Annotated in this window: 51 protein-coding genes and 1 CRISPR repeat array (2 of these 52 cut by a window edge); of the genes, 25 read left to right on the forward strand and 26 right to left on the reverse strand. The window is 50.9% G+C overall.

Going from position 1 to position 57,671, the window contains the following annotated elements:
* Window positions 1-2,080, reverse strand: the 5' portion of a protein-coding gene (locus B5D58_RS02695; protein WP_011111492.1) for an LPS-assembly protein LptD. 92 nt of this gene lie to the left of the window's left edge; the window shows 2,080 of its 2,172 coding nt (coding positions 1-2,080); its start codon is at window positions 2,078-2,080; the stop codon falls past the left edge of the window.
* Window positions 2,081-2,291: 211 nt separating this feature from the next.
* On the opposite strand from B5D58_RS02695, the gene B5D58_RS02700 reads away from it, so the two are divergent.
* Window positions 2,292-4,232, forward strand: a complete 1,941-nt coding sequence (locus B5D58_RS02700) for a DNA repair helicase YoaA (RefSeq protein WP_011111491.1) — start codon at window positions 2,292-2,294, stop codon at window positions 4,230-4,232.
* A 133-nt stretch (window positions 4,233-4,365) separates the two neighbouring features.
* Here B5D58_RS02700 and B5D58_RS02705 read toward each other — a convergent pair whose 3' ends face one another.
* Window positions 4,366-5,634 carry an esterase gene (locus tag B5D58_RS02705; protein WP_011111490.1) on the reverse strand — a complete coding sequence of 423 codons (1,269 nt, stop codon included), beginning with the start codon at window positions 5,632-5,634 and terminating at the stop codon, window positions 4,366-4,368.
* A gap of 73 nt (window positions 5,635-5,707) precedes the next feature.
* On the opposite strand from B5D58_RS02705, the gene B5D58_RS02710 reads away from it, so the two are divergent.
* Window positions 5,708-6,013: a cupin domain-containing protein gene (locus B5D58_RS02710; RefSeq protein WP_011111489.1), complete on the forward strand. Its 306-nt coding sequence runs from the start codon at window positions 5,708-5,710 to the stop codon at window positions 6,011-6,013.
* A 259-nt stretch (window positions 6,014-6,272) separates the two neighbouring features.
* Here the strand turns inward: B5D58_RS02710 and purD are convergent, their stop codons facing one another.
* The 9 genes from purD to B5D58_RS02755 all read right to left on the reverse strand — a co-directional run bounded on the left by purD (window position 6,273) and on the right by B5D58_RS02755 (window position 14,946).
* On the reverse strand, window positions 6,273-7,589 hold the full coding sequence (gene purD / locus B5D58_RS02715) for a phosphoribosylamine--glycine ligase (RefSeq protein WP_011111488.1): 1,317 nt from the start codon (window positions 7,587-7,589) through the stop codon (window positions 6,273-6,275).
* Window position 7,590: 1 nt separating this feature from the next.
* Window positions 7,591-9,153, reverse strand: coding sequence for a bifunctional phosphoribosylaminoimidazolecarboxamide formyltransferase/IMP cyclohydrolase (gene purH / locus B5D58_RS02720; RefSeq protein WP_011111487.1), 1,563 nt, complete (start codon window positions 9,151-9,153; stop codon window positions 7,591-7,593).
* A gap of 8 nt (window positions 9,154-9,161) precedes the next feature.
* Entirely contained in the window at window positions 9,162-9,404 is a 243-nt protein-coding gene (locus tag B5D58_RS02725; RefSeq protein WP_011111486.1) for a helix-turn-helix domain-containing protein, read from the reverse strand.
* Entirely contained in the window at window positions 9,401-10,414 is a 1,014-nt protein-coding gene (gene dusB, locus B5D58_RS02730) for a tRNA dihydrouridine synthase DusB (RefSeq protein WP_011111485.1), read from the reverse strand. The genes B5D58_RS02725 and dusB overlap by 4 nt, the downstream gene beginning before the upstream one ends.
* Window positions 10,415-10,570: 156 nt before the next feature.
* Window positions 10,571-11,758: an FAD-dependent monooxygenase gene (locus B5D58_RS02735; protein ID WP_041357096.1), complete on the reverse strand. Its 1,188-nt coding sequence runs from the start codon at window positions 11,756-11,758 to the stop codon at window positions 10,571-10,573.
* Between the two features lie 62 nt (window positions 11,759-11,820).
* Complete coding sequence (gene hisD / locus B5D58_RS02740; RefSeq protein WP_011111483.1) at window positions 11,821-13,119, reverse strand: histidinol dehydrogenase; 1,299 nt, start codon at window positions 13,117-13,119, stop codon at window positions 11,821-11,823.
* Between the two features lie 20 nt (window positions 13,120-13,139).
* Window positions 13,140-13,790 (reverse strand): ATP phosphoribosyltransferase, encoded by a 651-nt coding sequence (hisG, locus tag B5D58_RS02745; protein ID WP_011111482.1) that lies wholly within the window; start codon window positions 13,788-13,790, stop codon window positions 13,140-13,142.
* Between the two features lie 9 nt (window positions 13,791-13,799).
* Window positions 13,800-14,438, reverse strand: coding sequence for a superoxide dismutase (locus tag B5D58_RS02750; RefSeq protein WP_011111481.1), 639 nt, complete (start codon window positions 14,436-14,438; stop codon window positions 13,800-13,802).
* A 76-nt stretch (window positions 14,439-14,514) separates the two neighbouring features.
* Window positions 14,515-14,946, reverse strand: coding sequence for an ExbD/TolR family protein (locus tag B5D58_RS02755; RefSeq protein ID WP_011111480.1), 432 nt, complete (start codon window positions 14,944-14,946; stop codon window positions 14,515-14,517).
* 221 nt (window positions 14,947-15,167) lie between these two features.
* On the opposite strand from B5D58_RS02755, the gene purE reads away from it, so the two are divergent.
* From purE to B5D58_RS02770, 3 genes are read left to right on the forward strand one after another with little or no spacing between them, the layout of a single operon-like run.
* Entirely contained in the window at window positions 15,168-15,638 is a 471-nt protein-coding gene (purE, locus tag B5D58_RS02760; protein WP_041357095.1) for a 5-(carboxyamino)imidazole ribonucleotide mutase, read from the forward strand.
* A complete protein-coding gene (locus B5D58_RS02765; RefSeq protein ID WP_011111478.1) occupies window positions 15,629-16,759 on the forward strand; it encodes a 5-(carboxyamino)imidazole ribonucleotide synthase in 1,131 nt (376 codons plus the stop codon). The genes purE and B5D58_RS02765 overlap by 10 nt, the downstream gene beginning before the upstream one ends.
* A 29-nt stretch (window positions 16,760-16,788) precedes the next feature.
* Window positions 16,789-17,676 carry a phosphoribosylaminoimidazolesuccinocarboxamide synthase gene (locus B5D58_RS02770; protein ID WP_011111477.1) on the forward strand — a complete coding sequence of 296 codons (888 nt, stop codon included), beginning with the start codon at window positions 16,789-16,791 and terminating at the stop codon, window positions 17,674-17,676.
* 6 nt (window positions 17,677-17,682) lie between these two features.
* Here B5D58_RS02770 and B5D58_RS02775 read toward each other — a convergent pair whose 3' ends face one another.
* Both B5D58_RS02775 and B5D58_RS02780 read right to left on the reverse strand, forming a co-directional pair.
* Entirely contained in the window at window positions 17,683-19,212 is a 1,530-nt protein-coding gene (locus B5D58_RS02775) for a sensor domain-containing phosphodiesterase (RefSeq protein ID WP_041356570.1), read from the reverse strand.
* A gap of 59 nt (window positions 19,213-19,271) precedes the next feature.
* Complete coding sequence (locus B5D58_RS02780) at window positions 19,272-20,219, reverse strand: hypothetical protein (protein ID WP_234988973.1); 948 nt, start codon at window positions 20,217-20,219, stop codon at window positions 19,272-19,274.
* A 334-nt stretch (window positions 20,220-20,553) separates the two neighbouring features.
* On the opposite strand from B5D58_RS02780, the gene B5D58_RS02785 reads away from it, so the two are divergent.
* The 3 genes from B5D58_RS02785 to B5D58_RS02795 all read left to right on the forward strand — a co-directional run bounded on the left by B5D58_RS02785 (window position 20,554) and on the right by B5D58_RS02795 (window position 22,248).
* Complete coding sequence (locus B5D58_RS02785) at window positions 20,554-20,754, forward strand: (2Fe-2S)-binding protein (protein ID WP_074671136.1); 201 nt, start codon at window positions 20,554-20,556, stop codon at window positions 20,752-20,754.
* A gap of 52 nt (window positions 20,755-20,806) precedes the next feature.
* A complete protein-coding gene (gene bfr / locus B5D58_RS02790; protein WP_011111474.1) occupies window positions 20,807-21,271 on the forward strand; it encodes a bacterioferritin in 465 nt (154 codons plus the stop codon).
* Window positions 21,272-21,678: 407 nt separating this feature from the next.
* Window positions 21,679-22,248, forward strand: a complete 570-nt coding sequence (locus B5D58_RS02795; RefSeq protein ID WP_234988974.1) for a tetratricopeptide repeat protein — start codon at window positions 21,679-21,681, stop codon at window positions 22,246-22,248.
* Window positions 22,249-22,277: 29 nt separating this feature from the next.
* On the opposite strand, the gene B5D58_RS02800 is transcribed toward B5D58_RS02795, so the two are convergent.
* The 7 genes from B5D58_RS02800 to B5D58_RS02830 all read right to left on the reverse strand — a co-directional run bounded on the left by B5D58_RS02800 (window position 22,278) and on the right by B5D58_RS02830 (window position 31,867).
* Window positions 22,278-23,657, reverse strand: a complete 1,380-nt coding sequence (locus B5D58_RS02800) for an NAD(P)(+) transhydrogenase (Re/Si-specific) subunit beta (RefSeq protein WP_011111472.1) — start codon at window positions 23,655-23,657, stop codon at window positions 22,278-22,280.
* Window positions 23,658-23,966 carry an NAD(P) transhydrogenase subunit alpha part 2 gene (locus B5D58_RS02805; protein ID WP_011111471.1) on the reverse strand — a complete coding sequence of 103 codons (309 nt, stop codon included), beginning with the start codon at window positions 23,964-23,966 and terminating at the stop codon, window positions 23,658-23,660.
* Between the two features lie 55 nt (window positions 23,967-24,021).
* Entirely contained in the window at window positions 24,022-25,149 is a 1,128-nt protein-coding gene (locus B5D58_RS02810) for a Re/Si-specific NAD(P)(+) transhydrogenase subunit alpha (protein ID WP_011111470.1), read from the reverse strand.
* 120 nt (window positions 25,150-25,269) lie between these two features.
* Entirely contained in the window at window positions 25,270-28,821 is a 3,552-nt protein-coding gene (locus tag B5D58_RS02815) for an FAD-dependent oxidoreductase (RefSeq protein ID WP_011111469.1), read from the reverse strand.
* A gap of 87 nt (window positions 28,822-28,908) precedes the next feature.
* Window positions 28,909-30,180, reverse strand: a complete 1,272-nt coding sequence (gene cysN, locus B5D58_RS02820) for a sulfate adenylyltransferase subunit CysN (protein WP_011111468.1) — start codon at window positions 30,178-30,180, stop codon at window positions 28,909-28,911.
* 55 nt (window positions 30,181-30,235) lie between these two features.
* Window positions 30,236-31,144, reverse strand: coding sequence for a sulfate adenylyltransferase subunit CysD (gene cysD, locus B5D58_RS02825; RefSeq protein WP_011111467.1), 909 nt, complete (start codon window positions 31,142-31,144; stop codon window positions 30,236-30,238).
* A 24-nt stretch (window positions 31,145-31,168) separates the two neighbouring features.
* Entirely contained in the window at window positions 31,169-31,867 is a 699-nt protein-coding gene (locus tag B5D58_RS02830; protein WP_011111466.1) for a phosphoadenylyl-sulfate reductase, read from the reverse strand.
* A 232-nt stretch (window positions 31,868-32,099) separates the two neighbouring features.
* Between B5D58_RS02830 and cysB the strand changes: the two genes are divergently transcribed.
* From cysB to B5D58_RS02845, 3 genes are all read left to right on the forward strand, one after another.
* Window positions 32,100-33,056, forward strand: a complete 957-nt coding sequence (gene cysB, locus B5D58_RS02835) for an HTH-type transcriptional regulator CysB (RefSeq protein ID WP_011111465.1) — start codon at window positions 32,100-32,102, stop codon at window positions 33,054-33,056.
* 530 nt (window positions 33,057-33,586) lie between these two features.
* Complete coding sequence (locus B5D58_RS02840) at window positions 33,587-35,419, forward strand: assimilatory sulfite reductase (NADPH) flavoprotein subunit (RefSeq protein WP_041356566.1); 1,833 nt, start codon at window positions 33,587-33,589, stop codon at window positions 35,417-35,419.
* 8 nt (window positions 35,420-35,427) lie between these two features.
* Entirely contained in the window at window positions 35,428-37,149 is a 1,722-nt protein-coding gene (locus tag B5D58_RS02845) for an NADPH-dependent assimilatory sulfite reductase hemoprotein subunit (protein ID WP_011111463.1), read from the forward strand.
* Between the two features lie 112 nt (window positions 37,150-37,261).
* Here B5D58_RS02845 and B5D58_RS02850 read toward each other — a convergent pair whose 3' ends face one another.
* Window positions 37,262-38,374, reverse strand: a complete 1,113-nt coding sequence (locus B5D58_RS02850; protein ID WP_011111462.1) for a transglutaminase family protein — start codon at window positions 38,372-38,374, stop codon at window positions 37,262-37,264.
* A 78-nt stretch (window positions 38,375-38,452) separates the two neighbouring features.
* Here B5D58_RS02850 and B5D58_RS02855 point away from each other — a divergent pair, with 78 nt between their 5' ends.
* From B5D58_RS02855 to B5D58_RS02875, 5 genes are all read left to right on the forward strand, one after another.
* On the forward strand, window positions 38,453-39,127 hold the full coding sequence (locus B5D58_RS02855; protein WP_011111461.1) for an alpha/beta hydrolase: 675 nt from the start codon (window positions 38,453-38,455) through the stop codon (window positions 39,125-39,127).
* A gap of 15 nt (window positions 39,128-39,142) precedes the next feature.
* On the forward strand, window positions 39,143-39,835 hold the full coding sequence (locus B5D58_RS02860) for a VIT1/CCC1 transporter family protein (RefSeq protein ID WP_011111460.1): 693 nt from the start codon (window positions 39,143-39,145) through the stop codon (window positions 39,833-39,835).
* Window positions 39,836-39,890: 55 nt separating this feature from the next.
* Window positions 39,891-40,343, forward strand: coding sequence for a SixA phosphatase family protein (locus tag B5D58_RS02865; RefSeq protein WP_011111459.1), 453 nt, complete (start codon window positions 39,891-39,893; stop codon window positions 40,341-40,343).
* A 119-nt stretch (window positions 40,344-40,462) separates the two neighbouring features.
* Window positions 40,463-41,413: a polysaccharide deacetylase family protein gene (locus tag B5D58_RS02870; RefSeq protein ID WP_011111458.1), complete on the forward strand. Its 951-nt coding sequence runs from the start codon at window positions 40,463-40,465 to the stop codon at window positions 41,411-41,413.
* Window positions 41,414-41,540: 127 nt separating this feature from the next.
* A complete protein-coding gene (locus B5D58_RS02875) occupies window positions 41,541-42,125 on the forward strand; it encodes a nuclease-related domain-containing protein (protein WP_011111457.1) in 585 nt (194 codons plus the stop codon).
* 2 nt (window positions 42,126-42,127) lie between these two features.
* Window positions 42,128-42,741: a CRISPR direct-repeat array (repeat unit 37 nt; unit sequence GTTTCAATCCTCGCCCGGTCTGGTGACCGGGCGCTAC).
* A 180-nt stretch (window positions 42,742-42,921) separates the two neighbouring features.
* On the opposite strand, the gene cas2 is transcribed toward B5D58_RS02875, so the two are convergent.
* Genes cas2 through merR form a run of 3 tightly spaced genes read right to left on the reverse strand, consistent with a single transcriptional unit; the run spans window position 42,922 to window position 44,241 of the window.
* Window positions 42,922-43,212, reverse strand: coding sequence for a CRISPR-associated endonuclease Cas2 (cas2, locus tag B5D58_RS02880; RefSeq protein WP_011111456.1), 291 nt, complete (start codon window positions 43,210-43,212; stop codon window positions 42,922-42,924).
* Between the two features lie 2 nt (window positions 43,213-43,214).
* Window positions 43,215-43,841, reverse strand: coding sequence for a CRISPR-associated endonuclease Cas1 (cas1, locus tag B5D58_RS02885; RefSeq protein WP_011111455.1), 627 nt, complete (start codon window positions 43,839-43,841; stop codon window positions 43,215-43,217).
* Window positions 43,816-44,241: an Hg(II)-responsive transcriptional regulator gene (gene merR / locus B5D58_RS02890; RefSeq protein ID WP_011111454.1), complete on the reverse strand. Its 426-nt coding sequence runs from the start codon at window positions 44,239-44,241 to the stop codon at window positions 43,816-43,818. Before merR ends, cas1 begins: the two co-directional genes overlap by 26 nt.
* A 71-nt stretch (window positions 44,242-44,312) precedes the next feature.
* On the opposite strand from merR, the gene merT reads away from it, so the two are divergent.
* From merT to B5D58_RS02935, 9 genes are all read left to right on the forward strand, one after another.
* Window positions 44,313-44,663, forward strand: coding sequence for a mercuric ion transporter MerT (gene merT / locus B5D58_RS02895; protein WP_011111453.1), 351 nt, complete (start codon window positions 44,313-44,315; stop codon window positions 44,661-44,663).
* A 13-nt stretch (window positions 44,664-44,676) separates the two neighbouring features.
* Window positions 44,677-44,952: a mercury resistance system periplasmic binding protein MerP gene (gene merP, locus B5D58_RS02900; protein WP_011111452.1), complete on the forward strand. Its 276-nt coding sequence runs from the start codon at window positions 44,677-44,679 to the stop codon at window positions 44,950-44,952.
* A gap of 28 nt (window positions 44,953-44,980) precedes the next feature.
* The gene (gene merC, locus B5D58_RS02905) at window positions 44,981-45,403 is read left to right on the forward strand and encodes an organomercurial transporter MerC (RefSeq protein ID WP_011111451.1); all 423 of its coding nucleotides are present in this window, start codon (window positions 44,981-44,983) and stop codon (window positions 45,401-45,403) included.
* 38 nt (window positions 45,404-45,441) lie between these two features.
* Complete coding sequence (merA, locus tag B5D58_RS02910; RefSeq protein WP_011111450.1) at window positions 45,442-47,127, forward strand: mercury(II) reductase; 1,686 nt, start codon at window positions 45,442-45,444, stop codon at window positions 47,125-47,127.
* Window positions 47,128-47,144: 17 nt separating this feature from the next.
* Complete coding sequence (gene merD / locus B5D58_RS02915; RefSeq protein WP_011111449.1) at window positions 47,145-47,510, forward strand: mercury resistance co-regulator MerD; 366 nt, start codon at window positions 47,145-47,147, stop codon at window positions 47,508-47,510.
* Window positions 47,507-47,743: a broad-spectrum mercury transporter MerE gene (gene merE / locus B5D58_RS02920; protein WP_041356560.1), complete on the forward strand. Its 237-nt coding sequence runs from the start codon at window positions 47,507-47,509 to the stop codon at window positions 47,741-47,743. The genes merD and merE overlap by 4 nt, the downstream gene beginning before the upstream one ends.
* Window positions 47,740-48,726, forward strand: a complete 987-nt coding sequence (locus tag B5D58_RS14020) for a DUF3330 domain-containing protein (protein WP_011111448.1) — start codon at window positions 47,740-47,742, stop codon at window positions 48,724-48,726. The genes merE and B5D58_RS14020 overlap by 4 nt, the downstream gene beginning before the upstream one ends.
* Before the next feature lie 129 nt (window positions 48,727-48,855).
* The gene (locus B5D58_RS02930; protein WP_011111447.1) at window positions 48,856-49,416 is read left to right on the forward strand and encodes a recombinase family protein; all 561 of its coding nucleotides are present in this window, start codon (window positions 48,856-48,858) and stop codon (window positions 49,414-49,416) included.
* A 2-nt stretch (window positions 49,417-49,418) separates the two neighbouring features.
* A complete protein-coding gene (locus B5D58_RS02935; RefSeq protein ID WP_011111446.1) occupies window positions 49,419-52,388 on the forward strand; it encodes a Tn3 family transposase in 2,970 nt (989 codons plus the stop codon).
* Here the strand turns inward: B5D58_RS02935 and B5D58_RS02940 are convergent.
* A complete protein-coding gene (locus B5D58_RS02940; protein WP_198407861.1) occupies window positions 52,385-54,370 on the reverse strand; it encodes a CRISPR-associated endonuclease Cas3'' in 1,986 nt (661 codons plus the stop codon). The genes B5D58_RS02935 and B5D58_RS02940 overlap by 4 nt on opposite strands.
* 221 nt (window positions 54,371-54,591) lie before the next feature.
* Window positions 54,592-57,671: the 3' portion of an ATP-dependent RNA helicase HrpA gene (gene hrpA, locus B5D58_RS02945; RefSeq protein WP_011111444.1), read on the reverse strand. Its footprint extends 676 nt past the window's final position; the window shows 3,080 of its 3,756 coding nt (coding positions 677-3,756); its start codon lies off the right edge, out of view; its stop codon occupies window positions 54,592-54,594.

Genomic DNA, 57,671 nt, shown 5'->3' on the forward strand with positions numbered 1-57,671 from the left:
GAACGAAAATATTGGTCGAAGTGCGCTGTGTCGCAGTCGTGAAATGGCTGGTCACAAATCTCAATGACCAGCAGCAGGCGTTATACTCAAGACCCAGCAGACCGGCAAGTAATTTGTCATCTTTCAGCGAGTAATTGATGGCTGCAAAACCTTGCCATTTTTTCAGGAATGGCCATTGAGTGGAAAGATCGACCTGCTCCAGCACATCCCGGGTGAAACGATAACCTGCATTGATAACCTTTCCGGGTGCCGGACGATAGCTGATACCAGTACGTATTTTTTCGATCAGAAAATTATTCTGGTTGAGCTGTATCCCGGTATCTGTCTTGATATTCTGTGTGATCCCACCGGAAAGCTCTGCGATGAAATCGGATCCTGCTCTCGTGACCTGAGGGGAAGTGAGTATCACCCGGCGATCACTGAAACGGATTCTCTGCCCTGCCGAGAAACGCAGGCGTTCATTACCGGTTGCTGAATGAATCAGACGGGAACTGACTGCCAGTGTAATTTCATTGGCATCGTTGATCCTGTCTTCACCGCTGAACCTTCTTTCCAGAAATAACTGAGGGTAACTGAAATCCATTTCAGCAGAATCGAAGTTGGGCAACAACTGCTGATCTCTATAAGGAATATAGGTATAGAAAACACGTGGTTCGATGGTTTGAACGAAATTCTCGCGCGCCAATGTCGTATCGCGTTCCAGCACTATCCCGCTATCGAAGCTGAATATCGGTACCGTCCGGCTGAGATGTTTATCATTTGCTGCCGGATTGGCCGGCTCATTCAGGTCATAGCGGGTATGGTGCAGTGATACCCGCGGCCGGATAAAACCAAAGGAATTTTCCAGCGGCAAGCTTACGCCTGGAAGAAATGTCGTACGCAGGCCATGTGGTAAGGTTGAATGCGAAAAATGCGTGAAACTGCCGGAAAAATCAAAATCCAGGCCATATACATTCCTTTTTGCCGCATTCAGTGTAAATCGCGGCAGGATTTTGAATGGCGAGATGATGGGAGCTCTGGGGTCCTGAAGGGTCTGGAATTGTTGCAGCAGTGTACTGAAAGTGAGCGTGCCATTGCGACCCAATTCCCTGAAATAACTGGCAAAACCCTGTTGCAGCAAGTTGGTCTGGGAGGTAAAGAGAATGTTATTGCCCAAATCGCGAAAATAATTGCGATCCGAGGCACTGTTGTAGTTGATCATGCCGAACCATCCCGCACCCAGATTGTGGAAATGATTGAGCTGCATGCCGTAGCGAGTGGTATCGGTTTCCAGATCATTCGGCAGATAATCCAGTAAGAACCGGCCATTGAGCGTCTGTCCGATATAACGAAATTCATTATTGAGCATCACTCCACGTCGGCTCATGAGACGCGGAGTAATCGTGGCATCGTAGTTGGGCGCAATATTCCAGTAAAAAGGAACAGAAACCTCAACCCCGCTTCTGCTGGTGTTACCCATAATCGGAGACAGAAATCCGGTTTTCCGCTCATTGCCGAAAGAGAAATTCATCCACGGCACATACAGAATCGGCACATCCTTGAAGCGAACCGAGGCATGGCGTGCGGTTCCCACTTTCTTTTCTTTATCGATTTCCAGATCATCTGCCAGGATGTACCAGTCATGATCATCCTCGGGGCAGGTGGTATAGCGTGCCTTCTTGAATCTGTATTGATTTTCTCCTTCCAGCAGCAGCAGGTTTCCATCACCCCGGCCGTTTCCATCTTTCTGAAGATATCGCGGCTCACTCAATTGGCCTGTGTTGTCATTCAGGTTCATTTGCAGATAACTGCCCCATAAAATATCATCCGGGCGTTCGAGTTGTGCATTACCCTCGACTTCCACATTCTCGTTACTCTGATAATATTTTACCCGGTCAGCCGTCAATGTCTGGTCGCCACGGCGCATACGCACATTGCCGATCGCTTCGATCTCTTGCTGGTAATGTCCGTCGATGTGATCTGCTTCGATATAAATCGGCTGGCGCTCACTCGATGCAGGAGATAAGTCTGCACTCATGACCCTGACCGGCAGCAATACCAGACAGGCGTACAGTATCAGGCACAATTTAAGTGTATTCATTCAAGACTGAAACTTTAATGAAGTTTTTGCAGATGCTTTTCTGTAAAGGCGCTATTATCCGATAATTTTTCCGGAAGCTCGACCGGAACAAAGGCCTGGTTGCTGTTGATTTTGAATGTTTTCAGGTAACAGCCCGATTTTGTTCCGGGATGAATAAAGCATATCCGGAAACTCACGCCAATCAGTTATTTTATGCACTTCCACTGTTTCAATGTCTGATCTCAATACTGTTTTCTCGGCTGACGGGCTACTTGCCCGGAATATACCAGACTACCGTCCCCGCACCCAGCAACTGGAGATGGCGCAGGCCATCGCGCAAGCCATAGAGAGTCAGGAGGTTCTGGTTACCGAGGCCGGTACAGGTACGGGTAAAACCTATGCCTATCTGGTACCGGCTTTGTTATCAGGCGGAAAGGTCATTTTATCGACGGGTACCAAAACGTTACAGGATCAGCTTTTTCAACGCGATATCCCAACCGTGCGTGCCGCTCTGAAAATACCGGTCACTATCGCATTGCTGAAAGGACGTGCCAACTATATCTGTCATTATCATCTTGAACGTACCCTGAATTCAGATCATATTCACTTTGCCAGCCGCACTGAAGTAAAGTATCTCAATCTGATCGAACGCTATGCCGGTACCAGCAGCCACGGCGATAAAAGCGGGCTGGATAAAGTCCCGGAACAAGCTGCCATCTGGCAGCACGTCACTTCCACACGGGAAAACTGTCTGGGATCGGATTGCCCGCATTACCGACAGTGCTTTGTGATGGAAGCGCGCAAGCGAGCACTATCAGCCGATATCGTAGTTGTCAATCACCACCTGTTCTTTGCTGATGTCATGCTACGTGATGAGGGTCTCTCCGAATTACTGCCTGCCTGCAACACCGTGATATTTGATGAGGCGCATCAGTTACCCGAAGTGGCCAGCCTGTTTTTTGGTGAATCGGTCAGTACCGGCCAGATACAAGTTCTGGTACGTGATACCGATACTGAAGCACTACTCGAGGCAAAGGATTTTGCTCCCTTGTTCGATGCCACGGCAGCTGTCGGGAAAGCGGTGCTGGATCTGCACCTGACAATCACGGAAAAACATACACGCATGTCTTCCGCTTCCGCTGCACGCTATCCCGGTTTCAGTGAAGCGCGGCAAGTCTTACAGGAAAAACTGGTGCTACTGGCCGGATTGCTCGAAACTCAGGCGGTTCGTTCGCAAGGGTTGCAAAACTGCTGGCTGCGGGCACAGACTCTGCTCAATCGGATCAGGCAGTGGCATGAACAATCTGAATCCCGGGAATTCATCTGCTGGGTCGAGACCTACAGTCAAAGTCTGCAATTCAACACTACACCTTTATCCGTTGCAGAAACATTCAGCAAACAACTCGATGCTTCCGCGCGCGCCTGGATATTCACCTCCGCTACCCTGTCAGTCAAAAAGGATTTCTCTCATTACAACCGGATGATGGGATTGTTCGAGGCTAAAACGGCCAATTGGGACAGCCCGTTCGATTTTCCCAATCAGGCGTTACTCTATGTGCCTTCCCAACTGCCCGATCCAAATACGCCACACTACACTGAAAGTATCGTTCAGGCTGTGTTGCCGGTCATCAAGGCAAGCCAGGGACGGGCATTCATCCTGTGTACCAGTCTGCGCAACATGCAACAGATCCATGAATTGCTGCAGGTTGCCTTTCAACGGGAACAGCTTGAATTTCCCTTGTTGTTGCAAGGACAGGAAGCTCGCTCTGCCCTGCTGAATCAGTTTCGCCAGCTGGGCAATGCGGTGCTGGTGGGAAGCCAATCCTTCTGGGAAGGTATCGATGTAAAGGGAAATGCCCTTTCACTGGTCATCATCGACCGGCTGCCCTTTGCTTCACCGGATGATCCGGTATTGTCTGCACGCATCGAAAAATTTACCCGTGAAGGCCGTAATGCATTCATGGAATACCAGTTACCCCATGCGATCATCAGCCTGAAACAGGGAGCCGGCCGCCTGATACGAGATGAAAAAGATCGTGGGGTGCTGATGATTTGCGACCCGCGGCTGGTATCCAAACCTTATGGCAAGCAGATCTGGCAAAGCCTGCCACCGATGAAACGCACGCGGGATCCGGATGAAGTATTACGTTTTCTGGAAAATGTTGACCAGTAATTCCATTTCTAAATCAAAACTAACTTTGTCGGCTTCGCCTGGCCGTATTATTTATACTGTCTGCGGCTCGCCTTCGTGTCATTTTTGATTTGGGAATGGAATAACATCTGTTTGTATCAATGGAAATCAGGCTTTATTCTTCTGTGGATAAAACAATCAGCATGCGAATAAATTCCATGATCTCGGGGCGAAACACATCGTTGTGGTTTTCGATCAGGCGTTTATCAACCTTCACATTCAGATAAGGATTGTGAATGACTGTGTGCTCCAGGTTTCTCAGCTCTGTGCTGCCAAATTGGATTGCTTCTCCAGGTTGCTGATTTTTCCAGATAGCTTTGGCCTGGTGATAAACGGCTGCCATGCTTTTACTGGCGGGGTGTAATTCGTGGCTTTGTAAAAATTCGAAGTGACCTACTGCTTGACGATCGGCTGCACCCTCGCTGTAGGAAAGCGGTCGATTACAATCATTACGTTTGATCGTGCTGTGTGTTTCAAAAAATGTTGAGAAAACCCGTCCGGCAGGAAAGGCGTATTTGGTAGCAAAATCCGCTTCGGAAGTGAGTATTACCAGCCGTGGAGGCTGATCCTGAAAATAACTGCAGCGTGCCTGGGCCAGATCATAAAGCGGAGCATACTTGAGTGCTTCAAACGCCGGGTTGAGCAATACCACAAGATCTCCAAACCCTTCTGCGTTATCGACATAATTTTTGTCACCAGCGCTGTTGATAAAACGATCTGCCAGAATCTGTGCAGCGGCACTGTACACCGCCGCACCGCCAAAGCTGTGGCCTAAAATAACCAGACGGCTTTTGACCGGGGGTTCCTGTGTATTCTTGATGTTACGGATTTCTTCCAGCCTTAACAGCAGCTCGGCCATACCAAGGTAACCCACTTCATGTGCCGTATTCTTCCGATCCCAGAAAGTGACGTTGTTTATCCAGGGTATATCAATTGATTCACCACGCCAGCCGACGTATATACCGACTACCTTGCGTGGTGTTCTGTCCTGGTGCAAATGGCTCTCGACTTTGCTCAATTCAGCCAGGTTGAGTTTGAAACTTTCCACATTGGCATCACCCTGCTTGGCATTGTGATGCCAGCCGTGAACGAACACATTGATTAACAGACTTTCTTTTGATGCCAGAGTATACAGTTCATTGAGCAATGCCTGCATTTGTACACGATTGCGGAGTTGTCCCTGATCATCGATCTCGACGAAACCGAGCAGATATTCCCTTTCTGTTCCTTTGTCGTGAAGCTGGATGGCATGGGATTCACATGATTCCTGTGCTGTTACTATGCAATTGCTGAAATTACTGCGATAGATTTCATTGGAAGTGCAGGCGGATAATAGTATGGCAGTGAGCATTACTAAAAACAGCCTGGAAAAAGCAGTTTTCATTTGAATCTCCTTGCGTTTGAGGATTTTTCAATATGCAATACAATTCCTGATTATATCCATAAGGCATGGTGATATGCAGACAGGTAATCTGTTTACAGGATTTTCCACTCCGCGAAAAGGTGAAACTTTCGAGACACTGCTCTCCCGCAGAAACCTGGTGATCGAACGTATCGTCAGCTCTGCCGAACTGTCTCCACAAAAATACCAGCAAGTACAGGATGAATGGATCGCACTGCTGAAAGGTACAGCCATACTCGAAGTAGACGGAAAAACTATTGAGCTGAATACCGGAGACTATCTGTTTCTGCCGGCCAACACCCCACACACTGTCAAATGGACATCCCACGGCGCGCTCTGGCTGGCCGTTCATGTGTATTGAGAACCTGTTCAAGCCCCCACCTCGATTGAGACCCTAAACAGATTCCAGGAAAAACCGGCAGCTTTCTGGTTGTATCGTCAACGGCAAGGCCGTGCTGGATTGGGTGATGGAACGCTCTGGAACTGCTCTGCCGCGTAGTCAGAAAGTGAGTCTGGAAACGCTGAAGATTATGAATAAACTGCCAGAACTGGAAATTTTCGCTGTGGAATAACTGGATTGCTTCGGTGTACTACCTCGCAAGGACAATCGAGGGTTGGAATCAGCCAGGCTTCCCGCCACTTCCTTGTGCCAATCCTCTGCTGCCGATATCCCGGCGCATCTGACAGCCATCGAAATGGATGTCTGCTGCAATCGCATAAGCTCGTGATTGTGCTTGCCGGATGTCCCCACCCAAAGCGGTCACACCCAGTACGCGCCCGCCGAATGTCAGTATTTCTGTCGAATCTGTACTATTCAGCGCAGTACCGGCATGAAAAATGTGAAATTCATCAGAATGATGCTGAGCAGCCATCACTGAATCCAGCCCATGAATGATGTCATTTTTCCTTGGATTGTCAGGATATCCTTGGGCTGCCATGACTACACATAACGCCACCCGCTGATCCCATTCAATATTTGTCTGATCCAGTGTGCCATCGACAGCGTGCTCCAGCAGGATAAACAGATCAGATTTCAATCGCAGCATGATAGTCTGCGTTTCCGGGTCTCCGAGGCGACAATTGAATTCCAGTACCCTGACTTCGCCTTGCGGGGAAATCATCAGCCCGGCATACAGAAATCCGACATAAGGTTGAGATTGTTGTGTCATGCCCTGGATTACGGGCATGATGACCTTCTGCATGATTCTGTCATGCAATTCGGGCGTAATGACCGGTGCCGGAGAATAGGCGCCCATCCCCCCCGTATTGGGTCCTTCATCGTTATCCCGCAGGCGTTTGTGATCCTGGCTGGTGGCCAGAGGCAGAACATTCTTTCCATCCGACAGGACGATGAAACTGGCCTCCTCGCCTTCCAGGTAATCTTCGATCAGAATATGCGCACCGGCCGTACCCAACCGGTTGTCCACCAGCATGGCATCCACTGCCGCATGCGCCTCGGACAGAGTTTGCGCCACGACCACGCCCTTACCGGCCGCCAGTCCATCAGCCTTGATGACGACCGGCAGGGAATGCTGGTCGATATAGCGATGTGCGGCCGCTGCATCATCAAACGTTTCACAGGCAGCGGTTGGAATGCCATGACTGAGCATGAATGCCTTGGCGAAACTTTTGGAACCTTCCAGTCGTGCACCCTTCCGGGTGGGTCCGAATATTCTCAAGCCTGAAGCCTGAAAAGTATCGACGATGCCCTCCGTCAATGGCACCTCCGGGCCAACTACGGTCAGATCGATCTTCTCCTGCCGGGCAAACGTCACCAGATCAGGAATGGAAGTCATTGGAACATTTTCCAGCTTGGCTTCCAACACCGTTCCGGCATTACCAGGCGCAACGAAGATCTTTTCAATCAGGGGAGATTGGGACAGTTTCCATGCAATGGCATGTTCCCTGCCACCACTGCCGATAACGAGTAATCTCATGCTAATGCCTGAAATGTCTGACACCGGTAAAGACCATAGCCACCCCTTGCTCATCAGCTGCCGCGATGACTTCCTCATCACGAATACTGCCGCCGGGCTGAATCACAACCCCGGCACCCGCCTGGGCAAGTACATCCAGACCATCCCGAAATGGGAAAAATGCATCCGATGCAACAACTGATCCATGCAAATCAAGGTTGGCCTGCTGTGCTTTGATCGAAGCAATACGTGCACTGTCCACCCGGCTCATCTGCCCGGCCCCGATACCGAGCGTCTGGCCGTTGGCACAAAATACGATGGTGTTTGATTTGACGAATTTCGCCACTCTCCAGGCAAACAGACAATCTTCTATTTGTTCACGAGTGGGTTTTATCCGTGTGACGACCTGCAACTGATCTACCGTGATATCGAGATCATCCGGTGTTTGAACCAGCAGTCCACCATCCACCCGTTTCAGATCATAGACATTGTTGTGTTTATCCAGCGGTACGGTCAATACCCGGATATTGGGCTTGTCTGCCAGCAAATGTCTGGCTTCCGGGCTGAATTCCGGTGCAATGATGACTTCCACAAACTGTTGCAATACTGCTTTGGCCAGATCAGCCTCGACAGCCCGGTTGATCGCGATAATGCCGCCAAAGGCCGATACCGGATCAGTGGTAAATGCCTTTTTATAAGCAGCCAGCGCGGTATCGGCAATAGCCACACCACACGGATTGGCGTGTTTAATGATTACGCAGGCCGGTTTATCAAAAGTTCTGACACATGCCCATGCGGCATCGGTATCAGCAATATTGTTATAGGAGAGCTCCTTACCCTGAAGCTGGTCATAGTCCGCAAGACTGCCCGGAACATTTGTCGTATCACGATAGAACGCTGCCTGCTGGTGAGGGTTCTCACCGTAGCGCAACGGCTGGGCCAGCGTAAAACTCAGATTGAGCTGATCCGGAAAACGTTTGCGCTGTGAGCTCAATGGCTCCAGTGCAGTCAGATAATTACTGATGGCGCCATCATAGCGCGCCGTATGGGAAAAAGCTTTTTGTGCCAGCTGGAAACGATAGTCATGATCGATTGATCCGTCGTTAGCGCGTATTTGTTCCAGCAGTGGCCCGTAATCCTGTGGGTCGGTCACGACAGCGACACGCTGGAAATTCTTGGCAGCGGCCCGGATCATGGTAGGCCCGCCGATATCGATGTTTTCGATTGCTTCTTCAAACGAACAATCCGGTCGGGTAATGGTTTGAGTAAACGGATACAGATTGACCACCACCAGATCGATCGCTGGAATCTGTGCTTGTTCCATCACTTGTCGATGCTCAGGCAAATCCATCCTGGCGAGAATGCCTGCATGTACCTTAGGGTGCAGCGTCTTGACCCGTCCATCTAGCATTTCGGGGAAACCGGTATAGTCGCTTACTTCTATGACGGGAATACCTGATTCCTGCAGTAATCTTGCGGTTCCACCGGTCGAGAGAATGGTGATATTGAATTGGTGCAGAGCTGCTGCCAGCTCAACTATGCCTGTTTTGTCGGAAACGCTGATCAGCGCCTGTTTTATGCTCATTTGGAAATTTACCGGATCTGATGTTTGGTTAATCGGTTGCGCAAGGTATTGCGATTGATGCCCAATAATTCAGCAGCTTTGCTTTGATTGCCCTGAGCATAATGCATGGCGATCTCTATGAGCGGTTTTTCCACACTGCGTATGACCATTTCATAGATAGGGCATGGTTTTTCACCATCCAGATCCTGGAAATAGGCTTCTACTGCTCTGCGGATACAAAGTGCAATCTCGTTTTCGTTGATAACCGTCATGCTTCGATGACCTCTTCGTCGATATAAGTAAGCGTGCGGCCCTGATCGGCCAGCTCTGCAAAAAACTGCTGTGTAGCTGCCAGCTGTTCTTCAACTGTCGCCAATCGGTTCATGGCATGACGGAAAGCAGCAGAACCGGCAAGCCCGCGTGTGTACCAGGAAATATGCTTACGCGCTATTCGCACACCCGAGTATTCACCGTAAAAATGATACAACTCGTACAGGTGATCGATCAGGACACGCTGAATTTCAGCTACCTCAGGGGGAGGCAGAAAGCTGCCTGTCGTCAGATAATGATCAGTTTCGCGGAAAATCCAAGGTTTTCCCTGGGCGGCACGACCGATCATGACAGCATCGGCACCGGTATATTCGAGTACCGCCCAGGCTTTTTCCGGTGTAGTGATGTCGCCATTGGCAATGATGGGAATTCTGATCGAAGTCTTGACTGCAGCGATCGTGTCATATTCTGCCTGCCCCCGGTAAGCACAGGCGCGCGTACGGCCATGTATGGCCAGCGCCTGTATGCCTGCACTTTCCGCAATACGCGCAACGGTAATTGCATTTTTGTGCTGTGTATCCCAACCGGTTCTGATCTTCAGAGTTACCGGAATATCCACGGCCTGCACTACGGCATCAAGTATCCTGCTGACCAGATTTTCGTCTTTCAGCAAAGCAGATCCCGCCATGACATTGCAGATTTTTTTGGCGGGACAACCCATGTTGATATCGATGATTTCGGCACCCTGATCCGCATTATGACGCGCGGCTTGTGCCATCATAACCGGATCTGCGCCTGCAATCTGCACTGAAACCGGTTTTACCTCTCCGTCGTGACAGGCACGGCGCCGGGTTTTTTCCGATCCATATAACAGCGAGTTACTGGAAACCATTTCGGAAACCGCCATCGCAGCGCCCATCCGTTTGCACAGTTGCCGAAAGGGCCGATCGGTGACCCCTGCCATGGGAGCAACGATCAATTTATTCTTGAGCGTATAGGAGCCAATTTGCATGAAGCAGGAAGAATTCGTTCAAAATATCAGAAGGAAAATCCGGTAACTGTCGACCCGTTCCGGTAATCATTCGAAGTTCAATGGAAATAATTAGAAAAACCGGCCTGATTTCCGGATCTGGACAAACCTGCTGCAGGCTATCCGGGAAATATCCGATTATCCAATAAACCAGCCTTTAGTGCCAAATATCATCTGATGTGCGATCAGGCGCCTGGCTGGCGGCAGATTGTCCAGCGCAGCCAGTCCCATGCCGCTACACGTCTGCACCAGCGGCAGATCCGCTGTAAACAGCTTTACCAGAGAATCGGTAAACAGCCGGCTGATGCGTTTATCACTCTGGCGTCGTCTGCTGTAGGCAGCCAGCATTCTGGTCGACCCCGGTTCACCAGGCGTACCTGATGGGATACGGCTGATTTCACTGGCCAGTTCCCACGCATCGCGCAATCCTAGATTGAAACCCTGACCGGCAACTGGATGAAGTGCCTGTGCGGCATTCCCTATCAGTACTGCTCGATGGCCGGTAATGGTCGATGCATGTTTGAGTATCAGCGGAAAGCTCGATCGCGGGCCAACATGAGTAAATTCACCCATACGATCCCCGAATTGCTCATGCAGATGCAGCAAAAACGATCTGTCATCGAGCTTCAGAATTTTTTCTGCTGCTGCAGCTGGCATTGTCCATACCAGTGCATATCCCTCACCAGAAGGCAGCAAAGCCAGAGGTCCGTTCAGGGTAAAACGTTCAAATGCCGTTCCCGGCCGGGGTGATTCAACCTTGACGTTAGCTACGATGGCGGTTTGCTGATAGTCATAAGTATGGTAACGAACTCCATCAATCTGTTCGGCAAGCTTGCCACCATCTGCCAGCACCAATAATCTGGCTCGTACCTGCCTCGTTGTACTGCCTTGCTGATAGGCTACCTGAGCCAGTGAAAGATCGGTTCGAATGGCAGTTACCAGGGCATTGGTCTGGTAAACCGCATTGCTGCCTCGTATCGCCCGACCCATGGAATGGTAGAGATCATGGTAGTTAACCACATATCCCAGTGCCGGGACACCTGCATCATCCGGTGTGAGGACAGCATGACCGAAATGGCCGCGATTGGAAATATGAATCGTGGTAATTGGCGCAGGTTGTGTCAGATTTTTCCAGATATCGAGTCGTTGCAGGATCAACCGGCTGCCATACGAAAGCGCCAGCGGACGGGGATCGTCCACTTTTTCCGGTAATTCACGCGCTTCGAGCAGCAATACTGAAAATTCATATTCGCGCAATGTCAGTGCCAATGCCATCCCGACTGGTCCACCCCCAACGATGATGATATCGAACGGTTGCTCAGGCATGATCATTTATATCGAGTTGATGACAGGCACATGGGCGGTGTGTCAGCATTCACATCCATGATTTACTGATAACGGGATTCAGCTGATCTGGCATGGGCATCCAGACCTTCTCCCTTTGCCAGAATGGATGCCGTTTCACCCAACCTGGATGCTCCGGCTGCTGAGACCTGAATCAGGCTGGTACGTTTCTGAAAATCGTAAACTCCCAGTGGTGAGGAAAAGCGTGCCGTACCGGAGGTGGGAAGGACATGATTGGGCCCTGCACAATAGTCTCCCAGTGCTTCACAAGTATATCGTCCAAGAAAAATTGCGCCGGCATGCCGGATGCTATCCACCCATTGCTCCGGCTCATCAACGGACAGCTCCAGATGTTCGGGGGCGATCCGGTTGGCAATCATGCAGGCTTCTTCCAGATCACGCACATGAATCAAAGCACCGCGGTTCTCCAGCGAAGAACGAATTACATCTCGGCGTGGCAATGTATCGATCAGGCGGGAAATACTGTCTGCTACCCGATCCAGGAATGCTTTATCCGGGCAAAGCAGGATCGATTGTGCCTGTTCATCGTGCTCCGCTTGTGAGAACAGATCCATTGCAATCCAGTCAGGATTGGTTTTTCCATCACAGATCACCAGAATTTCGGATGGCCCTGCCAGCATATCAATTCCGACTGTACCAAAGACATGTCGTTTTGCTGCGGCCACATAAGCATTACCAGGTCCGACGATTTTATCCACCTTTGGGACGGTGGTTGTGCCATAAGCCAGCGCGGCGACTGCCTGTGCACCTCCAATGGTAAAAACACGATCTACTTCACAGATTGCGGCAGCGGCCAGCACCAGTGGATTTTTTTCTCCTTTTGGCGTTGGCGTTACCATGATCAATTCCCTGACACCCGCTACCCGGGCAGGAATTGCATTCATCAGTACAGATGAAGGATAGGCAGCCTTACCTCCAGGTACATAGAGCCCGACCCGGTCCAGTGCGGTGATTTTCTGCCCCAGTCGCGTGCCATCCAGCTCAACGTAATCCCATGATTGGGCCAACTGTTTTTCATGATAGGCTCGTATACGGGAAGCAGCTTGCTCCAACGCCTCACGTTGTACCTTATCCAACGACATCAAAGCAGATTGCCACTCATCCCGGGGCAGTTCGATTTCTTCGATCCGGTCAATATCCGGATTATCAAACTGGCGTGTAAGCTCGAGTAACGCTCTGTCCCCATGTGTTCTGATCTGATGCAGGATTTGAGTGACGGTGCGTTCGATCTCGCTATCGACAGAAACTTCAAAACTCAACAATTGGTCGAGTTCTGCCTGGAAATGGTCATCAACGGATGACAATCGCCTTATTTTGATCATGATGGTTTCCGGATACTGGGTTACAGGTTCTTTGGCACTGCTGCACTGAAAGTCTCTAACAAGGGTTGTATTGCGGTATTTTTCAGCTTTAATGCTGCCTGATTGACAATCAGACGAGCTGAAATCGGCATGATTTCTTCGATTGCCTGTAAATGATTGGCTTTGAGCGTACTACCGGTCGAGACCAGGTCCACAATTGCATCTGCCAGATCAACCAACGGTGCAAGCTCCATCGAACCATATAATTTGATCAGATCGACATGCATTCCCTTTGCAGCAAAATGGTTACGTGCGGTTTTCACATATTTGGTAGCGACACGCAAGCGTGCACCACGAAAGACAGCCGAGGCATAATCATAATCGTCGCGTACTGCAACCATCATGCGGCAGCGAGCGATCTTCAGATCAAGCGGCTGATATAATCCGATCCCGTCATGTTCCAGCAGCACGTCTTTTCCAGCCACACCCAAATCCGCCGCACCATATTGCACATAGGTCGGCACATCCGTGGCACGCACCATGACAAGCCTGACATCCGGCCGATTGGTTCCGATGATCAGTTTTCGTGAGGTATCCGGATCATCACTGGGAACGATTCCGGCTGCCTTCAGAAACGGGATGGTATCTTCAAAGATACGCCCTTTGGAAAGGGCAATGGTAATATCCGGCATCAATAATCGTCATCCGAGATTTGCTGCAGCAAATTCCCAGTTGATCAGTTTATCGATAACCGTGTTGACATAATCCGGGCGACGATTCTGGAAATCCAGGTAGTAGGCGTGTTCCCATACGTCGATCGTCAGCAGTGGGCGAATACCGCGTGTCAGGGGTGAATCGGCATTACTGGTCTTGATGATGGCCAGCTTGGATCCTTCCTGAGCAAGCCAGGCCCAGCCACTACCGAATTGTGTGATGGCGGCATTGGCAAATTCCTGTTTGAAAGCCTCTACACTGCCGAAAGATTCCTCGATCTTCTGTTTCAATGCTGCAGGCGGCTCTCCTCCTCCTTTAGGGCTGAGACTGTACCAGTAGAACATGTGATTCCAGATTTGTGCTGCATTGTTGAAAATTCCTGCCTTATCAGCCTGCCCGGCTGTAGCCGTGATGATCTGTTCCAGTGATTGTCCGGAAAATGGTGTTCCTGCAACGAGTTTATTCAGATTATCCACATAAGCCTTATGATGCTTGCCATAGTGGAAGCTCAGTGTATGTGCGGAAATAACAGGTTCCAGCGCATTATCGGCATAAGGCAACGGCGCCAGCACATAGGTATCACCTGATTGTGCAGCTCTTGAAAAATTATCCAGATTAGTGCTCATTTTCTCTCCTTTATTCCTGAAAACGAATTTGAATAGTGAAAACATAAAGTCGGATGGTATGAGTAAAGAGAATGTTTTAGTTATTGTCCGTCATTTCTGTCGTGAAGGTCACCTGATTGTATCCGGCCAATCTCGCTGCTTCCATGACTGTGATTACCGACTGATGAGTGGCCTTTGCATCAGCACTGATGATAATGATCGGGTTTTCCTGGTTTTTGGCTGCTGATTGCAATGCTTCACGCAAATTCTCGATACTGGCAAATTTTATCGGGACAAGATTAATCGTGTAGTCACCCGTTGCGCTGACCGATACATCAATTACCTTTGAAGTATCCTCTGCATGATCTGTTTCAACCGTAGCAGCTTGTGGCAATGTTATTTCCAGCTCTGAAAACTTTGAGTAAGTGGTAGTGATTACCAGAAAAATAAGGATGACCAGCAGTACATCAATCATTGGCACGAGATTGATCTCAGGCTCTTCTTTCTTCTGTCCTCGCTGAAAATTCATTTGATTTTTGATATTGATCGATAAAAAACAGCGGGTTGCCGTCTACCCTGCGGGATCACAATAACGGATCAGGCGATACCCTCTCAAAACTTGCGGGCCGGCCAGGTTATTCTAGTTTATTATTACCACTTTCACCATGCCCAAGCATATTTTGAATTGTTTCCGTTATTCATAAAAGTCGCAAAAGGTTTTATGTGGATCATCCGGTAGTCAGCATCGTAATGGGCAGCAGCAGTGACTGGCAGGTAATGCGACATGCTGCAAGCGTTTTGAAAAACTTCTGTATTCCGCATGAAACCATGATTATCTCGGCACATCGCACGCCTGACAGGATGTTTGAATATGCCGAAACAGCTCATGACCGTGGAATCAGGTGTATCATCGCCGGTGCGGGAGGTGCTGCCCATCTCCCCGGCATGATTGCTGCCAAAACCACACTCCCCGTTCTGGGGGTTCCGGTTACATCAAAACATTTACAGGGTGTGGATTCACTGTTATCCATCGTACAGATGCCCAAGGGTGTGCCAGTTGCCACTTTTGCCATCGGAGAAGCAGGTGCAGCCAACGCCGCACTGTTTGCTGCTGCCATTCTGGCCGGGGGAGATATCTCACTGGCCGAAAAACTCGATCAATTTCGCAAGGATCAGGCTGCCTCTGTCGCTGCGATGACGCTCCCCGAATCATGTACATAAAACCGGGCTCCATGCTGGGTCTGCTGGGTGGCGGACAACTGGGAAGAATGTTTGCCATGGCAGCACAGCAAATGGGTTACCGGGTAACCGTGCTTGATCCGGCTGCAGAAAGCCCTGCGGGAAGTATCGCTGAACGTCATTTGCAGGCGGACTACCTGAACGATCAGGCACTGGATGAATTAGGATCGACCTGTGCAGCAGTCACTATCGAGTTTGAGAATGTGCCGGCCCAGGCGTTACGCTACCTGGCACGACGCTGTGTAGTCAGCCCTGATGCCGAAAGTGTTTCGATCGCACAAAATCGTATTCGCGAGAAGCAGTTTCTTGCTGAAAATGGTTTTCCAGTCGGACCATTCACCGTTGTCCATGACGGACAGGATCTGCCCCGGATCGATGTATCCCTGTTCCCCGGGATACTCAAGAGCAGTCAGTCCGGTTACGATGGTAAAGGGCAAATGCGGATCGAACATGCAGATATTCTGTCCGAAGCACTTACAGCACTTGGCAACAAACCCTGCGTGCTGGAAAAACGATTATCCCTCGCTCATGAAATCTCCGTCGTTCTGGCTCGCGATAATCTGGATCAGATTACCTTCTTTCCTGTTCCCGAGAATCACCATGAGCGGGGTATCCTGGACACGAGCATCATACCGGCTACGTTGTCAGATGAGATCGTTGGAAAAGCACGCGCGGTTGCCCGACAAGTAGCCACACGACTGAATTATGTCGGCATTCTGTGTGTGGAATTTTTTGTCCTGGGCGATGGCCAGATCCTGGTCAATGAGATTGCACCTCGTCCGCATAATAGCGGGCATTATTCACTTAATGCCTGTGTGACTTCCCAATTCGAGCAGCAGGTTCGCATGTTGTGCGGACTGCCTCACGGCAGCACCAAACTGGTACAGGAGGCCGCTGTCATGACCAATATACTCGGGGATTTGTGGAAAAATGGTGAGCCTGACTGGAACAGCATACTACAACATCCGCAGACCAAACTGCACCTGTATGGTAAACGTGCAGCAAAACCTGGCAGAAAAATGGGGCACTTCACTGTGCTGGCAGATACGGTTGAAGAAGCATTGCAGCAGACTGCACGGATCAGGCAGGATCTTCAATTCTGATCTGGTATATTTCAAAAGCAGATACCATCATGGCAACCGCAGCATTGTTTGAGACCAGTATCACCAGCCTTCCTTTACTGCATCGCGGCAAGGTACGCGATATATATGCGGTGGATGAAAACCATCTGTTGATCATACAAACAGATCGTGTTTCAGCGTTTGATGTGATATTGCCAACCCCGATTCCGGAAAAAGGAAAAATACTGACAAAAATTTCCCGTTTCTGGTTCGATAAATTAGCTCACATCATCCCCAATCACCTCACTGACATAACTCCTGAGTCTGTTGTTTCGTCTCGGGAACAGGATCAGGTTTCGGATCGCGCTTTTATCGTCAGAAAATTGAAACCTCTGCCTGTCGAGGCTATTGTACGCGGTTATATTTCAGGTTCCGGCTGGAAGGATTATCAGCGCAGCGGCACTATTTGCGGTATTGCCCTGCCAGCAGGGTTACGGGAGGCCGATAAAATTCCCGATGGTGCAATTTTTACACCCTCAACCAAAGCGGAAGCAGGATCACATGACGAGAACATCTCGTATTCCGTTTGTGAACAACTTCTGGGAGTATCGCTCGCTGCGGCCGTCAGCAGGCATTCCATTGCACTTTACACGGCTGCAGCCGATTATGCACTGACACGAAGCATCATTATTGCCGATACCAAGTTTGAGTTCGGCCTGGATGAAGCCAACCAGCTTTATCTGATCGATGAAGCGCTGACTCCTGATTCTTCACGCTTCTGGCCCGCTGAAAGTTACCGGCCTGGTAAAACACCACCCAGTTACGACAAACAGTTTATTCGTGACTGGCTGGAACAGATCAACTGGAACAAGACTCCACCTGCTCCCCCTATTCCTGAAGAGGTTCTTGTGCAAACCATTGAAAAATATCAGGCAGCCTGCCGGGTGCTGACACAATAGCTTCTGTTACAGATCATCCATGCTATCGGCTCGGTACTCGATCTTCTCAATCGGGAGTGGTCGCCCGACTATGAATCCCTGGGCATAATCAATCCCGATTTTTGCCAGCTTCTCCAGAATGTTCCGTGTTTCAACCAGTTCGCCTATCGTCCTGATTTTCAGAGCACGGGCGAATTTGCCGATATTTTCAACTTTTTTCAGATCTTCTGCATCACGCAGGATATTGCATATCAGGCTGCCGTCAATCTTCAGAAAATCAGCCTGGATGTGTTTGAGTAAATCAAATGAGCCACGATCATGATTAAAACTGCATAGTGAAACCAGGCAGCCGGATTGTTGTACTTTTTTTACAAATTGCACTGCACTCAACAAATTGGCTGCCACATCTGCTGTTTCGATTTCAAAACATATTCTCTGGGGTTCTATTCCGGCTGCATTCAACAATTTCCAGACACGATCATAAAATACTGGATCGATGAGTGTACTGCGAGCCAGATTTATACAAAATGAAATTCGGGGATCAGCCCTTTGATCGGCGAGATAATGGATCACCTGTTCGACCACCCAGCTATCCAGACGTGGCATCAGGTTATATTTTTCAACAAACGGAAGGAATGCTCCCGGTGGAATCAGATTGGATTCCTCCTCCGCCATACGAATGAGTACTTCATAATAACTTGAAGATTCCTGGTTCGATCCTGCAGGAATTATCTTTTGACAGTACAGATGGAATTCATTCTGCTCAATAGCCTGAATGATCCGTCTGGAAGAATCTATGGACACTCGTGTCGGCTGCTTAGCAGTATTTTCATTACTGTCTCGTGTAGTTTTACTTTCTTGTGCTTGTTTATGTTCAGCTGTGGATCGATCTTTCACATTTTGCAGCAGCTCCTCTCCTTTTTTCATCAGCCGGGGTGTGTAAAGAATATAGAAGCCGATTACCTTTCCAGCAGAGTCGAAATGAGGTGTCAAATGACTTGTAATAAAACATATCGATTGATTTGCAAGTTTCAGGACATGCTGATTCTGTATGGTTTCTCCAGACAATACACGTTCGACAGCACTACTGATATCAGAAAACAACGATTTATCGAGAAATTCGTTAAAAAGCCGATTTTCTATCTGTTCAGGCCGTAATCCAAACCACTGCCGAAAAGCGCGGTTATGGTAACGACACTGCCGTTCCGTATTGAAGTAGGCTAGCATCACCGGAAAATTCTCATCCACAATTTGCAGTTTAGCTTTATTTTCTGAAGAAGTTTTCTCAGCCCAGATCCTGTGTTTGATTTCACTGCTAAGCCGTTCCTTTTGTGCAGCCAATTGAGCAAATTGTTTTGAAAAAGTTTTCTCGGCATGAGCAATTTGCGTAATCATGAACAGTATCGACATCAGCAGGGTTACCCATAACCCGGCAACGATATGTGATTCAATAAAAATCAGGGAATTATCCAGAGCAATCAGCAAACCTATGACAACCATTGCCACAGTCGCCGATAAAAAAGGTTTGAATACATTGATTCTTGGAGTGGTATACATAATCACACGAAGGGGGATCTGTTAAAAACCTCATTCCTGGAAAATAACCTGAAAATAAACTAACTGTAGGTTCCCAGCGGACGTACCGCAGCCCAAAATTTCCAGAGACTGCCAGGCGTTAGTACAAAATCTTTAGTTGAACTTTCATTGATAATAGTGAGCTTCAGCTGCTGGATCTGCCTCTTTTTCAACGCCTGGAATAATGGATCAAACCAATCTCGTTCCATTTTCATCAATTCATTGCGCCAGTTGTATGCATCTCTGTAACAAGCGTATTTCTGTAAATTATCCAGGACGATTAATTGCTCACCCGAATTCCCGGAATGATTCAATACCTCATCTGCGTTCTCTGGCAGATCATGACACATAACCTTCCCCATTTCTGCCAGTGCATGAACCAGTACATGATTGCCCCAAATACCGGTATAGGATGTGCGCACTTCTGAAGGTCTGACACCTCCTCCCCATATCCAGATACTGTTGACCGGCAGCTCACCTTGTATTTCTCTGTTCCGGTTCAACGGGTGCTCATGAAGAAACATCTGGATTTCATTGATCCTGCTGTTCCAGATTGCACCCTCTTTTCCCCGTGACAGAAGATCATTTATATTTTTACCAACCACCTGACTCAGAAGGAATGTCTGCAACTCGGGAGTCTCATCACATTTCACATACCAGCGATCAGAATGAAGCGGCAGCAGGGTTACCCCTTCATCTGAGAAAAACTCATTGATACTATCGGCAAAAGAAGTCGCTTCCTTTAAGGAAATATTCAGAATCTGATTATCCCCAAGAAGTATATGGTTGTTCTCGACTCTGAGATGAACCGGATCGGCACGTAACCAATAACTTTCTCCTACTTCAATTCTATTTTTTTCACGCTGCAGTAATATCGAAGCTATGGGCCAGTCCTGTTGTTTGTTCACATTAAAAATTTTACACAACCAGGATTCCAGTACCTCTCCTCCGACTTCAAAACGGTTACTTTTCGCCAGAATGGTTTCCAATGCAGGTAACTTCAGGTGTTGATAAATATCTGTTTGCGAACCATCTGGCCAAAATATATCAGGAACAAATAAATGCAGATTCATTTAAAGTTGGCAAAAAAGGTAAAAAAAAATTCCAGAGTCAATTCTGGTGATCAGGAAATAAGTTTTGCAGTCTGGTCACATGATTACTGCCTTTTACAAATTTACGAGAAACTATGAGTTGCAAATTTGTCAGAGATAGATATAATTTTAAGAATCGTTCTCATTATTAAATTAAACAGATAGTATGCTTTATATTGAATGTTCAGTATAAAACGCATTCCTGAAAACTATTCGACAAAAAATATCTTTCATGTATATTTGCGTGTGTAAGGGTGTGACTGAGCGCGACATTCACCAGGCTGTAAAACAAGGTGCTACAAGAATGCGTGACTTGAGGAACAATTTGGGCATTACTAGCCAGTGTGGTACTTGTGCTTGTCATGCCAAAATAGCTCTGGATAAGGTATTGAATCAGGAATCTTCTCAACAGACCACTACTGGATCTTCCTGAAATCTCACCTGATTTACCACCTGCAAATATTTCTTAAAGGAGAGAAGAAATCATGAAAGGTAATGCGGATATTATTCGCTGGCTGAATCGCCAGCTGCAACATGAGTTGACTGCTATCAACCAATATTTTCTTCACGCTCGCATGTATAAAAACTGGGGATTCAACAAACTGGGTGAACATGAATATCATGAATCCATTGAGGAAATGAAGCATGCGGATCAGTTGATCGAGCGTATTCTTTTTCTTGAAGGATTACCAAATCTGCAGGAACTCGGCAAATTGCTGATCGGTGAAAATGTGCAGGAATGTGTATCATGTGACTTAGAACTGGAACGCACCTCCAGAGAAACTCTTATCAGTGCAATAGCCTTTTGTGAAACAGCCCAGGATTTTGTGTCACGTGAAATTTTTAAAGAAATTCTTGAAGATACGGAAGAACATATTGACTGGCTGGAAACACAACTGGATATGGTCAAGAATATCGGAACTCAGAACTGGCTACAGAGCCAGATTTAATCCTTCGAACGCACAGAACCAAAATAATATTATTACCGTTAGTTGTCGATAGCGGCTTAGAATTCTAGTATTCTGTATGCTTCTGTTGTCACCCGGAAAGCTGAACGTATTGTAAAATACAGGTATCTCTTGAAGCCTGTCGGGTTAGGATTTAAATCAGTTGATCCGGCTTAAATACCATGACCTCTCATTGTATTCAGTGTGGCAGCAGTCGGATTCACAAGTCCCGTTTCAGGCCCGGCGAGCGCACACCTGCTAATTTATTACTTTCTCCTTATCGCTGTCGCGATTGCAAAGCGCGTTTCTGGGGCAGGAATAATGATGCGTGTCTGGCAGCAGCGGCAGGTGTGGGGGGTATATTTCTACTGGGTACTTTCATTTGGGTAGGATTTTCCCTCAATGACCCCATGGAGAGAAGCCTGTCTTCACAGCCACAAACTGCTTTAACAGGATTATCCTGGCTGGACTCCCAATCTTCCCCCCATGTTTCATCAACCAACCTTACATTAGCAGAAGCAATTGAGCGTGGAGAAAAGATCGACCTACAATCAATCAAAAGTGAAGATACAAGCTCTTTGCCTGATCCAAGTGACAACCGGTTTTATACAATCAACCTTTTTCTTGAAAAAGCCAGGAAAGGCAACGCAGACGCCCAATATCAGTTAGGCATACTATATCTGGCTGGCAAGGGAACTCTTCAGGATTTTTCCGAAGCTTCCAAATGGTTCATTCTGGCTGCCGAACAAAATCACCCTCTGGCTCAATATGAACTTGGCCTGCTTTATCAAGTTGGCCAAGGCGTGGAAATGGATAATGAAAAGAGTTATATGTGGTTCAATTTAGCTGCAGCAGCAGGAATAGAACAGGCTATTGCGGCGCGTGATAAAGCTATGCGCTCATTGAGCCGTACGCAACTTTCATCAGCACAGAAAGCAGCCCGGGAATGGCTGGATTCCAGAAATAAACTTGGAAAATAATTACCCGGGCTTGATATAAGAAGCTGCTTCTAAAGTGCTTTAACCATATTTTCAACAACCTTCTTGGCATCACCGAATACCATCATGGTTTTGTCCATATAGAAGAGGTCGTTGTCCAGCCCTGCATAACCGACAGCCATACTGCGTTTGACAACCATTACGGTACGCGCTTTGTGAGCTTCCAGAATCGGCATTCCATAAATCGGGCTTCCCGGTACGTTTGCCGCCGGGTTAACTACATCATTCGCACCCAATACCAGTACAACGTCGGTATTCGGAAAATCGCTATTGATTTCATCCATTTCCTGCACCATTTCGTAGGGAATCTCCGCTTCTGCAAGCAGGACGTTCATATGTCCAGGCATACGGCCCGCAACCGGATGAATTGCAAAACGAACATTGATACCTTTCTTGTGCAGAGCCTGAGCCAACTCCTTGACCGCATGCTGTGCACGTGCCACGGCCAATCCATATCCCGGAATGATGATAACGCTATCCGCATTCCCCATCAGAAATGCTGCATCATCTGCACTACCGCTGCGATAGGATTTCTGTATTCCGTCATCGGTGCTCTGACTTCCTCCATCACTGCCGAAGCCTCCCAGAATGACAGAAAGAAACGGTCGATTCATGGCTTTACACATGATATAGGAAAGAATTGCGCCGGAACTGCCAACCAGCGATCCTGCTATAATCAGCATCGGATTCCCGAGTGAGAAGCCAATTCCTGCAGCAGCCCATCCCGAATAGGAGTTCAGCATGGAGATTACGACTGGCATATCCGCGCCACCAATCGGGATGATGATGAGAAAACCGAGCAGAAAAGCAATGGCCGTCATTGCAGAAAATGCTGTCCAGTTCGTCGTCTCACTAAAAAAGAACCATAAACCGAAACCAATCATAATAATGGCCAGCAACAGGTTAACCATGTGCTGACCGCTAAAAATAATCGGTGCACCACTCATCCGACCAGACAGTTTCAGGAATGCAATGACGGAACCGGACCATGTCATGGCACCAATGAAAGTTCCCAGAAAGAGCTCGAGTTTGCTGCCAGTTGGCAGTATTTCCGACAGACCGAATGAGGTTGGATTATTGACGGCTGCAATTGCAATAAATACAGCAGCAAGACCCACCAGTGAGTGCATGAACGCGATAAGTTCAGGCATTGCAGTCATCTGGATCCGTTGCGCCACAATCGAACCAATAATCGCACCTACAGCGATACAACCGAGAATCAGTGGCCAGTTTTCGGTAATGGTCAGCGTTGTGAATACGGCAATGCCCATCCCCAGCATGCCAAGAAGATTACCGCGGCGTGCAGTAAGAGGCGAACTCAATCCTTTAAGTGAGAGTATGAAAAATACAGCCGCTATCAGGTAGGCTAATGCAATGAAGTTAGCAGACATTTAGGCTTGTCCTTTTTTGTCTTTTTTCTTAAACATTTCCAGCATACGCTGGGTAACGAGAAACCCACCAAACACGTTGATGGATGCCAGAATTACGGCCGCAGCCCCTAACCATGCTCCCCAATCAGCCTCAGTTGATCCTGCTGCCAGCATCGCACCAACCAGGATAATACTGGAAATAGCATTGGTTACTGACATCAGGGGAGTATGAAGAGCGGGAGTTACATTCCACACTACATGGTAGCCAACAAAAACAGCCAGGACGAATACCGTCAGATTTATGATCGTTGGATCAATTTCTCCAATCATGTGCTTTCCTTATAGAGATTCATAAACTTTTGTGCGAACAATGTTGCCTGCCTGCTTATGATTTGCTAATTACTTCTCCAGCCATACAGACCAGACTGCCATCGATAATTTCATCTTCACGGTTTACGTTAAGCTCACCGGTTTGTGCATCAAGTATCAGATTCAGGAAATTCAGCAAGTTGCGTGCATATAGTGCACTGGCATCAGCGGCCACCAACCCGGGAAGGTTAGCGACACCTACCAGATGCACGCCATACTTGACTACAGTCTTACCCAATTCCGATAACGGACAGTTTCCACCTGCTTCAACCGCCATATCAACGATTACTGATCCCGGTTTCATTGCTTTGACCGTTTCTTCAGTAATCAGAACGGGGGCCGGACGCCCCGGAATCAGAGCAGTCGTGATGATGATATCTGCAGCAGCAGCACGTTCCTGAATCAGCTCACCTTGCCGGCGTTTATAATCTTCTGACATTTCGGTTGCATATCCGCCGGCAGTTTCAGCTTTGGCTTTTTCCTCATCTGTCAGAGGAACTTCCACAAATTTTGCACCCAGACTCTCAACCTGTTCCTTCACTGCAGGCCTTACGTCAAATGCCTCGATTACAGCTCCCAGACGTTTGGCGGTTGCAATAGCTTGAAGTCCGGCCACACCTGCCCCCAGAACCAGTACACGTGCAGCTTTGACTGTACCGGCTGCCGTCATTAGCATAGGGAAAAATTTCTGATATATATCGGCTGCCAGGATGACGGCTTTGTATCCGCCAATATTTGCCTGGGAAGACAGTACGTCCATACTTTGTGCCCGCGATATTCGTGGCAGTTTTTCCATCGCGAATGCGGTCAATCCATGTCTGGCTACAGATTCGATTTCTTCCGTATGATGCGGGGTAAGCAGACCTACCAGTACTGCATCCTTTTTCATTAGTACCAGCTCATCTGCTTCAGGCCCCCGTACCTTCAGTACGATCTGGGATTGTTCATACAACTGTGAAGCAGTAGAGATGATAGTAGCACCGGCCTCCTGATAAGCTGAATCAGGAATACTGGCACCAGCACCGGCGCCCGCCTGTACCAGAACAGTATGCAGCCCCTTGGCAGTCAGCTTTTTGACGGTTTCTGGCGTGGCCGCCACGCGCGTTTCTCCTGCACGCGTTTCGGCAGGTATGCCTATGTGCATGGATATTCTCCCTTGTTATTTTGATGATTCATTAATTAAAAGTTGTGACATGGATCCAATTGGTGCCAAATTATAAATCAATTTAAAGCCGATTGAATCCCGACGGCATTTTCTGTTTTGTCAGGAAACATGGCTACTGCCTTGTTGCAGACAATGGCCGATCCAGCGGCTCGTCAGTTTCTCCTGAACACTGTTCTGACGCAAGCGCGAAGCCAATCCACTGAAATCGACCAGATCCAACGGCTGATCCTGATTGAAGCAGGAAAAAACATAGGAAATATCTCCTGTGACAGGATCCTTTTGCGGTTGCAGACATTGCGCACAGATTTCTTTCATCATGCACTGCATCGGAGAATTGATCGAACCCACCGCAAAATGCTCCACCTTAAGGTAAGGCGCAAGCTGCTGGTGCCGTGCGGCAGCTACGGCTGCCATCATACGATCGGAACCGATTGCAATGATGCGGTCAGCAGCCTGCATCGAGATCGGTGCACTACCGAGTTCACCGCTGGCATAAGCAACCATTGCCTGTACGATATTTCCGACGTAACTCAGATCACCCAAACGTGAAGGTTGAAAGCCAGGCGCTTCATCACTGCACCAGACGATGGTATCCGCAGCCGCTTCTATTTCCGCGACTTTATAACGGTCAGCCAGTTTCTTGTAGCCGGCAAAATACAAAACTTTACAACCGGCAGCGCGCGCAGCAGCACCAATCGAGAATAGTACCGCGTTGCCCAGACCGCCTCCCACCAGTACAACAGTTTCGTGAGATTCAATTTCTGTTGGAGTACCAGTAGGTCCCATCAGTACGACCGGTTCGCCTGGTTGAAGTAATGCACATAAATTTGCCGACCCCCCCATTTCCAGTGCTATCAACGATACCAATCCGTTAGAAACATCCACTGAAGCGCCAGTGAGGGCGATACCTTCCATCGCCAAGCGTGTCTGTTCGGATATTCCTGCAAGTGAAGCATAATTTTGGAAACGGTAAAACTGCCCCGGGTGGAAATGACGAGCCGCCAAGGGTGCATGGACAACAACCTCGATGATATTTGACGTCAGCCTTTCTACCTTATGCACAGTAGCACGCAACTGCCCGCCAATTTCAGTGAAAAACTGAGAGGCAGATTGCACTGATACAGGTCCGGCCTGGGCAAGTACACGACTGACTGTCGGATATCCCTGTTTGGCACTAGCCATTGCTTTGACCACATTGCCGGAATAAGATGGATGCAAATCACCGAAGAAACTGATGAAACGTCCATCATCGGAGTGACTCAGCAATACTGCGGGCGTTTCCGGTTTGGGATTGCCCCGGATTGCGTCAAGAGGCTGACCCTGTTCATCACAGGAAGCAAAATAACGTCCATTCAGTTTGAAGTTATGTGCATCTTCACGCGCCAGAACGGTATTAGGCTGAGTGCCTGCGGCGACCAGGATCGTCCGGGCAGGTTGAGTCACCTCGTTAACTTTATACCAACTGCCCTCTTCATTGATTGCCTGAACAGCAAAACGGATAGCTTGAACATGCTCCCACTGATCAATATCGATTCTCAGTGGTGTCAGACCTTCTGCAAAATATATCCCCTCCTCCAATGCTTTCTCTACTTCTTCGTGATTGAGGGTATAGGAAGGACTGTCAATCAAACGTTTCCGATAGGCAATCATGGCGCCTCCCCATGATTGCAGCAATGCTGCAACACGGGGTTCGCGTCCTTCCCGCGCAGCCTGTGCTTTTTCATTGCGAATAGCTCGAGCATGAGTCATGAATTCTTCGGCAATCTCACGTTCTTCACTGTCCCAATTCGCTCGTATCGCGGCCTCACCCTGTACCGCAGCCAGTATTTCATAACGCCGCAGGAATTTTTCCACCTGAACCGGATAATAAGCCAGTGCTTCTGTTGCGGCATCGATTGCCGTCAATCCGCCACCAATTACTACTACCGGCAACCGTAGCTGCATATTGGCGATAGAATCACTCTGAGCAGCACCCGTCAGCTGAAGTGCCATCAGGAAATCAGAAGCTGCACGTACACCCCGTGCCAGTCCGTTAGGAATTTCCAGAATAGTCGGGCGTCCCGCGCCTGCCGCCAACGCAATATGATCAAATCCAAGATTCCATGCATCCTCGACAGTCAGCGTGCCACCAAAACGGGTGCCACCGAACAGTGCAAATTCCGAACGCCGTTCCAGCAATAAACGGATCAGTTTAAGAAAATTCTTGTTCCAGCGTACTGTAATACCATATTCAGCTACCCCCCCAAACCCTGCTGGTAACCGCTCATCCAGATCCTCACTTAACTGCTCGACATCAAAAATCGGGGTAAAGGCACTACGTTCACCCTTTATGTTTATTCCGGACAGGCTGGCTGATAAAGGCTCTATTTTCAATCCATCCACGCCAACGACAGTATGCCCGTCATTCATCAGGTGATGTGACAATGTGTAGCCCGCTGGCCCCATTCCTACTACCAATACTTTTTTACCTGTTGCCGCTTTAGGATAGGGCCTGAGTAAATCGAGAGGATTCCAGCGTGTCAAAAGACTGTAAATCTCAAATCCCCAGGGCAATTCGAGCACATCTTTCAATGTTCGTGTTTCCGCTTGCGGAATATTGACTGGATCCTGTTTCTGATAAATACACGATTTCATACAATCGTTACAGATACGATGCCCGGTTCCTGCGCACATTGGATTATCCAGCACGATCATGGCCAGGCTGCCAATTGCCACACCCTGTGTCTTGAGCTTGTGAAACTCCGATATCCGCTCTTCCAATGGGCAACCAGCAAGTAGCACACCCAGGTCATTTTTCTTGAAAGCTTTTACTTCGGGAACTTCTTTTGATTTCTGCGGGAACCCTTTCGAGCAGGAGTCTTTGCCCTGTTCATGGCACCAAATACAGTAATTAGCTTCATCCAAAGCACCTGTCAGATCGGTCCCCTGGTCTGTCAGTGAAAAACCTTCCCGATAGCGGACATGGTCGAGACTATGGACCGTATACCCGTTACGATCGTCACTCGTCAGGGATAACAGATGCTGAAAATCCAGTTTGCGCGGAGATTTGAACAAAATGCCCTGGCGAGTATGCGCCTGCCCTTCAGATGTGCGCAGTGCCCAGGCAGCATAGTGCAACGCAAGCTCGAGCTGAGCTGCATGATTGACTTCATCTTCCATCCAGCGCGCAACATGTGACGCAAAAACCAGCTCTGAAAAAGGTTGGCCGAACTCTTCAACCAACTTCTGTTCAAGTATTGATCCGTTCAACGTTTGCAATACTTCATCACTTACTTTAGTTTTGGCGCGCCGCTGTACAAACTGACGCTTACAAAAATAAAGGGGCGCGAGTTCATGATGACGTGCAGTCAGTGCACTGACCTCAGCTTTAATACCAAATAGCGTTGCAATGAAATCTTCCAGCCAGGGTGCAACTTCGATCAATAAAGCAGATTCATCCTTCCGAACCAGCAGTTCTGGATTCTGACGAGCCTGAATCAGATGATCGTGTAACGTGGAATCACCTTCCTTGAGGAAATTCAGGAATATCTGATCGAGTTTGATCAAGCCGGCTCGTTCGTACAATTCAGGAAAAGAGATACCAAATTCTAGAGCGAGTGCCGTAACGGCAACTGTTGAAGATGTGGTAAATACTGATCGAGAATCAATCATATTTTTATCAGTTAAGGGATATTTTTCAGATACGAATAGGGAAACAGATTGAAGTGAAGCCTTGTGCCAATCAGAGCAATCAATGATTCAGCAAATCATTCCAGCGGCAACAGTATTATTACTGACCTCATCTATCAGGATAAAACAGCCGGTTCCGCGGTTTTGGGTATAGGCATCAATGACAAGTGGTTGCTGTACTTTTATCCCAATCCGGGCGATATCGTTCATTGTCAACGCATCAACCACCTCATGATTCATCGTATTGATATCGACCCGATAATCGATACGAGCAATCAGACCTTTGATCATATGCGTGGTATGTTTAACGATATATTTGCGGCCAGGGTCAAATGATTGCTCTGATAACCAGCAAAGCATGGCATCGAATTCTCTGGTAACTCGCGGTGGCTCTCCACCATTGACCAGCATGTCCCCCCGCGAAATATCCAGATGATCCTCAATCGTCAATGTAACCGACTGCGGAGCAAATGCCGTTTCCAGAGTGCCATTATAAAAAAGGATTTCTTTGACACGCGAAGTCAAACCAGACGGCAGTACCGTTACGGTATCTCCCACGTGCACGGAGCCGGATTCAATTCTTCCCATATAACCACGAAAATCATGCATGGCTTCCGTTTGTGGACGGGAAACCCACTGTACCGGGAAACGAAAATCGTGCGTATTGACATCCTGTTTTATATCAATGGTTTCCAGATAGTCCAACAAGGGTTGACCTGAATACCAGCCCAGGTTGTCACCGCGTTCCACGACCATATCCCCCACCAGTGCAGACATCGGAATATATTCAACGGAACGCGAACCCAACCCTTGCAAGAACGCGGAGAATTCAGTGCGAATCTGATTGAAGACATCCTCAGAATAACCAACCAGATCCATCTTATTGATCGCCACCACCAGATGAGGGATACCTACCAGACTGGCAAGATAGGCATGTCTCCGGGATTGTGTCAGAACACCTTTGCGCGCATCTATCAGGATAATTGCAAGATTGGCGGTAGAAGCGCCCGTTACCATATTACGGGTATACTGCTCGTGGCCGGGTGTATCAGCAATGATGAATTTGCGTTTTGGGGTAGTGAAGTAACGATAGGCTACATCGATGGTGATTCCCTGCTCCCGCTCTGCCTGCAAACCGTCAGTAAGCAGTGAAAGATCTACTTTTTCCATTCCCCGCTTATTGGAGGTCTTCGCAATGGCATTCAGCTGATCCTCGAAGATAGACTTGGAATCATGTAACAAGCGCCCGATCAGGGTACTTTTACCATCATCCACACTTCCAGCAGTAATAAATCGAAGTAACTCGGCATGCTCGAGGCCAACATTTTCAACGACAGACATGTCTCAGAAAACCTATGAAGATAAAAAATAATACTGAGGTTGCTTCAGCGTTACACTAAAAATAGCCTTCCCGCTTCCGCAATTCCATTGATGCTTCTGAAGTCTGATCATCCATGCGTGTTGCACCCCGTTCAGTAATTCGCGTCAGTGCTGTTTCTGCAATGATCTCTTCAACATTTTTGGCATGAGAAGCAACCGGACAGGTACAACTCATATCACCGACAGTACGAAACCGTACCATCATGTTTTGTACATGCTCACCTGCTTTGGGTTGGACCAGATACGATATCGGTAACAGACCGTTGTCCCGCACAATCACTTCTCTTTCGTGTGCAAAATAAATTGATGGAATTTCAAGCTGCTCCCGCCCGATATATTCCCATATATCCAGCTCCGTCCAGTTACTGATCGGGAAAACCCGGATGTTCTCCCCCGGGTGTGTCCGGGTATTGTAGAGACTCCATAATTCCGGACGCTGATTCTTTGGATCCCACTGACCGAATTCATCACGGAATGAGAAAATACGCTCCTTAGCCCGTGCTTTTTCTTCATCTCTGCGAGCACCGCCAATACAGGCATCAAATCCGAATTCCTCGATTGCATCCAGCAGTGTAATCGACTGAAAAGGATTACGACTCTGATTTCCAGATCGTAAAACCACACGACCGCGCTGAATGGAATCTTCCATACTGCGCACAATCAGGCGTTCTCCCAGTTCTTTTGCCCGGTAATCCCGGAATTCGATTACCTCCGGAAAATTATGGCCGGTATCGATATGCATCAACGGAAAAGGAAACCGGCTGGGACGAAAAGCTTTCTCGGCCAGCCTCAGTAAAACGACTGAGTCCTTCCCTCCGGAAAAAAGCAGTACGGGATTGGTACATTCTGCTGCAACTTCCCGCATGATATGGATCGCTTCACTTTCCAGTGCATCCAGATGAGTAAAATATGACCTTTGGTTCATCTTGTTCGTGTTTAAAATACTAATTTATGCTTCTATTTTCCGGGTATGCAAACCACATTCCCTGGATTCGGGATTCTCCCACCACCAGCGCCCTGAGCGAATATCTTCACCCGGCGTGATCGCCCGGGTGCAGGGGGCACAACCAATACTGGGATAAAAGCGATCATGCAATGCGTTATAGGGAACATCGTGCTGCCTGATGTAATTCCATACATCCTTCTCGGTCCAGTCACAGAGTGGATTGAATTTGTGCAGACCGTGATCGCTATCGTATGCCGATAGCTCTAATTCTTCACGTGTCGTCGATTGATCACGACGCATCCCCGTAATCCAGGCTTTTTTATCAGCCAGCGCACGTTTCAGAGGTTCAACCTTACGTATGTAACAACAACGCTTACGCAAGGCAACACTATCATAAAACCCGTTTGGCCCATGCTGTGCTACATAGTGCTCAACAGCCGATGCATCAGGAAAATAAGCATGAATGGAAACACCATAACGCTCTTTTACCTTTTGCATCAGATCATAGGTTTCCTCCGGCAGGCGCCCGGTATCCAGAGTAAATATGCCAATTTCAGGATAATGGCGCGCAATGAGATCCGTCAGTACCATATCCTCAGCACCAAAACTACTGGCAAACACGGCAGGAGAATAATCCCGCTGAATATTGCCTAACAAACTGTGCAACTGCTCAACCTTTTGCTGCAATGCCTGCTCACCCATATTAATAAGACGTTATTTTACCTGACAAACACCCATTCACAAAAACATCTACATAAGCTTATCGATTCCGATTTGATGCGAATGCTATTGCACTATTTTTGTAGTGTGTCAAACGGTGCACAGCGCAGATAACACTATTTTTATGCTGCTCTTTATAGTATGCAAGCATAGCAATTATATTTATAATTCAAAAGAATATTGAGTTAATTATATATTATTTATTTTTATATAGATGAAACTTCAGCAATTAAAATATCTTCATGAAATTGCAAAACAAAAGCTGAATTTATCCAAGGCAGCAAATGCCCTGCATACTTCACAACCTGGGATCAGCCGACAGATCCAGCTACTGGAACAAGAACTGGGGGTTGAGATTTTCACACGTCACGGCAAACGTATTATCGGCATTACGCAGCCAGGGCTGGCGATCCTGCAAACTGCTCAGCGGATGCTGCAGGACGCAGACAACCTGAAAAAAATTGGAAATGAATTTAATGATAAGGAAAGCGGTACATTTATTATTGCGACTACTCACACACAAGCACGATATGTACTTCCTCCTGTAATCAAGCGCTTTATCGAACACTACCCGAAAATCAGGCTGTCCTTACGACAGGGAAGTCCCATAGAGATAGCCACCTGGGTTTCATCTGGTGAAGCCGATTTAGCTATAGCAACCGAAGCTATCGAATTATTCGATAAACTTGTCATGCTGCCTTGCTACGAATGGAACCGCTGCATCGTTGTTCCACCCCGACATCCATTACTCCAGCTTAAGGAGTTAACACTTGAATCCATCGCCCAATACGCTATCGTTACCTATGATTTTGCCTTTACCGGCCGCTCCAAAATCAACCAGGCATTCGAATCCAAAGGGCTGAAACCCAATGTGGTACTGACCGCACTTGATGCGGACGTAATCAAAACCTATGTAGAAATAGGTTTAGGCGTAGGCATTCTGGCAAAGATGGCCTTTGATCCAGTTCGCGATAAAAAGCTACGGGCTATTGATGCCGCACATCTGTTTGAACCCAGCACTACCCGCATCGGCATCTGTCGTAACAGTTACATTCGTCACTATGTTTACGATTTTATCGAGATGTTCGCTGCTCATCTCGACATGGAAACAGTTAATAAATTACTCAAAAACCCCGAAAATCAACAGTTATCTATAGCCAACGATAAATAAATCTCTCGGCATGCCTCGATTGATGATCAGATTGCTTTCTGATAGACTCCGCCCCTTAAAATTTTCGGTACATTTATCCGGAAAGTGGAGACAGCACGATATGAATAAATATTATTGCTGAATACACACTCCGCCGGACAGTCCGCAGTACCCACAGCAACAAAGCTTAATAAGCGAGCACCAACGCCATTGAGGAATAAATTTTCTGATCGGGAGTTAGGATAGCTCATATCCTTATAATTTTATATTTGATTGGCATCAAAAATTTCTGTGACTATCCTGATGTCTTTTATATAACAAAATACAATATGTAATTAATTTAATATTCTTTTGAATTATAAAAATAATTGCTATCCTTGCATACTCTTATTTAGAGAGTGATGTAACGCAAAACTAAAACAGACGCAAACGGTTTTTTTAATTGATTTGTCCATACCTACAAAATATTCAGGATATGTTAGTTACCCGCTGGCTATCCTATTTCTACGTATTTCTACGTGTGAAAAACTTCCAAAATATAGAATAAAATGATGGCATCACAACTCTCGAGGGGCACACTGACTGCGGAACAGTGGCAACTTGTCGAGGCACTAGGCTCTTCGCTTACGCCAGAACATGCATACTGGATCAGCGGCTACTTTGCCGGCCTTGGATCAGCTTTGTTACGCAGCAGCGGCACAGCCTCCCAGTCGCCGGATGTATGCATTCCTCCAGTAGTAACACAAGCAGAACCCGTTGCAGCTCGTTCACTTACCATTCTTCACATCAGTGAAACCGGTAACAGTACTGAGCTGGCAATCCGTCTGGCAGCACTGGCCGTTGAGCAAGGGCTCAGTCCAACACTCGTTGGCATAGCTGATTACAAAGTTCGCAAACTCAAAGAAGAGCAGGATCTGCTGATTATTACCTCCACTCATGGAGAAGGAGATCCACCTCAGTCCGGAATGGAATTTTTTGAATTTGTCGAGGGGCGCAAGGCTCCCTCACTATCCGGGTTGCGTTATGCCATACTCGCACTGGGCGACATGAGCTATGAACATTTTTGTGGCGCCGGTAAACGTCTCGATGAGCGTTTTGAGGCATTAGGTGCAAAACGGCTGCAACCGCGCGTCGATTGCGATGTGGATTACGAAGACCCGGCAGCCGTATGGAGTACCGGTATACTGGCATTGCTCGCCGCCGAACAGGCATCGGCCATATCATCAGTCGCATCACCATCAAAGACAACAGGCGGTACTCAGCAAGCTAACAATTCAGTTTATAGTAAACGAAATCCTTTCCCGGCAACTGTCATCGATAATATTGTTCTCTCTGGTCGAGGCTCGACCCGGGAAACACACCATATTGAAATTTCACTTGCTGATTCCGGCCTGACCTACGAACCGGGTGATGCATTAGGCATCGCGGCTCATAACGACCCCGCAATGGTTGAAGCACTACTGGCTGCGCTCAACATGAATCCAGACGCACCACTCACTGTAAAGGGTCAGACAACCACTCTCTTTGATGCACTTGGCAAATCGTTCGAAATCACCACAGCAACGCTGCGTTTCCTTGATCACTGGGGAGAATTGACCGGCACGACTGATATTTTTTCCGCAATGGATAATACCAAGCGCGCAGCATTCCTTCATGATAATCATATAATTGATATCATTCGCGCTTATCCACTCAAGGGCCTTGATCCGCAGCGTTTTGTCGATGGACTGCGTCCGTTGCAGCCGCGTCTCTATTCCATAGCCTCCAGTTTGTCGATCTGTCCTGATGAGGCACATATCACTATTGCGCCAGTACGCTATAAGCTGCATGGGGAACCTCGCTCAGGTGTCGCCTCCGGTCATCTGGCAGATCGGGCTATAGCTGATTCCGTACTACCGGTTTATATCCAGAGTAATCCTCATTTCCGTCTGCCATCCAACGGTGAGCCGATCATCATGATCGGTGCCGGGACCGGCGTGGCACCCTATCGTGCCTTCATGCAAGAGCGTGAAGCAAATGGTGGTGGCCGTTCATGGATGTTTTTCGGTGAACGTAATTTCCGTACCGATTTTCTTTACCAGACCGAATGGCAGGACTGGCTGAAGAATGGTGTCTTAACAAAAATGGAAGTCGCCTTCTCACGTGACGGAGCAGAGAAGGTCTATGTACAACATCGCATCTATGAGCATGCGCACGATGTCTATGCCTGGCTGGAAGAAGGCGCCTATATTTACTTATGTGGCGACGCTTCGCACATGGCACCCGATGTTCATAACATACTGGTCACCGTTATTGAAGAACAGGCAAGCGTTCAACGTGAGGAAGCAGAAGAATATCTTCGCGATTTGCAACGCGATGGGCGCTATCAGCGCGATGTTTATTGAGAATATAAATGGCAAATACCCTTCCCCCAACTGATCGCAGTTGCGATATATCCCAACCGCTTGAACGGCTGAGTCCGGACGAGTCACTTAAGGCTGAAAGTGATTATTTGCGTGGCACAATCGCACTTGGTCTGTTGGATCGCATTACATCCGCCGTGCCCGGCAACGATATCAAGTTGATGAAGTTTCATGGTATTTATGAACAGGACGATCGTGAGATTCGTGATGAGCGCCGCCGCCAGAAACTGGAACCCGCTTTTCAGTTCATGATTCGTGTACGCTTGCCGGGAGGCATTTGTACGACCGAACGCTGGTTAAAGATCTCAGAACTGGCCTGCGCACATGGCAACGAAACATTGCGCATGACTACTCGACAGACTTTCCAGTTTCACTGGGTGCTCAAGCAGAATATCGTTCCGTTGATCCGTGGTCTTCATGAAGTATTGCTTGATACAGTAGCTGCATGCGGAGATGATTCACGTGGAGTAATGGCGACTGTCAACCCGCAATTCCCTGCACTGCAGGCAGAACTTGCAGCACTGGCAAAAACAGTGAGTGATCACGTCATTCCCAAAACCCGGGCCTATCATGAAATCTGGTATGGCGAAGAACGGATTGCTTCGTCCGAACCGGAAGAGCCATTCTACGGGCAAACCTATATGCCCCGTAAATTCAAAATCGGATTCGTAATCCCACCCAATAATGATATTGATATTTATGCCCAGGATCTGGGTTATATCGCCATCATTGGTGAAAACGGGAAAATAGCAGGTTTCAATGTTGCAATCGGTGGTGGAATGGGGCGTACCGACAAGGCGCCACATACCTATCCTCGTACTGCATCAGTCATCGGTTTCATTACGCCGGACAGACTTATTTCTGTTACCGAAGCTGTCATGGGTGTTCAGCGTGACTATGGCAATCGTGCCGATCGGTCACGTGCCCGCTTTAAATACACAATCGACGATAAAGGACTGGACTGGATCAAACTTGCCATTGAAGATCGAGCCGGACCGCTCGAATCGGCACGCCCCTATGACTTTACCTCCAATGCGGATATCTACGGGTGGATTGAATCGGGTGATGGATTTCATCACTTCACACTGTTTATCGAGAATGGCCGCTTAAACCGCGATATGCTTGATAAAATTGCACAAATTGCACATGTTCACAAAGGGCATTTTCGCCTGACTCCCAACCAGAATCTCATGATTGCCAACGTTGCCACGGCTGACAAACCTGAGATAGAAGCATTACTAAGAGAAACAGGATTAATCGCCTTTAACGAGCGCAGTGTACTGCGTTTGAATTCAATGGCGTGTGTTGCCCTGCCAACCTGCGGCCTGGCAATGGCCGACAGCGAACGTTATCTGCCCGATCTGATTACGAAGATCGAGGGAATCCTTACTCGGTACAACCTGCAAAATGAACCGATTACACTCAGGATGACAGGATGTCCTAATGGATGCAGTCGCCCTTTCATTGCAGAAATTGGACTCACCGGTCGCGCGCCAGGTAAATACAACCTTTACTTGGGTGGTGGCTTTCACGGCCAGCGCCTCAATCGTCTTTACCGCGAAAATATCGGTGAACCGGCAATCCTTGAAACCCTTAACGAAGTACTTGGTCGCTATGCAACAGAACGGTTGCCTGATGAGCACTTTGGTGATTTTACGATTCGCGCCGGTATTATCCGTGAGGTAACGGAAGGACGCTTCTCGAATGACTGAGGAGCTTCTGCAGAACTACTTGCCAGCGATACTCTTTCCCTGATCCTGACAGCCTCTTATCAATACCTGATGATCATCCACCAGTCGAGATGATCATCAGGTTATATTCGGATTACAGCTTTGCGCCGGTCCCCACCAGTACTGCTGAGGTAATTTTGTAGGAGAAAGATTCTGGTTCCAGACTATCCTGCAGTCGCCCGTCAATTTCTGCATAGGGGTAACCGAAGAATGGCAGCTTGCTGATGGCGGCGCTTACCTTGGTGGTACCGAGGTCAACATTCTCTCTTTCATTGAACGCCACCCAGTTCATCTCCCAGGAACCAAACAGCTTTTCCCTCAGCTGACTGATCGAATCATGGTTGTGTGATAACGATTCTGCCGCCATAACCCTGGCTACATCGGATGGATTTACCGGCACCCAACCCAACCCGGAAAGATAAAACTCTGCCTGACAATGCTGGGAAGTGCTGATGTCACCCGACTTACCCAGATTTTTGTTCAATGCCGAATCACCGATACGGATGCCATACTGGATTCTGGCGGGGATGCCGGAAGCACGTGCCAGACCTACAAAGAGTGCATGAATATCCCCGCATTTTCCACTGAGATTTTCCTTCCTGGAAAGCAGACTTCGAAGATCTCCACTGCCCTGCCCACGCCCATTGATATCATAGGCCACGTTATTGATTACCCAATCATAAATGGCACGCGCCTGCTGCAAAGGAGTATGTGCATTGGCCGGGCTGGTCACAGAGCGCGCCATTTTTTTCACGACATCATCCAATGGAATATGCTTGGTGGATTGTAAATAGCGCTGTATATTCTGGGGAATTGAAATTTTGGCAGGCGCCCGGTAGGAATGCAGATCAACAGTACGGTCAGCAGTTTTGACAATACTGCTTACCCTGACCGTACGCTCCTCCCCCTTTTGCCAGAGAGCAAAAAATACCTGTGACTGAGTACCCGGCAGCATATAAAAAGCTGAAGCCGTAGCTTTTCCGCTCCAGTTATTTCCCTGAGTGAACTGATAAACGGTATCACTTGCGTCCGGCAGCGGCAGCCACAGTTTTGCGACCTTACCCGATGCAGGCAGAGTAACCTGGTACGTTAATTGATAGCTGCGCCATTTCTGGTTTGGGGGCAAAGATGCACGCGCAACAGCCGGAAATAAAGCAGCAGCTGCAGCACTCGACCCCACCAGCTTGAAAAAACTCCTGCGTTTCATACAACTCCTCATCAATGATAGTATAGAACCCGATAAATTTATCGCTACCGGCCAACCCGGTCAATTCTCAACAGCGCCATGCCAGACAATTCATTTCAGCTTTCTGCAATCGATATTACAACCGGATCAAATCCGGAATATACCATTTTATGGATGCACGGGCTGGGAGCCGATGGCAATGATTTCGTACCTGTTGTACAAGCGCTCGATTTACCGGAAATCCCGATCCGATTTCTATTTCCACACGCTCCCCAGCAGCCTGTCACCATCAATAGCGGATACATCATGCGAGCCTGGTACGACATCCAACATACTGATTTCGTCGAACAGGAAGATGAAACCGGGATACGCAGATCACAGCACGCAATCGTAGAGTTGATCGAACGTGAAGATCGACGCGGCATCCCGCCGGATCACCTCATCCTGGCCGGATTCTCACAAGGTGCCGCCATGGCACTGCATACGGGATTGCGCCATCCGGACAGGCTGGCTGGCATCATCGCCTTGTCAGGTTATCTCCCACTTGCTCATAAGATTGAACGTGAAGCACATATCACCAACAGGATAACCCCCATATTCATGGCTCATGGCAACGATGACCCCATCGTCCCGATTGAATTGGCACATGCCTCACTGCAACAATTACGTGAATACTACTACCCGGTAACCTGGCATGAATACCCAATGGAACATACGGTATGTGATCAGGAGCTGGTCGATATTTCCCGCTGGTTGAAAACCATCCTGAAATAAGAACAGATTCAGACAATGACTCATGACAATACCCACTATTCACATCGTACCGGCTGGTTACGGGCCGCAGTACTGGGCGCCAATGATGGAATCGTTTCAACCGCCAGCCTGATTATCGGGGTGGCCTCTGCTCACGCTGCTGCAGATGACATTCTCCTTGCAGGGGTGGCCGGTGTCGTTGCTGGCGCCATGTCGATGGCCGCAGGAGAGTATGTTTCCGTAAGCTCGCAATCAGATACAGAAAAAGCAGATGTCGCTCTCGAACAGTACCATCTCGATCGGGATATCGACTTCGAGCTGCAGGAGCTCACAGATATCTATATGAAAAGAGGATTGCAGCCCGAACTGGCAGCCCAAGTTGCCCGGGAGCTCATGGCTCATGATGCACTCGATGCTCATCTCAGGGACGAACTGGGTCTGCACGAGCGAGTCAACGCAAAACCCGTCCAGGCTGCCTTCACTTCTGCTGGTATGTTCATCCTCGGTGCATCGATGCCTCTCGCAGCAACCATCGCCGCACCTGCAACAACCCATATCATTCCAGTCGTGGCAATCTCCTCCCTGCTTTCGCTGACTGCTCTGGGAACATTTGCAGCCTATCTCGGAAAAGCAAATATGTTGACAGGCGCTGCGCGCGTAGCTTTCTGGGGAGCGCTCGCCATGGCATTCACCGCACTTACCGGCACCCTGTTCGGAATCATTGCCTGAACATAATTCAATAGCAGAGAACACCGACAGTTTTTATCAAGATAAGGAGCATCATTTGGATCTGATTTTATGGCGTCACGCCGAAGCGGAAGATGGCATTCCCGATGCCACCCGCAAGCTGACCGAAAAAGGTTTGAAACAGGCACAAAAAATGGCCCGCTGGCTTGAGCCCAAATTACCAAAAGATACGCGCATCATCGTCAGTCCGGCTACACGTACACAGCAAACCGTCTCGGCACTGACCCACCATTTTGAAACCAGCGAGCAGGTAGGAACGAGCGCTACCCCGCACAGAGTACTCAATACAATTGCCTGGCCGGAAGCAGAAGGAACGGTGCTGGTAGTGGGGCACCAGCCAACTCTTGGCAAAATTGCCTCTCTCTTGCTGAAAGGAGATGAAAGTGGTTTCTCTGTACGCAAAGGTTCGATCTGGTGGTTCAGCAGCAAGCAAAAGGATGAACGGGAAAGCATCATCCTGCGCGCAGTGATGACACCCGAGATATTGTAAAGACCGGATCATTTCTTCCAAATAACATGGAAAAACGACCACTGACACCGATCTGGTGACATTGATTCATCAGTATCCTTGTTTTTCCCGAACCAGATCAAACCCCAAATACTGCTCCCATGAAAATACTGCCTTCCCTGTTTTCTCCCGCAGGTAAAAACTCAAAATTATCCATCGTCATTTACCATCGCGTTCTGCCGGAACCGGATCTGCTGACGGGAGAAGGTGGAATCGCACAGTTCGAAAAGGGATTGAGCTATCTGACCAACAACTTCAATATCCTGCCTTTATCTGAAGCAGTCAATAAGTTACGCAGCGGCACCCTGCCCGGCCGTGCCGCCTGCATCACGTTTGATGACGGCTATGCGGACAATGCTGAAATTGCACTTCCTATTCTGCAGAAACATGGCGTAACTGCCACATTCTTCATCGCTTCCGGCTTTCTCGATGGGGGAAGAATGTGGAACGATACCGTCATCGAATCGGTACGCCGGGCCAAAGGAGACAAACTGGATTTGAATGCAATCGGTTTGGGAAACCACGCTATCGCCACACTTGAACAAAGGCGGGAAACCCTGAATCTGCTGATCAACAAACTGAAATACCTGCCCCATGAAGCACGAGCCTCCCAAGTGGACAAACTCAGTACCATTATCGCCGCCGACCTGCCGGACAATCTCATGATGATCTCGGCGCAAGTTCGGCAATTGCACGATGCAGGAATGGAAATAGGCGGGCATACCCTCACCCACCCGATTCTCGCCAGCATCGATGATGCCGCCGCACGCACGGAAATAGCAGAAGGCAAGGCAAAACTCGAAGCTATTATCGATACACCCCTGCGCCTGTTTGCCTACCCGAATGGCAAACCGGGAAAAGATTACCTGTCTGCACACGTAAAAATGATCAAGGATGCCGGGTTTGAAGCGGCTGTTTCAACTGCATGGGGCGCTGCCCGACAGGATAGCGACATGTTCCAGCTACCACGCTTCACCCCCTGGGATCAAAGCGAATGGCGCTATGTACTGCGCATGGTACGAAATATGAGACAAAGAATTCAGACTGTGTAACGTTTATCGGGTCTTCCCCACGCCCGTGGAAATACTTCTCCGATCCGATATTCGCTAAAGTCACCAGAATAGAAATTGATGGATTAATTCGGTTCAATTCAATGTCTGGATAAACAAAACTCTCGTTATGATCATTCGTAATAACTCTAGTTTTTACAGAATAGATCCCTTGAAATCGCCCATAAAAGCCAATCCACTCAGAAATCCGGGTGAATCCCTGAATCACCGTCTTCAGAATATTTTCCTGGATGGTATCGTTCCGTATTTCATAGCAGCATTATGTTTTGTATTAATAGCCGCGTGGGAATGGATACGGTGGTATACACAAACATCACCAAACCCGGTTTTATTTACAGTGATGGCTATACCTTGTATCGCAACACTTCTATGGAAAATTTATAAAGGGCGCAAAGAAGTCAAGCGTATCAAGCTAGGTTTGGCCGGAGAACTTGCGGTAGGGCAATTTCTTGAACGATTAAGAGCCCAAGGAAGTCATATTTTTCACGATATACCGGGAAAAGGATTTAATCTCGACCATGTCGTCATCCACTCATCCGGTATCTATGTCATAGAAACAAAAACGCTTTCCAAGCCGGATCGTGGTGAATCAAAACTGGTTTACGATGGAAATCATATATTGAAGAATAGCACTGCGCTGGACAGGAACCCAATCACTCAAGTACGTGCAAACAGCAGGTGGCTCAGAGAATAACTGTTTCAATCCTCGCCCGGTCTGGTGACCGGGCGCTACTAATTAAATGATGGCTTTAATAGGTCGACTACCGGGTTTCAATCCTCGCCCGGTCTGGTGACCGGGCGCTACATTACCGGCACAGACGCTGATACCTGAATACATCATGTTTCAATCCTCGCCCGGTCTGGTGACCGGGCGCTACTTGACACGGGCCAGTAATGCAGCCTATTACGATGTGTTTCAATCCTCGCCCGGTCTGGTGACCGGGCGCTACTTAGATTAGGGTCAGTAATTCTTAGCGATTTAAAGTTTCAATCCTCGCCCGGTCTGGTGACCGGGCGCTACCTGGCAATTTCCTGATGGAGATCAAGAGAGGTAGAGTTTCAATCCTCGCCCGGTCTGGTGACCGGGCGCTACGCCTGTGACCCTGACAAATCTATTACTGATGCCACTGTTTCAATCCTCGCCCGGTCTGGTGACCGGGCGCTACTAGGAGCCTCGGTTTTCTCGGATTGTAACATCAATGTTTCAATCCTCGCCCGGTCTGGTGACCGGGCGCTACAAGCTAGTCATCTCGTTATGGATCAAGGATTGCCAGTTTCAATCCTCGCCCGGTCTGGTGACCGGGCGCTACAGTACAACTATAACTGCTTGATACATCTTTAAAATTCGGGCAATTTGCGCGAACGTAAAGATTTTCTCGGCTGCCGGTAACGAACAGTAGAAAAAGGAAGCTATTTTCCTGTTTGTTACCATACAGTTAGATGTAGCGCGAACTGGCCGGTATTGAGCCGGTGCTACAGGTTCGCGTTTATCAGATAGTGAGAGGTCCTTCAAAATCAATTGCCTTAAAATTGCCATACTCTTTTACATGGAGCTCCGCCGGTTCGGTCAGGCGATATAGCCGCAGATTATCTTCCTGTTCGTCTATTTCAGACAGTAAACGACGCTCCAGCTCCTCATACTGCATTAAATTGATACGACATTCAAATACAGATTTTTGCACACGTTGCCCGATACTTTCACATAATTTTGCAACACGGCGCAATCGCTTGCGACCTGCTCTGGTTTCCGTTGAAACATCGTAAGTAACAATGATCAGCATGATTATCTAACCAAGAAAGGAAGATAACCATCCATTTCACCGCGTATGACGCGAGCCATAAATCTTGCCTGAAGCTGCGGCAGCAAGCCAATAGGTACTTTGGTTTCAAGCAGAGGATGAGTAATCTCTTCCTGCTTGCGTTCCTGATAGGCAACGACTACAGTTTTTCTGGCTTTATCCTCAAGATGGACAGCACCACCTTCACGTACCAGTAAATCCTGATCGGTGATTTGTCCACGGTTGATCAGGGTCAGTGCCAACCGATCAGCCATGAACGAGCGGAATTCTTCCATTAGATCCAGCGCGAGGGCTGCTCTTCCGGGGCGCACTGCATGCAAGAAACCTATTTGCGGATCCAGTCCGACACTTTCCAGAGCAGAACGACAGTCATTCATCACCAGAGAATAAATAAATGAAAGCATAGCGTTGAAGCGATCACGTGGCGGACGGCGCGTTCGCCCGTCCATCGTAAAGAATTCACGTATATCTTTGCGTACAAGATATGGCAGAGCGGAAAAATAGGTTTTGGCCGCATCTCCCTCAATTCCGCGCACCTGATCAAGGTCTTTAGGGGTCGTCTCAGAAAACGGAAAATAAAGCACGCTAAGGCATAGCCGGGCTTGCGTCACCCTGTAGCGACGCGATCAACGGGCAGGAAACATTTCCCTGCCGTAGATGGCAGGCGGACACAAGTTCGGACAGCACCGACTCCATACGTGCCAAGTCGGCCATCTTCTCGCGCACGTCCTTGAGCTTGTGTTCCGCCAGGCTGCTTGCTTCTTCGCAGTGAGTGCCATCGTCCAGCCGCAGCAGCTCTGCGATCTCGTCCAAACTAAATCCCAGCCGCTGGGCCGATTTCACAAACCGTACCCGCGTCACATCCGCCTCGCCATACCGGCGAATGCTGCCATAGGGCTTGTCCGGCTCAGGCAGCAATCCCTTGCGCTGATAAAACCGGATGGTCTCTACATTGACCCCTGCCGCCCTGGCAAAAGCGCCAATGGTCAGATTCTCCAAAATAGTTTGCATATCGCTTGACTCCGTACATGACTACGGAAGTAAGGTTACGCTATCCATTCCAAATTCAAAAGGACAAAAGCATGTCGGAACCACAAAACGGGCGCGGCGCGCTCTTCGCCGGCGGGCTGGCCGCCATCCTCGCCTCTACCTGTTGCCTTGGGCCGCTAGTCCTGGTCGCTCTGGGATTCAGTGGCGCGTGGATCGGCAACCTGACGATATTGGAGCCGTATCGGCCGATCTTCATCGGCGCGGCGTTGGTTGCGCTGTTCTTTGCCTGGCGGCGCATCTACCGCCCGGCAGAAGCCTGCAAGCCGGGCGAGGTGTGCGCGATTCCACACGTGCATACCACCTACAAGCTCATTTTCTGGATCGTGGCCGTGCTGGTCCTGGTTGCGCTTGGTTTTCCCTACGTCATGCCATTTTTCTACTAATCAGGAGTTCACCATGAAAAAACTGTTTGCCTCCCTCGCTCTCGTCGCCGTCGTTGCCCCCGTGTGGGCCGCCACCCAAACGGTCACGCTGTCCGTGCCTGGCATGACCTGCGCTGCCTGTCCGATCACGGTCAAAAAAGCCATCTCGAAAGTCGAGGGTGTAAGCAAGACCGACGTGAGCTTCGACAAGCGCGAGGCCGTCGTCACCTTCGACGACACCAAGACCAACGTCCAGAAGTTGACCAAGGCGACCGAGGGCGCGGGCTATCCGTCCAGCGTCAAACGCTGATCCGCTGAACCTAACTCGGGAGCGACACATGGGACTCGTCACACGCATTGCCGATAAAACCGGGGCGCTCGGCAGCGTCGTTTCCGCGATGGGCTGCGCCGCCTGTTTTCCCGCCCTCGCCAGCTTGGGCGCGGCCATCGGGCTGGGCTTTCTAAGCCAATACGAGGGCCTGTTTATCAGCCGGCTACTGCCGCTGTTTGCCGCAGTCGCCTTCATCGCGAACGCGCTGGGTTGGCTGAGCCACCGGCAATGGCACCGCAGCGTGCTCGGCATGATCGGCCCGGCCATCGTGTTCGCAGCCACGGTCTGGTTACTCGGCAACTGGTGGACGGCGAACCTGATGTATGTCGGCTTGGCCTTGATGGTCGGGGTGTCGGTCTGGGATTTCGTCTCGCCAGCCAACCGCCGTTGCGGGCCGGACGGTTGCGAACTGCCCGCTAAACGCGGCTGACGGCATTGGCCGCTCACAAAACGAAAAAGGAATGCAGTATGACCACGTTGAAGATCACCGGAATGACTTGCGACTCGTGCGCTACGCACGTCAAGCAAGCATTGGAGAAAGTGCCCGGCGTGCAGTCTGCCGTTGTGTCCTACGCCAAGGGTGCGGCCCAGCTCGACCTTGACCCCGGCACCGCACCGGACGCGCTGACCGCCGCTGTGGCCGGACTCGGCTACAAGGCAACGCTCGCCGATGCCCCGCCGACGGACAACCGCACCGGGCTGCTCGACAAGGTGCGCGACTGGATGGGAGCCGCCGACAAGGGCAGCGACGGCGAGCACCCGTTGCAGGTCGCCGTGATCGGCAGCGGCGGGGCCGCGATGGCGGCGGCGCTGAAGGCCGTCGAGCAAGGCGCGAAGGTCACGCTGATCGAACGCGGCACCATCGGCGGCACTTGCGTCAATGTGGGCTGCGTACCGTCCAAGATCATGATCCGCGCTGCCCATATCGCCCATCTGCGCCGCGAAAGCCCGTTCGACGGCGGCATCCCGGCGACTGCACCTGCAATTGATCGCAGCAAGCTGCTGGCCCAGCAGCAAGCACGCGTCGATGAGCTGCGCCACGCCAAGTACGAAGGCATCCTGGACGGCAACCCGGCCATCACCGTGTTGCATGGCGAAGCGCGTTTCAAGGACGACCAGAGCCTTGTCGTCCGTTTGAACGCTGGCGGCGAGCGCGTCGTGGTGTTCGACCGCTGCCTAGTCGCCACGGGTGCCAGCCCGGCCGTGCCGCCGATTCCGGGCTTGAAAGAGTCGCCCTACTGGACTTCGACCGAGGCCCTGGTCAGCGACATCATTCCCGAACGCCTGGCCGTGATCGGATCGTCGGTGGTGGCGCTGGAACTGGCGCAAGCCTTCGCCCGACTGGGCAGCCAGGTCACGATCCTGGCGCGCAGCACGCTCTTCTTCCGCGAAGACCCGGCCATCGGCGAGGCAATCACGGCGGCGTTCCGTGCTGAAGGGATCAAGGTGCTGGAACACACGCAAGCCAGCCAGGTCGCCCACGTGGACGGCGAATTCGTGCTGACCACGGCGCGCGGTGAAATACACGCCGACAAGCTGCTGGTCGCTACCGGCCGGACACCGAACACGCGCAGCCTGGCGCTGGAAGCGGCGGGTGTCGCCGTCAATGCGCAGGGGGCTATCGTCATCGACAAAGGCATGCGCACCAGCGCGCCACACATCTATGCCGCCGGCGATTGCACTGACCAACCGCAATTCGTCTATGTGGCAGCGGCCGCCGGCACCCGTGCCGCGATCAACATGACGGGCGGCGACGCTACCCTGGACCTGACCGCGATGCCAGCAGTGGTGTTTACCGACCCGCAGGTCGCCACCGTGGGCTACAGCGAAGCGGAAGCGCATCACGACGGGATCGAGACCGACAGTCGCACCTTAACCTTGGACAACGTGCCGCGTGCGCTGGCCAACTTCGACACACGCGGCTTTATCAAGCTGGTCATCGAGGAAGGTAGCGGGCGGCTCATTGGCGTGCAGGCGGTGGCCCCGGAAGCGGGCGAACTGATCCAGACGGCAGCCCTGGCAATTCGCAACCGCATGACGGCGCAGGAACTGGCGGATCAGTTGTTCCCCTACCTGACGATGGTCGAGGGGTTGAAGCTCGCGGCGCAGACCTTCAACAAGGATGTGAAGCAGCTTTCCTGCTGCGCCGGGTGAGGAAAAGGAGGTGTTCGATGAACGCCTACACGGTGTCCCGACTGGCTGACGATGCCGGCGTGAGTGTGCATGTCGTGCGCGACTACATCGTGCGTGGATTGTTGCGGCCGGTCGCATGCACCACGGGCGGCTACGGCCTGTTCGACGCGGCAGCCTTGCAACGCCTGTGCTTCGTGCGGGCCGCCTTTGACGCGGGCATCGGCCTGGGCGCGCTGGCGCGGCTGTGTCGGGCACTGGATGCTGCGGACGGCGACGGCGCGGCTGCGCAGCTTGCCGTGCTGCATCAACTCGTAGAACGGCGGCGCGAGGCCCTGGCCAGCCTCGAAATGCAGTTGGCCGCCATGCCAATCGAGTCGGCACGGCAAACGGAGAGTTTGCCATGAACAGCCCCGAGCGCTTGCCAGCCGAGACGCGCAAGCCGGTCACCGGCTACCTGTGGGGCGCGCTGGCCGTGCTGACCTGCCCCTGCCATCTGCCGATTCTCGCCGCTGTGCTGGCCGGTACGACCGCCGGCGCTTTCATTGGGGAGCATTGGGGTGTTGCTGCCCTCGCGCTGACCGGGTTATTTGTCCTGTCCGTGGCGCGGCTGCTTCGAGCGTTCAAGGGAAGATCATGACCGCTTCCCGACCGGTTGTATGGACGGCGACACAATTGGCGCAGGCGGTTGTGCTCGGACAGCTTGAGCTGCATTACCAGCCGATTGTCGATCTGCGCAGTGACCAGATTGCCGGCGCGGAAGCACTGTTACGCTGGCGGCACCCGAGTCTCGGCTTGTTACCGCCGGGCCAGTTCCTACCCGTGGCGGAATCGTCCGGCCTGATGCCGGAGATCGGTGCATGGGTGCTGCGCGAAGCCTGCCAGCAGATGCACGAGTGGCTACCGGTGCAATGGCGGCCGTTCCGCCTGGCCGTCAATGTATCCGCACGCCAGGTCGGGCCAGGTTTCGATGACCAGGTGCAACAGGCATTGGCGGCGGCAGGCTTGCTCGCCGAGTATCTGGAAATCGAGCTGACCGAATCGGCCGCCTTCGGCGATCCGGCAATTTTTCCTCTCCTGGATGCGTTGCGCGCCATCGGCGTGCGCTTCGCTGCCGACGATTTCGGGACGGGCTATTCCTGCCTGCAACACCTGAAATGCTGCCCGATCACCACGCTCAAGATCGACCAATCGTTCGTCGCGGGAATCGTGGATGACACACGCGACCAGACCATCGTCCGGGCGGTGATCCAACTCGCGCACGGCCTTGGCATGGAAGTGGTAGCCGAGGGAGTGGAAACGCCGGCCAGTCTCACGCAGTTGCGGCTAGCGGACTGCGACGCAGTGCAGGGCTTCCTGTTCGCCAAGCCGATGCCGGCGGCGGCATTCGCCGCCTTCGTTAAGCGATGGAGGGGTGTCACCATGAACGTCAACGAACCGACCACCAGTTGTTGCGTGTGCTGCAAGGAAATTCCGCTCGATGCTGCCTTCACCCCGGAAGGCTCGGAATACGTCGAACACTTTTGTGGACTCGATTGTTATGAACGTTTTCAGGCCCGAGCTAAAGCCGTAGCCGAACCAGTTACTACACCTGCCGCTGGCGGCCCAACGCCGTCAGGTTGAAGCATACCCTATCCTGATGTCAGGAGAAGCCACCCAGCAACGTCAGAATAGAGCCAATTTTTGTATTTCTTGACACCTGCGGCGAAAGGTCATAAATTTCTTCCTGACACTTTCGTGTTTAGAGGCACCATGCAGGGTCAACGCATCGGCTATGTCCGGGTCAGCAGCTTCGACCAGAACCCGGAACGGCAACTGGAGCATGTCGAAGTCGGCAGGGTATTCACCGACAAGGCGTCGGGAAAAGACACCCAGCGGCCTGAACTCGATTCGTTGCTGGCCTTCGTGCGCGAAGGCGACACGGTGGTGGTGCACAGCATGGATCGCCTGGCGCGCAACCTCGATGATTTGCGCCGCCTGGTACAAAAGCTGACCAAACGCGGCGTGCGCATCGAGTTCGTCAAGGAGAGTTTGACCTTCACCGGCGAGGATTCGCCGATGGCGAACCTGATGCTGTCGGTGATGGGTGCGTTCGCCGAATTCGAGCGGGCCTTGATCCGCGAGCGGCAGCGCGAAGGCATCGCGCTCGCCAAGCAGCGCGGAGTCTACCGGGGCCGTAAGAAAGCACTGTCGCCCGAACAGGTCGCCGAACTGCGGCAGCGTGCCGCAGCCGGCGAACAGAAAGCGAAGCTGGCACGTGAATTCGGTGTCAGCCGGGAGACCCTGTATCAATACTTGAGATTGGATCAATAGCGATGCCTCGTCGTTCCATACTGTCCGCCGCCGAGCGGGAAAGCCTGCTGGCGTTGCCGGACACCAAGGACGACCTGATTCGACATTACACGTTCAGCGATACTGACCTTGCCATCATCCGGCAGCGGCGCGGGCCTGCCAACCGGCTGGGCTTCGCCGTGCAGCTTTGCTACCTGCGCTTTCCCGGCATTATCCTTGGCGTCGATCAGCCGCCGTTCCCGCCCTTACTGAAACTGGTCGCCAACCAACTCAAGGTCGGCATCGAAAGCTGGGACGACTACGGGCAGCGAGAGCAGACCCGGCGCGAGCACCTGGTCGAGCTGCAAAACGCGTTCGGCTTCCAGCCCTTCACGATGAGCCACTATCGGCAGGCTGTGCATACGCTGACTGAGCGAGCCATGCAGACCGACAAGGGCATCGTGCTGGCCGATGCCTTGATCGAACATTTGCGGCGACAGTCCATCATTCTGCCCGCGCTCAATGCCATCGAGCGCGCCAGCTCCGAGGCCATCACCCGCGCCAACCGACGAATCTACGAAGCCCTGTCCGAGCCGTTGTCGAACGGGCACCGGCATGGCCTCGACGATCTTCTAAAACGCCGCGACAACAGCAAGACGACTTGGCTGGCCTGGCTGCGGCAGTCGCCCGCCAAGCCCAATTCTCGGCACATGCTCGAACACATCGAGCGTCTCAAAGCCTGGCAGGCGCTCGACCTGCCGCCCGGCATCGAGCGGCTGGTTCACCAGAATCGGTTGCTCAAGATCGCCCGCGAGGGCGGCCAGATGACGCCCGCCGACCTGGCCAAGTTCGAGCCGCAACGGCGCTACGCCACCCTGGTGGCGCTGGCCATCGAAGGCATGGCCACCGTCACTGACGAAATCATCGACCTGCACGACCGTATCCTCGGGAAGCTGTTCAACGCAGCCAAAAACAAGCATCAGCAGCAGTTCCAGGCGTCCGGCAAAGCCATCAACGCCAAGGTGCGCCTGTACGGCCGCATCGGCCAGGTGCTGATCGACGCCAAGCAATCGGGCGGCGACCCGTTCGCCGCCATCGAGGCCGTCATGTCCTGGGACGCCTTCGCCGAAAGCGTCACCGAGGCGCAAAAGCTCGCGCAGCCCGATGACTTCGATTTCCTGCACCGTATCGGCGAGAGCTACGCCACCTTGCGCCGCTACGCGCCGGAATTTTTGGATGTGCTCAAGCTGCGGGCAGCGCCCGCCGCCAAGGACGTGCTCGATGCCATCGAGGTGCTGCGCGGCATGAACACCGACAACGCCCGCAAGGTGCCCGCTGATGCTCCGACCGATTTCATCAAGCCGCGCTGGCAGAAGTTGGTGATGACCGACGCCGGCATCGACCGGCGCTACTACGAGCTGTGCGCACTGTCGGAACTCAAGAACTCGCTGCGCTCGGGCGACATCTGGGTGCAGGGATCACGCCAGTTCAAGGACTTCGAGGACTACCTGGTGCCGCCCGCGAAGTTCGCCAGCCTCAAGCAGTCCAGCGAACTGCCGCTGGCCGTGGCCACCGACTGTGACCAGTACCTAGACGACCGGCTAACGCTGCTGGAGGCGCAACTTGCCACGGTCAATCGCATGGCAGCGGCGAACGACCTGCCGGATGCGATCATCACCGAGTCGGGCCTGAAGATTATGCCGCTGGATGCAGCCGTGCCCGAGACTGCGCAGGCGCTGATCGACCAGACCGCGATGATCCTGCCACACGTCAAGATCACCGAACTGCTGCTGGAGGTAGATGAATGGACGGGCTTCACTCGTCACTTCGCGCACCTGAAATCGGGCGATCTGGCCAAGGATAAGAACCTGCTGCTGACGACGATCCTGGCCGACGCGATTAACCTCGGCCTGACCAAGATGGCCGAATCCTGCCCCGGCACGACCTACGCCAAGCTGGCTTGGCTACAAGCCTGGCATATCCGCGACGAAACCTACTCGACGGCGCTGGCCGAGCTGGTCAATGCACAGTTTCGGCACCCGTTCGCCGAGCACTGGGGCGATGGCACCACGTCATCGTCGGACGGCCAGAACTTCCGCACTGGCAGCAAGGCCGAGAGTACGGGCCACATCAACCCGAAATACGGCAGCAGCCCAGGGCGGACGTTCTACACCTACATCTCCGACCAGTACGCGCCGTTCCACACTAAGGTCGTGAACGTCGGCGTGCGCGACTCGACCTACGTGCTCGATGGCCTGCTGTACCACGAGTCCGACCTGCGCATCGAGGAGCACTACACCGACACGGCAGGCTTCACCGATCATGTCTTCGCCTTAATGCACCTGCTGGGCTTCCGCTTTGCGCCGCGCATCCGCGACCTGGGTGATACCAAGCTGTTCGTCCCAAAGGGTGAAGCCAGTTACGACGCGCTCAAACCGATGATTAGCAGCGACAAGCTGAACATCAAGGCGATTCGTGCCCACTGGGACGAAATCCTGCGGCTGGCCACCTCAATCAAGCAGGGTACGGTGACAGCCTCGCTGATGCTCAGGAAGCTCGGCAGTTACCCACGTCAGAACGGCCTGGCCGTGGCCCTGCGCGAGTTGGGCCGCATCGAGCGCACGCTGTTCATTCTGGACTGGCTGCAAAGCGTGGAACTGCGCCGACGTGTCCACGCCGGACTCAATAAGGGCGAAGCGCGCAATGCGCTGGCCCGCGCCGTGTTTTTCAACCGGCTGGGTGAAATCCGCGACCGCAGTTTCGAGCAGCAGCGCTACCGGGCCAGCGGCCTCAACCTGGTGACAGCGGCTGTCGTGCTGTGGAACACGGTCTATCTGGAACGGGCGGCGCATGCGCTACGTGGCAACGGTCATGCCGTCGATGACGCGCTGTTGCAGTACCTGTCACCGCTGGGCTGGGAGCACATCAACCTGACCGGTGATTACCTGTGGCGCAGCAGCGCCAAGATCGGAGAGGGCAAGTTCAGGCCGCTACGACCGCTACAACCGGCTTAGCGTGCTTTATTTTCCGTTTTCTGAGATGACCCCTTAATGAGCTGGAATTTGTCCGCGGCAGTGCGGAAGCTGAACTCGGCACGGCGAGCTTCGACCCGGTTGTGCATGTCCAGCAGGCCGATGATGTTTTCTTCATCTAAGCTGTTTAGACTGGCGTAGTAGTGACGAAAGTAGGCTTCGAAACGCTCACGCGTGAGTGGATCGCCTTCGGTCAGCCGCATGATTTCCTGCCCACTCTGTTGAGCTTTGCGCAGTAGTCCAGGGACAGCTGGCTTGGGCGGCACGAACACGACAACCTTGCCCATACCCGGCAGCATACCTTCGCGGTTACAACGCCCGGCAGCCTGCGCCACGGCATCCAGTCCAGCCAGTGCACGATAAACCACTGGAAAATCTATATCTACTCCGGCTTCTACCAGCTGAGTACTGATAACACGAGTGGGGATGCCATCTTTCAAACGTTGTTTGATGTCCGCGATTACCTCACTGCGATGCTGGCCGCACATCAGGGCGGAAAGATGGATGGTGTCCCTGGGCATCAACGCATGCAGCGCGCGGCAATCAGTACGGGAATTCACTATGCACAACACGGAATCATATTGCTGCAATTCTTCAGCAATGGATTCCCAAGTACGAGGTGCGTTGAAATCCCGTGGCAGTTCGGCTTCGACACGTTTCAAATCGGCATACAACCCATCCGGGTCGTCCATCAGCTCTTGCACACCCCTGAGACCGGAAAACTTAGGGCGCGGCGAGAAGGCGGGTTGCGTCGCGGTAGAAAGTACGAAACTCACTTTATAGTTTTGCGACAAATCTTGCATGACATGCAGGATAGGGGCGAGGAACTCCGGCGGCAGCAGTTGCGCTTCGTCCAGAACGACTACGCTGTTCACGATGTTGTGCAGCTTGCGGCAGCGGCTGGTACGGGCAGCAAACAGTGATTCGAAGAACTGTACGTTGGTGGTGACGATGATGGGGGCATCCCAGTTTTCCGTGGCGAGCCGCGAGCGTGAATCTTCCTTGTCGGGATCGAGATTGCTGTGGTGTTCAATGACATTTTCATCCCCGAAAATCTTGCGGAAAATTTCCGCCGTCTGTTCGAGGATGCTGGTGTAGGGGATGACATAAATCACGCGCTGTTTGCCATGATGCATGGCGTGATTCAGTGCAAAAGCCGTGCTGGAAAGGGTTTTGCCGCCACCGGTGGGCACGGTGAGCGAGAACAGGCCGGGCGGCAACGTGGCTTTCTCACAGCATTGGCGTAGCACTTCAGTACGGATACGGTTGACCGGAGAATCTGTTGCATTTGCTGTTTTGTCATTCATGTACTGGTCGAATGCGGACAGCAATTCATTCAACGCCGGATAACCCGCGCGCAAATCTTTCCTGCGCTCGTCCATAAAGGCTTCCGTATCCAGAAAATCAGCATCCACCAGACAGGAAAACAACATCCTGATCCAGAGCGCGAACGAACCATCTTGCGGTGGAGATGAAGTGGGACATGGTTGGTTGAACAGTCCGGTTGTCGGTGCATTCTGCAACGCTTCTTGCCGATAGCCTTTTTGCTTACCATCTTCTATCCGCTGAAACAATGAAGCGGGTTCGCCATTCCAGTCTGGCAACCCAGCGTGATGCCCGGCAATCAGATAGGCGATGATGCGTCCCGGCGGGCCCAGTTCTTCAATGGCATGGATGGCGCCTGCAGTGGAATGATCCACCCGACCAGGCGCACCTTCGATGTGTGCTTCGGCATCGTAGCCGCTGACGGACTTGATATATTTCTGGAATTTCTCGCGGAATTTGCCGATGTCGTGCCACAATCCGGACAAGCGTGCCCAGTCCTGACTATTAAAAACAGACGCAAATTCAGCCGCCAATACAGCAACAGCGAGCAAATGCTCTTCCAGAAAATGCTCGATCCATCTCCCATTCGGCAGCTGCCGCACATGCGCCAGATAAGTGGTATTGTTTTCAGCATTCACTTTCTCAGATCTCCGGGGTTGTTTCCTAGAAACAAGCTTTCCGATATTTTGCCGCACCCGCTACCCAACCTGATCAGGAAATAAGAGGAGAATTACTGGCTTTCTATGATGAATAGCTTTTTTGAATGTGGCCAGCTGGTGGAAACCGAAGCAAAACTCATTGCTTCGTCAGTTGCATTCTGCTGCAATCCGGTATTTCAATGGGAAGCAACGTTATTCGGTCACTCCCGCACGCTTTCCCACAGTTTTTGCAGACGTTTCACTGAAACAGGCGCCGGGGTTTTCAGTTCCTGGCTGAACAGGGAAATGCGCAATTCCTCGATCTGCCAGCGGAATATTTCCATATTCGGATCTATTACTCCGGCCTGGCGGTGCTTGTTCAGGCGCTGAATGTACTGATTCCACAATGTACTGATGATTTCTGTCTGTTCCTGATCACGTGCCGGATTCTTGTTGTACTTATCGAGGCGCAGGATCATGCCTTTGAGATAACGGGGAAGGTGTTGCAGATATTGCCAGCGGGTCGTACTTAGAAATCCCGGATAAATCAGGTGGTGGAGTTGCTCCTCCATATCCTTTTTCAGGAAAACGGCTGATTTGTCCAGAACGGATAGTCGTTTTTTCAGTTCCTGGCAGGGTTGGGCGATGGTATGGATCAGCCCGGCTATCTCCTGTGAAACGGATCCCAGGCGTGTTCGGGCACGTGACGTCTGTGAATTGAATTCATCCTCGTTACGCGGTAAGGGATCATCACCGATCAGCGCCAGATCGATGATGGCCGAACGAATATCTTCCTTCAGTCTGTCCATTTCGATCAGGCTGCTCATGAGCAGAATCGCTTGTCGATCGACCGGCAGATTTTTCTCCAGTTGTTTGATCCGGTCCTTGAGTGCCAGACACAATAAACGCAGCACCCCTCCACGCATACTGCGCTGCGCGCCTTCCTGCGTATCAAATATACGAACGGCAACGCTTTGTTCCTGATCAACCAGCGCCGGATAACCGGTCAGCAACTTGCCGGCTCGGCTGAAACGGGTTTCCACTGGTAATTCTCCGAAATCCCATCGGGTAATGTCATCACGTTCAATGGAATCAGGCTCTGCGCCGGCGCCACGTGCAAACAACTGCTGTGCTGTCTGACCAAATTGTGCCTTCAGCTCGATCAGATCATGCCCCATGCCCAGCGTCATCCCGGCATCATCGATCACTTTCACATTCATCTGCAAATGTACCGGCAGCAACCTGCTATCCCAGGTATCCAGCGGTACTTTGATTCCAGTTTCGCTGCGGATGAATGCAGTGAGAGACTCAGCAAGCAACATGGCCTGATCCGGGCAACTATCCAGCCATTCCAGAAACCGGGTAACGAATTGCGGTACCGGAATAGCGTGACGGCGCACCTGCTTGGGCAGCATTTTCACGTACCAGCCGATCTTTTCCCGAATGAGCCCCGGCACCAGCCGGTCGAAGTGAAACGGCATGATCTGATTGAGCAGCGGTAGCGGTACCGTAACGGTCACCCCATCCAGTGGATGGCCAGGATCGAAACGGTAACTCAGGGGCAATACGTGGCCGGCTGCTGTCAGGGTCTCGGGAAACTGTTCGGCAGCCGTTCCGTCTACTGCCTGACGTATCAATACTTCCCGCGTCAGATACAGGAGCTCGGGTTCAGTCTGTTCCGCCTGCTTACGCCATTTTTCAAACGCAGTGCCGCTATAGATACCCGCTGGAATACGTGCAGCATAGAATTCGAATATCTGCTGCTCATCGACCAGAATATCCTGCCGCCGCACTTTGCTTTCCAGCTCGCGGATTTCATCAATCAGTTGCTGGTTGTGCTGCAGGAAAGGTGCAGTGCTTTCATACTCCCCTGCCACCAGCGCCTGACGTATGAAAATTTCGCGTGCATGTGCCGGGTCGATCGGGCCATAGGCAATGCGCCGTTTGGGGACGATGGTCAGGCCATACAAAGTGATCCGCTCAAACGCCATCGCCTGCGCACGTTGCTTTTCCCAGTGCGGATCAAAATAGTGTCTTTTGCACAATTTACCAGCGATTCTTTCCAGCCAGGCCGGGTCGATTGCTGCCGCACAACGAGCATAAAGTTTGGTAGTTTCCGCCAGTTCAGCTGCCACCACCCATTTCGGTTGTTTTTTTCTCAGGGATGAACCAGGAAAAATCGAGAATTTGATGGCACGTGCCCCCTCATAAACCCCTTTCTCATCCGATTTGAAACCGATATTGCCTAGCAATCCGGATAACAGTGCCCGATGGATTTCATCATAGCCGGCAGAAACCTGATTGGGGCGCAACCCCATCTCACTGATCAGTATATGCAACTGGCCGTGGATCTCGCGCCACTCGCGCATTCTGCGATGGGAAATGAAATTTTTCTGGCATTGTTCGATCAGTTTTTTATTGGATTTTTTGTGTTTGAGCAGCTCATCATAGAAATCCCATAGTTTGAGATAGCCCATGAAGTCAGAGCGATCATCACGGAACGGCTGGTGCGCCTGATCAGCCGCCTGCTGATGTTCGAACGGCCGATCACGCGGATCCTGCAGGCTGAGTGCAGCAGCGATGATCAGCACTTCGCTCAAACAATTTTCCTGTTTGGCCGCCATGATCATGCGGGCGATTCTCGGATCGGTTGGGAATCTTGCCAGTTGATGGCCGATTTGTGTCAGCCCCTTGCGCTCGTCAAGTGCGCCAAGCTCTGACAAAAGCTGATAACCATCCGCGATCATGCGCGGCGCAGGCGGCTGAATGAATGGAAATTGCTCGACATCCCCAATCTTGAGCGATTTCATACGCAGAATGACAGCGGCCAGCGAGGAACGCAGAATCTCGGGATCGGTATATTCCGGGCGGGCATTGAAATCTTCTTCTGAATACAGCCTGAAACACACGCCGTTCATTACCCGTCCGCAACGCCCTGCGCGCTGGTTGGCCGATGCCTGGGAAATCTTCTCGACCAGAAGCTGCTCCACCTTGTTGCGGTAGCTGTAGCGGTTGATTCGCGCCAGCCCTGTATCGATCACATAACGGATACCGGGGACTGTAAGTGAGGTTTCGGCAACATTGGTTGCCAGCACGATTCGCCGCTGCTGACCGGGAGCAAAAATACGCGCCTGTTCTGTATGAGATAACCGGGCAAACAGCGGCAGAATCTCTAAACCGGCCTTGCCACCCGGGCCGGAAAAAGCATATTTGCGCACTGTCTCGGCAGTTTCGCGTATTTCCCGCTCTCCAGGCAGAAATACCAGTGTGTCGCCCTCCCCCATGCGCATGGCTTCATCGA

The sequence above is a fragment of the Nitrosomonas europaea genome, assembly GCF_900167395.1.
In the GTDB taxonomy this organism is placed as follows: domain Bacteria; phylum Pseudomonadota; class Gammaproteobacteria; order Burkholderiales; family Nitrosomonadaceae; genus Nitrosomonas; species Nitrosomonas europaea.

Bases quoted from the DNA above. Each gene is read 5' to 3' on its own strand.
- hisG (WP_011111482.1), bottom strand. From the start codon at position 13,790: ATGCCGGATATTACCATTGCCCTTTCCAAAGGGCGTATCTTTGAAGAT.
- B5D58_RS02930 (WP_011111447.1), top strand. From the start codon at position 48,856: ATGCAGGGTCAACGCATCGGCTATGTCCGGGTCAGCAGCTTCGACCAG.
- merR (WP_011111454.1), bottom strand. From the start codon at position 44,241: ATGCAAACTATTTTGGAGAATCTGACCATTGGCGCTTTTGCCAGGGCG.
- B5D58_RS02770 (WP_011111477.1), top strand. From the start codon at position 16,789: ATGGCAACCGCAGCATTGTTTGAGACCAGTATCACCAGCCTTCCTTTA.
- merP (WP_011111452.1), top strand. From the start codon at position 44,677: ATGAAAAAACTGTTTGCCTCCCTCGCTCTCGTCGCCGTCGTTGCCCCC.
- dusB (WP_011111485.1), bottom strand. From the start codon at position 10,414: ATGCAAATTGGCTCCTATACGCTCAAGAATAAATTGATCGTTGCTCCC.
- purH (WP_011111487.1), bottom strand. From the start codon at position 9,153: ATGAGCATAAAACAGGCGCTGATCAGCGTTTCCGACAAAACAGGCATA.
- merD (WP_011111449.1), top strand. From the start codon at position 47,145: ATGAACGCCTACACGGTGTCCCGACTGGCTGACGATGCCGGCGTGAGT.
- B5D58_RS02750 (WP_011111481.1), bottom strand. From the start codon at position 14,438: ATGAGCACTAATCTGGATAATTTTTCAAGAGCTGCACAATCAGGTGAT.
- B5D58_RS02765 (WP_011111478.1), top strand. From the start codon at position 15,629: ATGTACATAAAACCGGGCTCCATGCTGGGTCTGCTGGGTGGCGGACAA.
- cysD (WP_011111467.1), bottom strand. From the start codon at position 31,144: ATGAACCAAAGGTCATATTTTACTCATCTGGATGCACTGGAAAGTGAA.
- hisD (WP_011111483.1), bottom strand. From the start codon at position 13,119: ATGATCAAAATAAGGCGATTGTCATCCGTTGATGACCATTTCCAGGCA.
- B5D58_RS02725 (WP_011111486.1), bottom strand. From the start codon at position 9,404: ATGACGGTTATCAACGAAAACGAGATTGCACTTTGTATCCGCAGAGCA.
- B5D58_RS02735 (WP_041357096.1), bottom strand. From the start codon at position 11,758: ATGCCTGAGCAACCGTTCGATATCATCATCGTTGGGGGTGGACCAGTC.
- B5D58_RS02800 (WP_011111472.1), bottom strand. From the start codon at position 23,657: ATGTCTGCTAACTTCATTGCATTAGCCTACCTGATAGCGGCTGTATTT.
- purE (WP_041357095.1), top strand. From the start codon at position 15,168: ATGGGCAGCAGCAGTGACTGGCAGGTAATGCGACATGCTGCAAGCGTT.
- B5D58_RS02700 (WP_011111491.1), top strand. From the start codon at position 2,292: ATGTCTGATCTCAATACTGTTTTCTCGGCTGACGGGCTACTTGCCCGG.
- B5D58_RS02840 (WP_041356566.1), top strand. From the start codon at position 33,587: ATGGCATCACAACTCTCGAGGGGCACACTGACTGCGGAACAGTGGCAA.
- B5D58_RS02830 (WP_011111466.1), bottom strand. From the start codon at position 31,867: ATGGGTGAGCAGGCATTGCAGCAAAAGGTTGAGCAGTTGCACAGTTTG.
- B5D58_RS02810 (WP_011111470.1), bottom strand. From the start codon at position 25,149: ATGCACATAGGCATACCTGCCGAAACGCGTGCAGGAGAAACGCGCGTG.
- cysN (WP_011111468.1), bottom strand. From the start codon at position 30,180: ATGTCTGTCGTTGAAAATGTTGGCCTCGAGCATGCCGAGTTACTTCGA.
- B5D58_RS02815 (WP_011111469.1), bottom strand. From the start codon at position 28,821: ATGATTGATTCTCGATCAGTATTTACCACATCTTCAACAGTTGCCGTT.
- B5D58_RS02860 (WP_011111460.1), top strand. From the start codon at position 39,143: ATGACTCATGACAATACCCACTATTCACATCGTACCGGCTGGTTACGG.
- B5D58_RS02875 (WP_011111457.1), top strand. From the start codon at position 41,541: ATGATCATTCGTAATAACTCTAGTTTTTACAGAATAGATCCCTTGAAA.
- B5D58_RS02785 (WP_074671136.1), top strand. From the start codon at position 20,554: ATGTATATTTGCGTGTGTAAGGGTGTGACTGAGCGCGACATTCACCAG.
- merE (WP_041356560.1), top strand. From the start codon at position 47,507: ATGAACAGCCCCGAGCGCTTGCCAGCCGAGACGCGCAAGCCGGTCACC.
- cas2 (WP_011111456.1), bottom strand. From the start codon at position 43,212: ATGCTGATCATTGTTACTTACGATGTTTCAACGGAAACCAGAGCAGGT.
- B5D58_RS02805 (WP_011111471.1), bottom strand. From the start codon at position 23,966: ATGATTGGAGAAATTGATCCAACGATCATAAATCTGACGGTATTCGTC.
- merC (WP_011111451.1), top strand. From the start codon at position 44,981: ATGGGACTCGTCACACGCATTGCCGATAAAACCGGGGCGCTCGGCAGC.
- B5D58_RS02850 (WP_011111462.1), bottom strand. From the start codon at position 38,374: ATGAAACGCAGGAGTTTTTTCAAGCTGGTGGGGTCGAGTGCTGCAGCT.
- B5D58_RS02775 (WP_041356570.1), bottom strand. From the start codon at position 19,212: ATGTATACCACTCCAAGAATCAATGTATTCAAACCTTTTTTATCGGCG.
- bfr (WP_011111474.1), top strand. From the start codon at position 20,807: ATGAAAGGTAATGCGGATATTATTCGCTGGCTGAATCGCCAGCTGCAA.
- B5D58_RS02855 (WP_011111461.1), top strand. From the start codon at position 38,453: ATGCCAGACAATTCATTTCAGCTTTCTGCAATCGATATTACAACCGGA.
- B5D58_RS14020 (WP_011111448.1), top strand. From the start codon at position 47,740: ATGACCGCTTCCCGACCGGTTGTATGGACGGCGACACAATTGGCGCAG.
- B5D58_RS02795 (WP_234988974.1), top strand. From the start codon at position 21,679: ATGGAGAGAAGCCTGTCTTCACAGCCACAAACTGCTTTAACAGGATTA.
- cysB (WP_011111465.1), top strand. From the start codon at position 32,100: ATGAAACTTCAGCAATTAAAATATCTTCATGAAATTGCAAAACAAAAG.
- B5D58_RS02705 (WP_011111490.1), bottom strand. From the start codon at position 5,634: ATGAAAACTGCTTTTTCCAGGCTGTTTTTAGTAATGCTCACTGCCATA.
- purD (WP_011111488.1), bottom strand. From the start codon at position 7,589: ATGAGATTACTCGTTATCGGCAGTGGTGGCAGGGAACATGCCATTGCA.
- B5D58_RS02710 (WP_011111489.1), top strand. From the start codon at position 5,708: ATGCAGACAGGTAATCTGTTTACAGGATTTTCCACTCCGCGAAAAGGT.
- B5D58_RS02845 (WP_011111463.1), top strand. From the start codon at position 35,428: ATGGCAAATACCCTTCCCCCAACTGATCGCAGTTGCGATATATCCCAA.
- B5D58_RS02755 (WP_011111480.1), bottom strand. From the start codon at position 14,946: ATGAATTTTCAGCGAGGACAGAAGAAAGAAGAGCCTGAGATCAATCTC.
- B5D58_RS02870 (WP_011111458.1), top strand. From the start codon at position 40,463: ATGAAAATACTGCCTTCCCTGTTTTCTCCCGCAGGTAAAAACTCAAAA.
- B5D58_RS02935 (WP_011111446.1), top strand. From the start codon at position 49,419: ATGCCTCGTCGTTCCATACTGTCCGCCGCCGAGCGGGAAAGCCTGCTG.
- merA (WP_011111450.1), top strand. From the start codon at position 45,442: ATGACCACGTTGAAGATCACCGGAATGACTTGCGACTCGTGCGCTACG.
- merT (WP_011111453.1), top strand. From the start codon at position 44,313: ATGTCGGAACCACAAAACGGGCGCGGCGCGCTCTTCGCCGGCGGGCTG.